Origin of the sequence: Pseudomonas sp. MWU13-2105 (assembly GCF_023242315.1) — a bacterium.
GTDB lineage: Bacteria > Pseudomonadota > Gammaproteobacteria > Pseudomonadales > Pseudomonadaceae > Aquipseudomonas.
Window position 1 is genome coordinate 56783 of record NZ_JALLIY010000016.1, and the last position, 57671, is coordinate 114453.

The 57671-nt window shown below is 60.7% G+C and carries 50 protein-coding genes and 2 pseudogenes (2 of these 52 running past the window's edge); 29 read left to right on the forward strand and 23 right to left on the reverse strand.

All coding sequences use genetic code 11. The features are described 5' to 3' along the window. On the reverse strand, positions 1-235 hold the start of the coding sequence (nahK, locus tag M5B96_RS22665) for a hybrid sensor histidine kinase/response regulator NahK/ErcS' (protein ID WP_248799234.1). The gene continues 2396 nt to the left of window position 1, outside the view; 235 of the gene's 2631 nt are visible here — the first part of the coding sequence; it begins with the start codon at positions 233-235; its stop codon lies beyond the left edge, outside the window. After that, positions 165-1328 carry a nitric oxide-sensing protein NosP gene (nosP, locus tag M5B96_RS22670; RefSeq protein ID WP_248799235.1) on the reverse strand — a complete coding sequence of 388 codons (1164 nt, stop codon included), beginning with the start codon at positions 1326-1328 and terminating at the stop codon, positions 165-167. Before nosP ends, nahK begins: the two co-directional genes overlap by 71 nt. Before the next feature lie 247 nt (positions 1329-1575). Between nosP and yiaY the strand changes: the two genes are divergently transcribed. Next, positions 1576-2724, forward strand: coding sequence for an L-threonine dehydrogenase (gene yiaY / locus M5B96_RS22675; protein ID WP_248799236.1), 1149 nt, complete (start codon positions 1576-1578; stop codon positions 2722-2724). A gap of 51 nt (positions 2725-2775) precedes the next feature. On the opposite strand, the gene M5B96_RS22680 is transcribed toward yiaY, so the two are convergent. Beyond that, positions 2776-3660: a homocysteine S-methyltransferase family protein gene (locus tag M5B96_RS22680; protein ID WP_248799237.1), complete on the reverse strand. Its 885-nt coding sequence runs from the start codon at positions 3658-3660 to the stop codon at positions 2776-2778. Positions 3661-3778: 118 nt separating this feature from the next. On the opposite strand from M5B96_RS22680, the gene M5B96_RS22685 reads away from it, so the two are divergent. Together M5B96_RS22685 and M5B96_RS22690 are read left to right on the forward strand one after the other, a co-directional pair. After that, positions 3779-4600, forward strand: coding sequence for an ABC transporter substrate-binding protein (locus tag M5B96_RS22685; RefSeq protein ID WP_248799238.1), 822 nt, complete (start codon positions 3779-3781; stop codon positions 4598-4600). Next, on the forward strand, positions 4597-5418 hold the full coding sequence (locus M5B96_RS22690; protein ID WP_248799239.1) for an amino acid ABC transporter permease: 822 nt from the start codon (positions 4597-4599) through the stop codon (positions 5416-5418). The genes M5B96_RS22685 and M5B96_RS22690 overlap by 4 nt, the downstream gene beginning before the upstream one ends. A gap of 73 nt (positions 5419-5491) precedes the next feature. Here the strand turns inward: M5B96_RS22690 and M5B96_RS22695 are convergent. The 4 genes and pseudogenes from M5B96_RS22695 to M5B96_RS22705 all read right to left on the reverse strand — a co-directional run. Continuing rightward, a pseudogene (locus tag M5B96_RS22695) lies at positions 5492-5629 on the reverse strand (alpha/beta fold hydrolase); the annotation flags it as partial. Positions 5630-5758: 129 nt separating this feature from the next. Beyond that, entirely contained in the window at positions 5759-6580 is an 822-nt protein-coding gene (locus M5B96_RS32810; protein WP_412548643.1) for a methyl-accepting chemotaxis protein, read from the reverse strand. A gap of 36 nt (positions 6581-6616) precedes the next feature. Then, positions 6617-7462: pseudogene (locus tag M5B96_RS32815) on the reverse strand (cache domain-containing protein); the annotation flags it as partial. A gap of 97 nt (positions 7463-7559) precedes the next feature. Then, the gene (locus tag M5B96_RS22705) at positions 7560-8900 is read right to left on the reverse strand and encodes an MFS transporter (RefSeq protein ID WP_248799241.1); all 1341 of its coding nucleotides are present in this window, start codon (positions 8898-8900) and stop codon (positions 7560-7562) included. A 224-nt stretch (positions 8901-9124) separates the two neighbouring features. Between M5B96_RS22705 and M5B96_RS22710 the strand changes: the two genes are divergently transcribed. Next, the gene (locus tag M5B96_RS22710; RefSeq protein WP_248799242.1) at positions 9125-10033 is read left to right on the forward strand and encodes an alpha/beta fold hydrolase; all 909 of its coding nucleotides are present in this window, start codon (positions 9125-9127) and stop codon (positions 10031-10033) included. A 39-nt stretch (positions 10034-10072) separates the two neighbouring features. Here the strand turns inward: M5B96_RS22710 and M5B96_RS22715 are convergent, their stop codons facing one another. Continuing rightward, positions 10073-11005 carry a LysR family transcriptional regulator gene (locus M5B96_RS22715; RefSeq protein ID WP_248799243.1) on the reverse strand — a complete coding sequence of 311 codons (933 nt, stop codon included), beginning with the start codon at positions 11003-11005 and terminating at the stop codon, positions 10073-10075. Between the two features lie 116 nt (positions 11006-11121). Here M5B96_RS22715 and M5B96_RS22720 point away from each other — a divergent pair, with 116 nt between their 5' ends. From M5B96_RS22720 to M5B96_RS22755, 8 genes are all read left to right on the forward strand, one after another. Next, positions 11122-11766: a DUF4286 family protein gene (locus M5B96_RS22720; RefSeq protein ID WP_248799244.1), complete on the forward strand. Its 645-nt coding sequence runs from the start codon at positions 11122-11124 to the stop codon at positions 11764-11766. A 74-nt stretch (positions 11767-11840) separates the two neighbouring features. After that, on the forward strand, positions 11841-13166 hold the full coding sequence (locus M5B96_RS22725; RefSeq protein WP_248799245.1) for a cation:dicarboxylate symporter family transporter: 1326 nt from the start codon (positions 11841-11843) through the stop codon (positions 13164-13166). Positions 13167-13180: 14 nt separating this feature from the next. Then, the gene (locus M5B96_RS22730) at positions 13181-13741 is read left to right on the forward strand and encodes a carboxymuconolactone decarboxylase family protein (RefSeq protein ID WP_248799246.1); all 561 of its coding nucleotides are present in this window, start codon (positions 13181-13183) and stop codon (positions 13739-13741) included. A gap of 10 nt (positions 13742-13751) precedes the next feature. Further along, complete coding sequence (locus M5B96_RS22735; protein ID WP_248799247.1) at positions 13752-14570, forward strand: SDR family NAD(P)-dependent oxidoreductase; 819 nt, start codon at positions 13752-13754, stop codon at positions 14568-14570. 53 nt (positions 14571-14623) lie between these two features. Then, the gene (locus tag M5B96_RS22740; protein WP_248799248.1) at positions 14624-15448 is read left to right on the forward strand and encodes an amidohydrolase family protein; all 825 of its coding nucleotides are present in this window, start codon (positions 14624-14626) and stop codon (positions 15446-15448) included. Positions 15449-15473: 25 nt separating this feature from the next. Then, the gene (locus tag M5B96_RS22745; RefSeq protein WP_248799249.1) at positions 15474-16415 is read left to right on the forward strand and encodes an SMP-30/gluconolactonase/LRE family protein; all 942 of its coding nucleotides are present in this window, start codon (positions 15474-15476) and stop codon (positions 16413-16415) included. Positions 16416-16490: 75 nt separating this feature from the next. Further along, complete coding sequence (locus M5B96_RS22750; protein ID WP_248799250.1) at positions 16491-17255, forward strand: substrate-binding domain-containing protein; 765 nt, start codon at positions 16491-16493, stop codon at positions 17253-17255. Positions 17256-17281: 26 nt separating this feature from the next. After that, entirely contained in the window at positions 17282-18169 is an 888-nt protein-coding gene (locus M5B96_RS22755) for an alpha/beta fold hydrolase (protein WP_248799251.1), read from the forward strand. Between the two features lie 184 nt (positions 18170-18353). On the opposite strand, the gene M5B96_RS22760 is transcribed toward M5B96_RS22755, so the two are convergent. Next, on the reverse strand, positions 18354-21311 hold the full coding sequence (locus M5B96_RS22760) for an EAL domain-containing protein (RefSeq protein ID WP_248799252.1): 2958 nt from the start codon (positions 21309-21311) through the stop codon (positions 18354-18356). Positions 21312-21515: 204 nt separating this feature from the next. On the opposite strand from M5B96_RS22760, the gene M5B96_RS22765 reads away from it, so the two are divergent. Beyond that, positions 21516-22220 (forward strand): hypothetical protein, encoded by a 705-nt coding sequence (locus tag M5B96_RS22765; RefSeq protein WP_248799253.1) that lies wholly within the window; start codon positions 21516-21518, stop codon positions 22218-22220. A gap of 205 nt (positions 22221-22425) precedes the next feature. On the opposite strand, the gene M5B96_RS22770 is transcribed toward M5B96_RS22765, so the two are convergent. Together M5B96_RS22770 and M5B96_RS22775 are read right to left on the reverse strand one after the other, a co-directional pair. Beyond that, positions 22426-23196, reverse strand: a complete 771-nt coding sequence (locus tag M5B96_RS22770) for an ABC transporter ATP-binding protein (RefSeq protein WP_248799254.1) — start codon at positions 23194-23196, stop codon at positions 22426-22428. 1 nt (position 23197) lies between these two features. After that, positions 23198-24070 (reverse strand): ABC transporter permease, encoded by an 873-nt coding sequence (locus M5B96_RS22775; protein WP_248799255.1) that lies wholly within the window; start codon positions 24068-24070, stop codon positions 23198-23200. 378 nt (positions 24071-24448) lie between these two features. On the opposite strand from M5B96_RS22775, the gene M5B96_RS22780 reads away from it, so the two are divergent. Further along, entirely contained in the window at positions 24449-25537 is a 1089-nt protein-coding gene (locus M5B96_RS22780) for an LLM class flavin-dependent oxidoreductase (RefSeq protein ID WP_248799256.1), read from the forward strand. 103 nt (positions 25538-25640) lie between these two features. On the opposite strand, the gene M5B96_RS22785 is transcribed toward M5B96_RS22780, so the two are convergent. Both M5B96_RS22785 and M5B96_RS22790 read right to left on the reverse strand, forming a co-directional pair. Next, positions 25641-26435: a class II aldolase/adducin family protein gene (locus tag M5B96_RS22785; protein WP_248799257.1), complete on the reverse strand. Its 795-nt coding sequence runs from the start codon at positions 26433-26435 to the stop codon at positions 25641-25643. A gap of 120 nt (positions 26436-26555) precedes the next feature. Next, entirely contained in the window at positions 26556-27461 is a 906-nt protein-coding gene (locus M5B96_RS22790) for a LysR family transcriptional regulator (RefSeq protein WP_248799258.1), read from the reverse strand. A 220-nt stretch (positions 27462-27681) separates the two neighbouring features. On the opposite strand from M5B96_RS22790, the gene M5B96_RS22795 reads away from it, so the two are divergent. The 8 genes from M5B96_RS22795 (at position 27682) to M5B96_RS22830 (ending at position 38129) form a co-directional block, all read left to right on the forward strand. Next, entirely contained in the window at positions 27682-28290 is a 609-nt protein-coding gene (locus M5B96_RS22795) for a cysteine dioxygenase (RefSeq protein WP_248799259.1), read from the forward strand. Continuing rightward, positions 28287-29870 (forward strand): rhodanese-related sulfurtransferase, encoded by a 1584-nt coding sequence (locus tag M5B96_RS22800; RefSeq protein ID WP_248799260.1) that lies wholly within the window; start codon positions 28287-28289, stop codon positions 29868-29870. The genes M5B96_RS22795 and M5B96_RS22800 overlap by 4 nt, the downstream gene beginning before the upstream one ends. A gap of 127 nt (positions 29871-29997) precedes the next feature. After that, positions 29998-30966 carry an ABC transporter substrate-binding protein gene (locus M5B96_RS22805; protein ID WP_248799261.1) on the forward strand — a complete coding sequence of 323 codons (969 nt, stop codon included), beginning with the start codon at positions 29998-30000 and terminating at the stop codon, positions 30964-30966. Between the two features lie 29 nt (positions 30967-30995). After that, entirely contained in the window at positions 30996-32342 is a 1347-nt protein-coding gene (locus M5B96_RS22810; protein WP_248799262.1) for an LLM class flavin-dependent oxidoreductase, read from the forward strand. Between the two features lie 69 nt (positions 32343-32411). Continuing rightward, on the forward strand, positions 32412-33413 hold the full coding sequence (locus M5B96_RS22815) for an ABC transporter substrate-binding protein (protein ID WP_248799263.1): 1002 nt from the start codon (positions 32412-32414) through the stop codon (positions 33411-33413). 27 nt (positions 33414-33440) lie between these two features. Then, complete coding sequence (locus M5B96_RS22820) at positions 33441-34628, forward strand: acyl-CoA dehydrogenase family protein (RefSeq protein WP_248799264.1); 1188 nt, start codon at positions 33441-33443, stop codon at positions 34626-34628. Next, entirely contained in the window at positions 34625-35584 is a 960-nt protein-coding gene (locus tag M5B96_RS22825; RefSeq protein WP_248799265.1) for a D-isomer specific 2-hydroxyacid dehydrogenase family protein, read from the forward strand. Before M5B96_RS22820 ends, M5B96_RS22825 begins: the two co-directional genes overlap by 4 nt. 412 nt (positions 35585-35996) lie before the next feature. After that, positions 35997-38129, forward strand: a complete 2133-nt coding sequence (locus M5B96_RS22830) for a TonB-dependent receptor (RefSeq protein ID WP_248799266.1) — start codon at positions 35997-35999, stop codon at positions 38127-38129. Between the two features lie 167 nt (positions 38130-38296). Here M5B96_RS22830 and M5B96_RS22835 read toward each other — a convergent pair whose 3' ends face one another. The 8 genes from M5B96_RS22835 to M5B96_RS22870 form a co-directional block, all read right to left on the reverse strand. Then, positions 38297-39091 carry an ABC transporter ATP-binding protein gene (locus M5B96_RS22835; RefSeq protein ID WP_248799267.1) on the reverse strand — a complete coding sequence of 265 codons (795 nt, stop codon included), beginning with the start codon at positions 39089-39091 and terminating at the stop codon, positions 38297-38299. After that, positions 39085-40083, reverse strand: coding sequence for an ABC transporter permease (locus tag M5B96_RS22840; protein ID WP_248799268.1), 999 nt, complete (start codon positions 40081-40083; stop codon positions 39085-39087). The genes M5B96_RS22835 and M5B96_RS22840 overlap by 7 nt, the downstream gene beginning before the upstream one ends. After that, a complete protein-coding gene (locus tag M5B96_RS22845; RefSeq protein ID WP_248799269.1) occupies positions 40070-41143 on the reverse strand; it encodes an ABC transporter substrate-binding protein in 1074 nt (357 codons plus the stop codon). The genes M5B96_RS22840 and M5B96_RS22845 overlap by 14 nt, the downstream gene beginning before the upstream one ends. A gap of 77 nt (positions 41144-41220) precedes the next feature. After that, entirely contained in the window at positions 41221-41655 is a 435-nt protein-coding gene (locus tag M5B96_RS22850) for a RidA family protein (RefSeq protein WP_248799270.1), read from the reverse strand. A 12-nt stretch (positions 41656-41667) separates the two neighbouring features. Beyond that, on the reverse strand, positions 41668-43248 hold the full coding sequence (locus tag M5B96_RS22855; protein ID WP_248799271.1) for a flavin monoamine oxidase family protein: 1581 nt from the start codon (positions 43246-43248) through the stop codon (positions 41668-41670). A gap of 22 nt (positions 43249-43270) precedes the next feature. Continuing rightward, the gene (locus tag M5B96_RS22860) at positions 43271-44218 is read right to left on the reverse strand and encodes an ABC transporter substrate-binding protein (protein ID WP_248799272.1); all 948 of its coding nucleotides are present in this window, start codon (positions 44216-44218) and stop codon (positions 43271-43273) included. 31 nt (positions 44219-44249) lie between these two features. Then, positions 44250-45035, reverse strand: coding sequence for an amino acid ABC transporter ATP-binding protein (locus M5B96_RS22865; protein WP_248799273.1), 786 nt, complete (start codon positions 45033-45035; stop codon positions 44250-44252). Next, a complete protein-coding gene (locus M5B96_RS22870) occupies positions 45028-45999 on the reverse strand; it encodes an amino acid ABC transporter permease (protein ID WP_248799274.1) in 972 nt (323 codons plus the stop codon). The genes M5B96_RS22865 and M5B96_RS22870 overlap by 8 nt, the downstream gene beginning before the upstream one ends. A 787-nt stretch (positions 46000-46786) precedes the next feature. Here M5B96_RS22870 and M5B96_RS22875 point away from each other — a divergent pair. Continuing rightward, positions 46787-49753, forward strand: coding sequence for an MHYT domain-containing protein (locus M5B96_RS22875; RefSeq protein WP_248799275.1), 2967 nt, complete (start codon positions 46787-46789; stop codon positions 49751-49753). 7 nt (positions 49754-49760) lie between these two features. After that, the gene (locus tag M5B96_RS22880) at positions 49761-50762 is read left to right on the forward strand and encodes an HD domain-containing phosphohydrolase (RefSeq protein ID WP_412548641.1); all 1002 of its coding nucleotides are present in this window, start codon (positions 49761-49763) and stop codon (positions 50760-50762) included. 227 nt (positions 50763-50989) lie between these two features. Here the strand turns inward: M5B96_RS22880 and M5B96_RS22885 are convergent, their stop codons facing one another. Then, the gene (locus tag M5B96_RS22885) at positions 50990-51874 is read right to left on the reverse strand and encodes a dihydrodipicolinate synthase family protein (protein WP_248799276.1); all 885 of its coding nucleotides are present in this window, start codon (positions 51872-51874) and stop codon (positions 50990-50992) included. 41 nt (positions 51875-51915) lie between these two features. Further along, positions 51916-52698 carry an aldolase gene (locus M5B96_RS22890; protein WP_248799277.1) on the reverse strand — a complete coding sequence of 261 codons (783 nt, stop codon included), beginning with the start codon at positions 52696-52698 and terminating at the stop codon, positions 51916-51918. A 136-nt stretch (positions 52699-52834) separates the two neighbouring features. Here M5B96_RS22890 and M5B96_RS22895 point away from each other — a divergent pair, with 136 nt between their 5' ends. The 5 genes from M5B96_RS22895 to M5B96_RS22915 form a co-directional block, all read left to right on the forward strand. Continuing rightward, positions 52835-53371 carry a helix-turn-helix domain-containing protein gene (locus M5B96_RS22895; RefSeq protein WP_248799278.1) on the forward strand — a complete coding sequence of 179 codons (537 nt, stop codon included), beginning with the start codon at positions 52835-52837 and terminating at the stop codon, positions 53369-53371. Between the two features lie 171 nt (positions 53372-53542). Next, positions 53543-54178: a 4Fe-4S dicluster domain-containing protein gene (locus M5B96_RS22900; RefSeq protein WP_248799279.1), complete on the forward strand. Its 636-nt coding sequence runs from the start codon at positions 53543-53545 to the stop codon at positions 54176-54178. 10 nt (positions 54179-54188) lie between these two features. Further along, positions 54189-55847 (forward strand): FAD-binding protein, encoded by a 1659-nt coding sequence (locus M5B96_RS22905; protein ID WP_248799280.1) that lies wholly within the window; start codon positions 54189-54191, stop codon positions 55845-55847. 10 nt (positions 55848-55857) lie between these two features. Next, positions 55858-57108, forward strand: a complete 1251-nt coding sequence (locus M5B96_RS22910) for an NADH-quinone oxidoreductase subunit F (RefSeq protein ID WP_248799281.1) — start codon at positions 55858-55860, stop codon at positions 57106-57108. Between the two features lie 56 nt (positions 57109-57164). Continuing rightward, on the forward strand, positions 57165-57671 hold the 5' portion of the coding sequence (locus M5B96_RS22915) for an anion permease (protein ID WP_318654858.1). Its footprint extends 945 nt past the window's final position; the window shows 507 of its 1452 coding nt (coding positions 1-507); the start codon lies at positions 57165-57167; its stop codon lies beyond the right edge, outside the window.

The window sequence follows — 57671 nt, forward strand, 5'->3', positions numbered from 1 at the left end:
CAGTACGCTCCCTGACCTGCTCGGCCAGGACCACCGAGTGCTGAAAGGCCGCATAGGAATCATTGCCCCGCGCGGTACCGGACTCGACCCGTTCAATCAGCGCCGTATTGATCCGCCGCAGCTTTTGATTATCCCGCTGCAGTCGTTCGATCTGCTCAAGCAGCTCAGCTGGAGATGACGGCACGGCTGCGTCCAATGGCGACACCGGTGAAGGTCTGGTTGATGTGCATGCCATTGAACTGTTCTCCGTAGGTATTGAAACCTATCACCCGATGCTCGCGCAGGACCGCGCCGATCTGCTGGACACTGCCATCGTCTTCCAGCTCCAGGCGCCGTAGGAAACAGTCGCAGCCGATAGTCAGCAACAACGAACCCAAGCGCTCCCGCAAGCCGTCGAACAGCGTCTGCAGGTTCGGCAGCAAGGGGCCAGGCGTCATGGCCGTGAGGACGATGCCGTTCTCCACCGCACAATAAAAACTCAGGCTCAAGTCAGGATTGACCTGTTGAATGGCCCTGACGTAGTACTGGTCGTTGATCCGAACAGCTAACGGGTGGGCGGCAAAAATCTGGTGATTGAGCTGCGCCACGGGCACCCCGATGATCTGCGCGTACTCTTCGGCCGCGGGCTCTGCATTGAGTTCGTAAACCCGTCGCATGCCGCTGTCGACGCGCGTGACCACCAGCTTTTCCGCACGCGGCAAAATGTGGTGCGTGGTGAACACTTCGAAGTCCAGCCAGGTATTGACCAACAGCACCACGGCCGCGCCGCTGTGGAATTCGCCGCCGAAGTAGACATGGGTATGGGTCAGGTAGTTATCGTCGCCGGCAGAACCGCCAAAGTGCGGGATATCGCCCAAGGCGGCGCTCAGCGCGGCAAGGACCATTTCCTCGCGGCTGGACAGGCCGTCGAGTAGCGTCAGGGCGAAACTGTTGCCCTTGATCGGCGCCAAGGTATTGCTGCGACAACCGCCGACCAGTCGCTCGACCATTTGCTGGGCGTCGATCAGGCTGAAACGCTCCAATTCGTCGATCAGTTCCGCGGCAATGGAGAAATGCCGATGATCGAAACCCACCGCGGTCACGCAGCCCCGGCCATAGCCCTCGGGGGTGATTTCCCCGGCGCTGGTACAGCCGACCACGCGAATGCCGCCAAAGCTCTGCTGCAATGCGCTGCCCAGGGCCCGCAAATCGTATTCGACCGAACAAAAGAACAGTACAAAACCCAAGTGCGGGTGCAATAGCTGCCGCGCCAGCTCCTGTGCCACCTCTTGCGCCTCGGTTGCCATCGACATCGCGCTGACTACGCCATCGGTTTGGGTGTGTTGCATAGCCGCCTCCCGCAAAATGCGCTGTCTGTCGGCTCAGTCTACGAAGACTGGGCCCGGGTCCCTATCCTACTTGGGTAGGGGGTAACCACTGCGACAGGATGAAATTGCGTGCCACTACGACCAAAGACCCCCATTGCGCGGACTAAAGGACCATTTAAGCGTCACGCCCTCGCTCCTAGGATGAGTCCATCTTGATGAGTGCACTACCGGCCGTTCGGGCCAATAATCACAATAATGAGGGCTAGTCATGAGCAGCACGTTCTTCATTCCGTCCGTAAACATGATGGGCATCGGCAGTCTCGATGAGGCCATGGTCGCCATTCGCAAATATGGCTTGCGTCACGCCCTTATCGTGACCGACGCCGGGCTGGCAAAGGCCGGGGTCGCCGACAAGGTCGCCAAGCTGCTGGCGGCGCAGGACATCCAGGCGACAATATTTGACGGGGCCAAGCCGAATCCGACCGTGAGCAACGTCGAAAACGGTCTGGCGCAACTCAAGCTCAGCGGTGCCGACTTCATCATCTCCCTCGGCGGCGGCTCCCCCCATGACTGCGCCAAGGGCATTGCCTTGTGTGCCACCAATGGCGGGCATATCAGTGACTACGAAGGCGTCGATCAGTCCGCCAAGCCACAAATGCCACTGATTGCCATCAATACCACGGCGGGCACCGCCAGCGAGATGACCCGTTTTTGCATCATCACCGACGAAACCCGCCACGTAAAAATGGCCATCGTCGACCGTAATGTAACGCCACTGCTGTCGGTCAACGATCCCTCATTGATGGCCGCCATGCCCAAAGGCCTGACCGCCGCCACCGGCATGGACGCGTTGACCCACGCCATCGAAGCCTACGTTTCCACCGCGGCCACGCCCATCACCGATGCCTGCGCGCTCAAGGCCGTGGAATTGATCTCCGCCAACCTGCGCAACGCGGTCGCCAACGGCGGCGATATGCAGGCGCGGGAAAATATGGCCTATGCACAGTTTCTGGCCGGGATGGCGTTCAACAACGCCTCCCTTGGCTACGTACACGCCATGGCCCACCAACTGGGTGGCTTCTATGACCTGCCGCACGGTGTCTGCAACGCGATACTGCTGCCGCACGTCGAGAGCTTCAACGCCAGCGTTTCCCAGGCTCGCCTGACGGACGTCGCCAGGGCGATGGGGCTCGATACCCAACATCTTGACCACGAGCAAGGCGCCGCGGTGGCGATTGCCGGCATCCGTCAATTGTCCCTGGACGTTGGCATTCCTGGCGGTCTGGCTGAATTGGGCGTCAAGCTGGAGGACATTCCAACACTGGCGGCCAACGCCATGAAAGATGCCTGCGGCTTCACCAACCCGCGGACGGCGGAGCAGGCGCAAATCGAAGAGATTTTCCACGCCGCGATGTAATGAAAAGGCGATGAACGGGAAGCGAGAATTCCCGTTCATAACGCTAGCGTTTCATCCCAGCTCACGCTTGAGCTCAGCAATATGTCCAGGGCCGATTCCACAGCAACCGCCGAGTAGGCTCGCACCCCGCTTGCTCCAGTCCTTGGCCCATGCCAGATAGCCTGAAGGACCGAGATCCTCGCGTAACTCATCGAGACCGTCGTTGGCGGTAGCTTCCTTCGGCTGGGGCGGGAAAGCATTGGCGTAGGCGCCGATAGCGATGTCCGCGCCCAGACGTTCGATGGTCGATCTGGCTACATCAATGGCAGCCCCCATGACCTCTGGCTGGCTGCAGTTGAACAACAAAGCTTGAACACCCATGCCCACCACAGCCGCAGTGGCATCGGCCACTGTTTCTCCCGAGCGAAGACGCGGTACATCGTCGAGCTCTTCGTCTTGCAGAGTGAAAGACACCCAAAACGGCTTGCCGTCAGAAGGCAGGTGCGAATGTATGGCTTGCACCTCGGCGATCGCGCTCTGGGTTTCAGCCAGCCATAGATCTACGTAGGGGGCGAGCCCCTGGAGCAAGGGGGTGAGCACCTCCGTGACACGCTGCGGCTGGAACAGGTCTGGTCGATAGGAGCCGAACAACGGCGGCAGGGAGCCGGCCACCTGAACGGGTTGCGCGCTGGCATCCGCTGCGGTACGTGCCAGTCGGCCGGCGGTCATCGCCAGGTCGCGCCCTTCACTGGCAAAGCGCTGCTCACCAATATGGAAAGGGACAACGGCATAGCTGTTGCTGGTGATGACCTGCGCACCGGCCTCGATGAAGGCGCAGTGAACGGCAATGACCGCCTCCGGCGCTTCGGTCAACGCCAACGCCGACCACTCCGGCTGCCGGAAGGGGGCGCCACGCCGTTGCAGCTCCCGCCCCATGCCACCATCCAGAATTACCATGGATCGCTCCTTCATATAACTTTCCTATATATGCTTATGAAAAAAATTCACTATGTGCTTTTCTTTTATAACTATTAAATATCATAAATCCATTATCTCTAACTTTTCAGGTACTTTCATGCGTTTTCCTTCCCTGCTCGGCGTGGGCCTCCTGGTACTTGGTGCCACCTCTCAGGCTTTCGCGGGCGCCACTCTGGAGCGCGTGGAGTCGCGCAAGGAACTGGTCAATGTGCTTATGGAGAGCTATCCACCGTTCTCCTTCCTCAATGAACAAAACCAACTCGACGGCTTCGATGTGGATGTCGCCAAAGCGGTGGCGGAAAAGCTCGGCGTCAAACTGCGCCTGGAGACACCATCCTGGGATGTCATCGCCGCCGGTCGCTGGAGTGGTCGCTACGACATCTGCATTTGCTCGATGACCCCAAGCAAGGCCCGCGCCGAGGTATTTGACTTCCCCGTGGAGTACTACGCCTCCCCCGCGGTGATCGTGGTCAATGCCAAGGATGACCGCATCCACTCGGCCAAGGACCTCGAAGGGCGCAAGGTCGGCCTTACCAGCGCCTCCAGCTACGAGAGCTACTTGAACAAGAGTCTGGTGATCGAGGGCGCCGAGGACAAGAAGATCGAATACCCATTCGACGTCGTCCAGGCCGCCCCCTATGACACCGACAACGTCGCCTTCCAGGATTTGGGCCTGGGCGCCGGCGTGCGTCTGGATGCGATCCTGACCAATCTGGTGACCGCACAACCGCGCCTGGAGCAGGACAAACGCTTCAAGTTGGCAGGAACACCGCTGTATGAAGAACCCAACTCGGTGGCCATCGAGAAAGGCGATCCACAGTGGGACGCCAAGGTGCGCCAGGTGTTTGCCGAGCTGAAGGCCGACGGCACGCTGGCCAGGCTATCGCAGAAGTGGATCGGCGCCGACATCAGCAAATGAGTGCCTATCAACCCGCCCCCAAACCCGCCGTCGCCGCGACGGGTTCGCGCCTGTTCGGCTTTCGCACCCGCCTGTACCTGACATGGCTGGTGTTGTTCCTGCTGTTCGTGGGCTTCTTTCTCAGCTTTGACTTGAAGTTTTCGATCATCGTCGAAAAATTTCCCAACCTGGCAGGCTTCAAACTTGGCCCCAACGGCTTCTTGCAAGGCGCCGCGCTGACCTTGTTCCTGTGTCTGTGCTCAATGCTGGCCTCAGTGCTGCTGGGCTTTGCCGCAGCGTTGGCGCGGCTGTCCAACAGCGCGGTGCTGTTTGGCATAGCCAGTTTCTACACCTCGTTCTTCCGCGGCACACCGCTGTTGATCCAGATCCTGCTGATTTATCTGGGCTTGCCGCAACTGGGCTTGGTGCCGGGCGCGATTGTGGCCGGGATCATCGCCCTGTCGCTCAACTACGGCGCCTACCTGAGCGAAATTTTCCGCGCGGGAATCATTGGCGTTGCTGTAGGCCAGCGCCAGGCGGCGCTCGCGCTTGGCATGCGCGCGGGGACAATCTTCTGGCACATCAGCCTGCCCCAGGCCATGCGCACCATCATCCCGCCCTGCGCCAATCAGTTCATCTCCATGCTCAAGGACTCCTCGCTGATCTCGGTAATGGGCGTCTGGGAAGTTATGTTCCTGGCCCAGTCCTACGGTCGCTCCAGCTATCGATACCTGGAGATGCTGACCACCGCGGCCGTCATCTACTGGGTGCTGTCGATTTCTCTGGAGCTCGTGCAAGCACGCCTGGAAAAGCATTTCGGCAAAGCCTATCAGCGCTGATGCAGAGCCGAAGCACACGCCCGGAACACGTTCTGCAATGCCTCGGGCTGCTGCTCTGGCTTGATCACGGCTATCAGCAGCTTCTGTTGAGAAAGCCCACGACCAGCGCGTTGAACACTTCGCCTTGATCATCGTGCACATAGTGACTCACGTCCGCGACCTCCACCGTCCGAACGCAAGGGTTGCTGGTACTCATGAGCTGCAGCATCGCATTGCGCTGAATAAATATCCCTCCCTGGCCGGTATTGACTCATCTTTCGTATCAATGCAGGCCAACAACGCACCTATCCTATCTCGCCCGGCTCCGCCATCGTCCTCATAAGCGCGGTGCAGGACGGCATCAAATTTTGAACTGCCCCACCAGCAGGCCCAATCGCCGCCCGAGGTCCGCTAGACTGCGAGACGTCTGCGCCCCCAGTTGGGTCTCATCGGCCACGCTGTCCACCGCCACCGCGATTTGATGCACACTGCGGTTGATCTCTTCGGCAACGGCGGTTTGCTCTTCCGCCGCGCTGGCAATCTGCGCGTTCATCGAATTGATGGTACTGATCAATTGCGCCATGGTATCCAACGAAACACCGGCTTCATTGGCCTGGGCCGACGTGCCATCGCCGGCGTCGCTGGAGCGCCGCATGGCATCCACTGCCTTGTGCGTACCCTGCTGCAGACGGTCGATCATGCCCTGGATTTCCTGGGTGCTCTGCTGGGTCCGGCTGGCCAGCGCCCGAACCTCGTCGGCCACCACCGCGAAACCACGACCGGCCTCACCGGCCCGGGCGGCTTCGATGGCCGCGTTGAGCGCCAACAGGTTGGTCTGCTCGGCGATCGAGCGGATCACATCCAGTACGCTGACAATCGACGAGACGTCCGTCTGCAGACTGTCCAGTGAAGTGCCGCTGGCGCGGATATCGCTGACCAAGGCATGAATCTGCCGGATGCTGCCGTCCACCACCCGCTTGGCGGTCTGTCCTTCTTCGTCGGTCTGCTGGGCAGCTACCGCGGCGCCCTGGGCACTACGGGCCACTTCCTGCGCCGCCGAGGACATCTCGTTGATGGCGGTGGCCACCTGATCGGTCTCGTGACGCTGACGCTCCATGGCCTGTTCCGAACGATGGGCCTGATCGGACACCTGGCTGACCAGCCCGGTCAGTTGCGTCGTCATCTCGGCGATCTGGCGAACCAAGCCGTGGATCTTGTCGACAAAGCGGTTGAACGAACCGGCCAGCTCACCCAGCTCATCCTGGCTGGTGATCGCCAGACGACGGGTCAGGTCCCCCTCGCCCGCCGCGATGTCATCCAGATTGGCTTTCATCAGATTCAGCGGCCGCAGCATCGTATTGGCCATCAGAACGCCCACAATGGCAATCACCGCCAACAGCACCAGCGCGATACCCAGAATGCTCAGCAATACATCCCGAGTACGCTGGTGTACCTTGGCTTCAACTGCCGCCACCTGGGCGTCGATACCATCGATATTGATCGACGAGCCAATAATCATGTCCCATTTGGGCAGGTACTCGCTGTAGCCCAACTTCGGTACCCTCACGTCGCTGCCAGGTTGTGCCGCGTTGTACTCCACATAATGACTGCCGGCCTTGGCTGCTCTCACCAACTCACGGTTGACGTACACACCGTTGGCGTCGCGGTTGTCCTTGAAGCTTTGACCCACGCCATCCGGGCTGCTGCCCTTGAACAAGCGAATGGTCTCGGAATCAAAACCGAAGAAGTAACCGTCCTTGCCATAGGTGATGTTTGATAGCAGTTTGATCACCTCGGCCCGAGTGGCCAGGTCACCCGAGGTGGCGGCGTCGTACAGAGGTTTGATTGTGGTGAGCGCCACGTCGACGTAATTCTTCAACGTCAACCGGGCTTCTCCAAGCAGACGTTGCCGAGTCTCTTCAAGCTCTTTTTCCGCCTGCTGTTGGAGCATCAGAACTGTCGTCAGACTGATTACCAGTGCAAACAGTAAAACCGGTAAGACTGCGATGGACAGGACTTTGGCCTTCAGACTTAGGCGCATGGGATGTTCACTCTTTGTTTTCATTGGGGTGATGGATCGTTAAGGACAGGTCGGAGCAAAAGCGATGACCTGCCTGTGATCGCGGGGCAGTCACGCGGTCTGGCGACTCGCGATTTCGTCGTCAGGCCTCTTTGACGATGACCCGCAAGATGCAAGTCAACACAGCAGCCAGACCCAACATACCGGCCATGCCCAACAGGCCAGCGGTGAATGAATGGGTAACGTCCTTGAACCAGCCGACACCATAAGGCCCTACCAACCCGCCGAGGCTGCCAACCGCGTTGATGAAGGCAATGCCGCCAGCCGCCGCGTCCTTGCTCAGGAAAGTGGCAGGAATACTGTAAAAGCAAGTGCGCACCGAACTCAGCCCGATCAGAGCGACGGTCAGGCCAATCAAGGCCGGCAGTAAATCACTGTAGATAACCGAAAAGAGGAACCCGGCGGCGCCGACCCCACAGGTAATGGCCAAATGTTTGATATAACGCCGCTTGCGTGCCAACACCTTGGCCCAAAGCAACATGGCGACGCTGGCCACCAGATAAGGAACGGAGGAGACGAAGCCAATCTGCATCGTGCTCAAGTCGTGACTTTTCAGGATCTGCGGTAACCAGACGCCAATGCCCAATATGCCGATGATGTAACAGAACAGGATGGCCGCCAGTAGCCAGACGCGCACGTCCTTGAGCGCTTGGCTAAAGTTCAGACTGCTGCGCTGCTGATGCTCGGCATCTAGCGCTGCCTGCAACACAATCCGCTCTTGCGGGGTCAGCCATTGCGCCTCAGCGGGGCGATCGGACAGGACGTTCAAACACAGTAGTCCCAGTGCACAAGCCGGCAGGCCTTGCAACACCAGAAGCCATTGCCAGCCAGCCACATTCAACCAGCCATCCATTGCCAGCATGGTCGCCGACAAGGGCCCGCCCAAAACGGATGACATGGGAATCGCAAACAGAAACCAGGCCATCATCCGGGTGCGGTAATGCGCAGGGAACCACAGTGACAGGAAAAAGATGACGCCGGGAAAGAAGCCGGCCTCCGCGATGCCGGCCAGCAGACGAATCACGGCATAGCTGATCGGACCCTGGGCAAGCGCCGTGGCTGCCGCGCAAAGGCCCCAGGTAATCATGATGCGTGCCATCCAGCGGCGAGCGCCAAACCTATACAGCGCCAGGTTGCTGGGGACTTCGAACAGGCAGTAACCGATGTAGAAAACACCGGCGGCAAAGCCGAATTGAGAGGCGCTCAAGCCTAGATCCTGATTCATCGTCAGGGCGGCAAAACCGATATTGGTGCGATCCAGGTAGTTGACGAAATAGGCGATGGCCAACAGTGGGATCAATCGTATTGCCGCCTTGCGGCAAGCACTCGACTCCACGTCGCCGCACAGGAGGTCCTGCGCACTGGTCATTGTTGTCATGAGTCGTCCGTTTTTATTCTTTTGAGATTCGACGCGGCCGAGCATATGCCAGCAGCGTCCCTCCCGACCAAGACCTTTAGGCCATACGTACTCATGCCAGCGGAGCATACCCTGAGACGTGACAGGCCCTTTCAAGCATCCCTGCCGATGATGCCGACCAAGCATGGGTACCCATGTTGACATGGTATTTGTCATTCGCCGCAGGCTGTCCTGACACTGCGATCGCTGTCTGCGTATCGAGTGTTAAACCAAAACAACAAGGACTCCCCATGAAAGCAAAACAGACTCGACTCCTGTTGGTGCTCACTGCCTGCCTCAGCGCCCCCTTGTTCGCGACGGCGGCGTCATCCCCCGTCAACCGAATAACGGTCAACCAAGGAGCCATCAAGATAGAGGCTTACGAGCAGGGTACGGGCAAGACCATCGTCATCCTGCCGTCCCTGGGGCGCGGAGCACAGGATTACGATGACGTCGCAGGCTACCTGGCCCAGGAAGGATTCCGAGTCTTGCGGCCGGAGCCACGGGGCGTGAACGGCAGCCAAGGCCCATTGAACAACCTGACGCTCCATGACTTTGCGGCGGATGTCGCCCTGTTGATGGACCATGAAAACACCGGCCCGGCCGTCGTGGTCGGTCATGCCTGGGGCAGCCAACCCGCACGCGTGCTCGCCGTGGATCGCCCCGACCTGGTCAAAGGCGTGGTGATGGCGGCGGCCTCGGTAGGGAAGTTCCCCCCAGGTTATTCGGAAAAGCCCTATGGCAGGATGGTTGAGGCCATCACCGGCTCGGGTAATTACGCCCTGCCCGAAGCACAGCGTCTGAAGTATCTGCAGCAAGCCTTTTTCGCCCCCGGCAATGACCCTCATCCCTGGCTGACCGGCTGGTATGAAGCCACACACAAGGCAGAGGCACAGGCACGCGATGCAACCCCCGTCGACCTGTATTGGTCGGCGGGCTCCAGCGTACCGATCCTGGACCTTCAGGGCAGCAATGACGCAGTGGTCATACCCAATATTCTGAAGTCGATGTTGGGTGATCGGGTCGAGGCCCGGACGCTAGCGGGAGCCGGACACGCCATGGCGCCCGAACGGCCGCGAGAAATGGCACAAGCCATTGCCGAGTTTGCAAAGCGTGTGTACGCCGACACTGCCGTGCCCGGCCAGGTGAAAGGAGGCTGAGCAATCAGCGACTGACAAGGTAGACGATAGAGCTGCTGATCATTCGTCAGACGCCAGCCAGACAGCCGCATCCTTCCAGGCCCCCTGAGTCACCAGAAACCTCAGGTGGGTGATCAACAGCGTCTCCCAGCTGGCGGCCAGCCGGCTGGTGCGACGCTCACGCAACGTCGTCAAGGTCACAGTGGAGCGAATGGCGGGACGCTCGATGGAGTGGGCGACCAGCTTTTTCTGAGCGATTTCATCCTGCACCGCAGCATTGGCCAGGATCGAGTAGCCGAGACCGGCCTGGACCAGGCGCTTGGTCAGATCCACGCTGTCCACTTCCACTTCAATTCTAAGCCTGACTCCACTCTGCACGGCAGCCTGTTCGACCAACCGTCGGTTACTGTGCGGCAGGCTCGGCATGATCAACGGCAGATCCGCCAATTCATGGATACGAAACGCACGAGCCGGCTCACCGACCGGGCCAACTACCACCATGGGCTCGCTGAACAGCGGGCGCACTTCAAAGGCTTCAAGCAGTGGTTGGTTATAGACCACTGCCAGGTCCACCCGTCCATCCAGTACCCACTCCTGTAAAGAACTGCTGAGCCCTTCACGCACATGCAACGAGGCCTTGGGCCAGAGTTCGCGGAAGCTCCTGATCAATTGCGGGCCGATGACCGCGCCGATTGCCGGGGGAAGGCCGATTGCCAGATGCCCGCGTTCCTCCTGCGCACTGTTGCGCACGTGATCGGTGGTTTCCTGCAGGTAGTGGAGCATCATTTCCGCGCGTTCCAACAGCCGCGCGCCGGCAGCCGTCAACTCGACACCGCGACCATGACGGGTCAGCAACGTAACATTGAGCTGGTCTTCAAGCTTGGCGATCTGACGGCTAAGCGCCGGTTGGGCGATATACAGATCGCGCGCTGCGCGGCTGAAGCTGCCCGCATGTGCGACCTGAACGAACGTGCGCAGCTCTCGAATATCCACGACCCCACCTCCCATGCTTTTAAAGCATAGATTGCTATCAATAAAAGGTTTTTGTCTAGTTTTTTAGGGTTCTCTATGCTGAACACAAATAGGAGAACAACAATGAACAACTCCAAATGCCTGACTCCAGTCGTACCGCCCTGCCCACTCTCGACAAGCGCATCATGAACGGCGCGCTGTTGCTTGTGCTGATGCAACCCCCCTCCTCCCAGGAGGAGGAGTTCAACGACTGGTATGACACCGAGCACTTCCCGCAGCGCCTCGCGCTGCCGGGCTTTCTCGACGGCCGGCGTTGGGTGTGCAGCGAAGGCTGGCCGCGCTACCTCGCGCTCTATGAGCTTGAGAACGAAGACGTGTTGAACTCCGCGCAGTACCTGAGCGTATCGGGCGCACGCTCCACCCCCTGGAGCCGTCGCATCTTGCCCAGAACCGTCGGGCGTCAGCGGATCGTACTCAAGACCCGCGCCGAAGCGGGTCGTCCAGGCCAGGCCGCCTCCCTCCTGCTGATGAGCTGGAACCTGCCGGCTGACGTCGACATGGAAAGCTTCATCAGCGCCGTTGACGCCCAGATCAACACGATAACTGGCGTCTTAACACTGCAGTGGGGTGAAAACCTGGCGCCCCTGGTTGACCACGGACGCAGCCTGTCTCTGATTGCGACCTTCGACTACTGCATTCCATCGAGTGCCCTGGATGCCATGCGGCGACCACTCGATGTGGGTTGTACGCAGTTCAATCTCTACCTTCCCTACTGCCGTTGATCGCCTGGAGAGCCATCCGAACAAACTGTGCCCGCCTACAAAAATAATGACGCCCACCGGGGCGAGGACTACCGATGAAACACTTGAAGAAGCTGCATGTACAAGTACTGGTCGCGCTGGTAGCGGCCGTGTTGCTGGGGCTACTGGCGCCCACTTGGGCGATCGCCATGAAGCCCCTCGGCCAGGCGTTTATCGCCCTGCTGAAGATGATGCTCGCGCCCATCGTGTTTTTCACCCTGGTGCACGGCCTCGCACACGTCAAGGACATGCGCAAGCTGGGCCGCCTGGGCATGAAATCCCTGCTGTACTTTGAAGTGATCAGTACCCTGGGGATGGTCGTCGGCCTGGTGTTGGTCAACCTGATTCAGCCCGGTGCCGGGTTGCATGCGGGCAACCTCAACGAATCAGCAGAAGTCATCAAGGCTACCGCGAGTGCCGGCAGCATTTCGGTGATCGACTATCTGTTGGGCCTTATCCCGCACACCTTGGTCGATGCCTTTGCCAAGGGAGACATCATTCAGGTGCTGATCATTTCGATGCTGGCCGGGATGGCGATCAACCGAGTCGCCGGGCCGGACTCCTTGATCGTCAAGGGGATCGACGAAGCCCAAAGCGTGTTGTTCAAAATGCTCGGCTTCATCATGAAACTGGCTCCGCTGGGTGCCTTTGGTGCCATGGCCGCGGCGGTGGGCAGTTACGGCGGCGCCACGCTGCTCTACCTCCTGAAGTTGATTGCCGTCTATTACGCAGCCTCGCTGTTCTTCGTCTTCGGTGTACTGGGAACCATCAGTTGGTCCATCGGCCTGCCGTTCTGGACTGTACTCAAAGTCATTCGCGAGGAAATACTGCTGGTGCTGGGCACCGCCTCCGGTGAGGTAGCCTTCCCGAGACTGCTGGAAAAACTCAAGCGTACTGGCTGTGACGAAGTGGTGGTCGGCTTTGTGCTACCCGCCGGCTACAGCTTCAACCTGGACGGCACCTCCATTTATATGGCCGTCGCCATCGGCTTCATCGCCCAGGCCACTGACACGCCCTTTTCGATCTGGCAGCAGATCGGCCTGCTGGCGATTCTCAGCCTGACCTCAAAGGGCGGGACCACGGTGGCCGGCGGCGCCTTCATCAAACTGGCAGCCACCCTGCAATCGGTGCAAAGCCTGCCCTTGGGTGGCTTGGGCCTGTTGTTTGGTATCGACCGGATGATGGCCACGGCCACCGCCCTGGTGAACATCATCGGCAACACCATTGCCGTGTACGCCATCGCTCGCTGGGAAGGCGCCTTCGATGCCGAGGCGTTCAAACGCGAGACTGGGCGCAGCGCCGGTAAAAGCCTGCTGCGCGCACCGTCCGAACCCGGCGTGCCGCCCAGCGCGCACCGCCAGCCCCACTCCCAGAATCTTTGATCAGGAATCCGCCCATGAATCGTTTGAAAGCGATAGACCCCGAGCATCTGAATCAAGCCCAGCGAGTCATCTACGACGCCATCGCGAGCGGCCCGCGCAAAGGCGTGCGTGGCCCACTCGCCATCTGGCTGCACCGCCCGGAGCTGGCCCAGTGCGCACAAAGCCTCGGGCGTTACTGCCGTTACGACAGTAGCCTGGAGCCACGCCTTTCGGAGCTGGCCATCCTGCTGCTCGGCCGCCACTGGCTGGCGGAGTACGAGTGGGCCGCGCATAAGCCATTCGCCCTGGAGGCCGGTCTGTCCACTGCCGTGATCGACGCCATTCGCGATGAGCGGCAACCGGTTTTCGAGCACGAAGACGAAGCGCTGGTGTACGCCTTCATCCGCCAGTTGCATGCCACCCGCCAGATCGACGACCAGCTGTATCAGGACATCAGCCGAGTACTGGGCGAAACCGCCGTGGTCGACCTGGTGGGCATCGCCGGCTACTACACGCTGATTTCCATGACCATCAAGGTGTTCGAGGTGCCGCCACCGGCAGGCGTGACTCCTGAACTTCCCACCCGTCTTTCCTGAGGATGCAAGCATGACTGAACTCAATACTTCGAACACCCGTCTGCAAGGCAAAGTGGCCATCGTCACCGGTGCCGGCTGCGTAGGGCCTGGCTGGGGCAATGGTCGCGCCGTGGCCGTACTGTTCGCCCAGGCCGGCGCGAAAATCTTTGCGGTCGACAAGAACCTCGATGCCATGGAGGAAACCATCCGCCGCATCAAGGACATCGGCGGGGACGTCGTGTCGCTCGCCTGCGACGTCACCAACAGTGAATCCGTCGCCGCGATGGTTGCCACCTGCAAGGAGACCTATGGGCGGGTGGATATTCTGGTCAATAACGTCGGTGGCTCTTCAGCCGGCGGTGCCGTGGCGCTGGACGAGGACAAATGGGACGCGCAGATCGCCTTGAACCTCAAGAGCGTCTACCTGACTTGCAAGCATGTGCTGCCGATCATGGACGCCCAGGGCAGTGGCTCGATCATCAACACCGCCTCGACTTCCGGCATCCGCTGGACCGGTTCGGCACAAGTAGCCTATGCCGCCAGCAAGGCCGGTGTGATTCAGCTATCGCGAGTAACAGCGGTCGAATACGCCAAGAAAGGCATCCGCGTGAACACCGTCGTCCCCGGCCAATTGCATACCCCGATGGTGGAAGTACGCCTGGCCGGGCAACGTACCGGCGGTGACATCGACAAGCTGCTCGATAGCCGCCTGGCACGAATTCCCCTGGGCTTCATGGGCGACGGCCGGGACACCGCGAACGCGGCGCTATTCCTGGCCAGCGACGAATCCCGTTTCGTGACCGGTACCGAAATCATCGTCGACGGCGGCATGACCGCTCGCTGCGACTGATCTGCACGCCCGGCCTTCATTGGCAGGGCTTTTCCTGATTCGAGCCGATGACCATGCATACACTCCTTCCAGCAGGCACGTGGGATTGCCATACCCACATCTACGGTCCGTGGGACCAATTCCCGCTGCCGGCCAAGGCCGCCTACCACCCCGCGCCCGCGCCGTTCGAGGCGCTGCTTGAGCTGCATCGACGCCTGGGTATCGATCACGGGGTGCTGGTGCAGGCCGCGCCCTACGGCACCGACCATTGCGCCATCCTCTCTGCCATTGCCGCCGGCAACGGACGCTATCGTGGCATCGGGTTGATCGACGACAGCACCACCGACGATCAGCTCCAGGCGTTGCATGAGGGTGGGTTGCGCGGCATCCGTTTCAACTTGATGGGACATCTTCCCGGCAACCGTGACCCGGAGTATCTGCGCCGACTTGCCGAACGCGTCGCGCCCTTGGGCTGGCACGTGCTCCTGCACGGTGAAATTGACGTTCTGCTGCCCGTGCTCGACGCCTGGAAAACCCTGCATACGCCGCTGGTCATCGACCATATGGCGCGCCTGGACCTGAGCAGGCCGGTCGAAGAGGCCCCGCTCAAGGCACTGGAGCAGCATCTGAAACGAGCGGACCGCTGGATCAAGGTGTCGGGCATCGACCGCGCCATGCAAGGCGCTGCTGGTCCTTGGCCACAAGGCTTGTCCTGGGTCCGACGGTTCCTCGAATGTGCCCCGGACAGGACGATCTGGGGTTCCGACTGGCCACATCCGAACGTCAAGGGCGAGGTACCCGACGACGCCCTGTTGCTGGACTTCGTGCTCCAGGCCTGTGCCGACCCCGCGGTAGCACAGGCGGTTCTGGTCACCAATCCAAACACCCTGTACCGCTGAAGCCGACCTTCTGGAGAAACCGACCGTGTCCGACTTTCCCTGGCAACCCAGCCTGCGAACCCCCGACCCCGCCGTTCGCGAACTCGACCCGCGCTTCAGCCATTATCGGCTGGCGCATGCCAAGATCGAGCGCGTCGCGGGCGACCTGCGTTGGGCCGAAGGGCCGGTGTGGTTCGGTGACGCTCGCCATGTGCTGTTCACGGACTTGCCCAACGACCGAATCCTCAAATGGGACGAGCAAAGCGGCGCGCTCAGTGTATGGCGCTACCCGTCGAACCAGGCCAATGGCATGACGCGCGACCGCCAGGGCCGGCTGATCGTCTGCGAGCACGGCGGCCGCAGGGTCACGCGTACCGAATATGACGGCAGCCAGACGGTACTGGCCAGCCATTTCCTGGGGCTGCCGCTCAACTCCCCCAATGACGTGGTGGTCAAGTCCGACGACTCGATCTGGTTCACCGACCCACCCTTCGGGTTGGCAAGCGACTACATGGGGCAAAAGGGTTGTGCGCAACTTCCTGCCAACCTCTATCGCATCGACCCGCTCAATGGCGAGTTGAGCTGTGTCGCCGAAGGTGTGCAAGGTCCCAACGGACTGGCCTTTTCACCGGACGAAAAAACCCTGTACGTCGTCGAGTCCCGCGCACGACCGCGCACCATCAAAGCCTTCAACGTCAGCGAAGGCCAGGTACTCGATGGCGGAAAAGTGTTGATCGATGCCGGTGTCGGTACGCCTGACGGTTTCCGTATCGATATCGATGGCAACCTCTGGTGTGGCTGGGGTAGCGGCGAGGCAAGCCTGGATGGTGTGCGCGTGTTCGCCCCGGACGGCACCGCCATCGGTCATATCGACTTACCAGAGCGCTGCGCCAACTTGTGCTTCGCAGGCCCCAAGCGCAACCGGCTGCTGATGGCTTCCACCACCTCGCTTTATTCGCTTTACGTGAATACCCGCGGCGCCACCTGAGAGGTGTCGACCGTTGATCTGCAACCCCCAACCCCAAAAGGTACAGTCGTGAAAAAAACAACAAAAGCGTCGCTTATGGTATCCGCTGGCCTCGGCAGTCTGCTCGCTGTCAGCGCCCAACTGCAGGCCGCCGAGTTGCATGTCATTGCCACCGGCGCACTCAAGGGTGCCATGCAACACCTGCAGCCGGCCTACGAGAAAGCCAGCGGCAACAAGCTGCTGATCAGTTGGGGTCCATCGATGGGCGAGTCGCCAGATTCGATCCCTCAGCGGGTGCTGCACAAAGAGCCCATGGATCTGGCGATCATGGCCGCCGAAACACTGGAGCAACTCTCGGGCACTGGCTCATTCGAAATGACCACTCGCACGCAGATAGCCTCCTCTCGGATCGGAGTTGGCGTCCCCAAGGGCCAGCCAAAACCCGATATTTCATCGGTGGACGCTCTGCGCCAGGCACTCCTGAACGCCAAGCGGGTCGCGTATTCGCAAGGCGCCAGCGGCGTCTACATCTCGACGACCCTGTTCAATCAGCTCGGCATCAGCGAACAGATGAAATCGAAAAGCGTGGTGATTGAAGGCAAGGAACTGGTGGGGACGGCCTTGGCTCGCGGCGATGCCGAACTGGGCATGCAGCAGGTCAGCGAGTTGAAAGTCACCCCCGGTGTCGACTTCGTCGGCTCGCTGCCCGACAAGGTTCAAAAGATCAGCCTGTTCACCGCCGTGGTGGCCAAACAATCGACTCAATCGGCCGCCGCCAAATCCTTCATCGAATACCTGACCAGCAAGCCGGCCATTCAGTTGCTTGAAGAGAGCGGCCTGGAACCCGGCAAGACCCTTTGATTTTTCAACGACACCGGAGAATAACAATGAAAAAATTCGCCTTGAACCTCTGCGCGGTGGCCATGCTGAGCGCCTGCGCCTGCGCATTTGCCGGCCCTGCCCTGCAACAAGACGTAATCAAGTACGGCAACATACAGATCGACGTAACGTCCCAAGGCAAGGGTCCCGTCATTGTCATGCTGCCCTCCCTCGGTCGCTCGGGACGTGACTACGACCAGGTGGCGGCGGATCTGCAGGCCAAGGGTTTCCGGGTGGTACGCCCTGAACCGCGCGGCATCGGCAAAAGCGTCGGCCCCATGGAGAACCTCTCCGTTCATGATTTTGCCAAGGACGTCGCCGCCGTCGTCGAACATGAAAAATCCGGGCCCGTGGTGGTGGTCGGTCATGCCTGGGGCAACTTCCCGGCGCGGCAGTTGGCCGCTGATCGTCCTGACCTGGTCCGCGGCGTTGTGCTGGCTGCCGCTTCGGCCGGCAAGGTACCACCAGGTTCGACAGAAAAGCCCATCGGTCCGGAAATGCGCAAGGCCATCGACGGTGCCGGCGACCTGTCCCTGTCAAAGGAGCAGCGCCTGATCTACCTCAAGGAAGCGTTCTTTGCACCGGGCAATGATCCGACTGGTTGGCTCGACGGATGGCACGAAGCGACACATGAAGCTGAATCCCATGCGCGCAACACCACTCCGGTGGACGACTATTTTGCCGCTGGCAAGGCGCCGATTCTTGACCTGCAGGGTGAAGATGACGCAGTTGCACCCCGCCGATTCTCACAGGTACTGAAGAACATGCTCGGGGACCGGGTTTCGGTAGTCGTGCTGAAAAAAGCCGGCCATGCCATGGCTCCCGAACAACCACAAGCCATGGCGGATGCAATCGCTTCCTTTGCCAGCAAGACCTATGGCCTGAAAGCCAAATAACCCATACCCACCCAGGCGCGGCGTCGTTCAAGGCCCGCGCCTGATCCTCCTTGAGGTGCATGACGACACTGTGCCCATGAACGTCTTGCCCCTGCCGGGCAGGCTCGATCGCGGCCAAGGCCGGCTGGCGCGGCCTTTTCGCCCTGGACTTGCGACGGTCCAGTCACCCGCGATCTGCTCGGGCTCATCCGCCTGCGCGATAGGCGCCTGGAGAAAGTCCCGGGGAGACGCCGTAGCCAGGAACCGGTCCGCTGCCAGAGAAACACCCCATCAACGCCTCCAACCCCATCGGCCTGGCAAAATAATAGCCCTGGGCCTGCCCCGCGCCCATTTCGCGCAGCAACTCAAGCGTCGCGGCGTCCTCGACCCCTTCGGCCACCACGCTCAGGTCCAGGGATTCGGCCATCCGCACAATCGCCCGGACAATCGCACGACTGCGGGAACTGCTGGTCAGTTCGAGGATAAACGACTTGTCGATCTTCAAGCCGCTGAAACGGTATTGATGCACATAACTCAAGGATGAAAACCCCGCACCGAAATCATCGAGCACCACCGACATACCGTTGTCGGCCAGTTGTTGCATGGTGCGTCGAGCCATCGCCGGCTCCGCCACCAGGGCACCTTCGGTCAGCTCCAGGCAGATCCGCGACGGCGCGACCTGATGCTGCGCCAGCAATGCAAGCACTTCGTTGGCGAAGTCCGTGCGCGTCATGCTGTAGCTGGAGCAATTGACGTGCACCGGCGGCCAGTTGGCGTGCTGCGGTTGGGCGAGGATCACGGCAACGCGGCTCAGCATGTACAGATCCAGTCGACCGATCAGGCGCAAACCCTCGAAGTCCGGCAGGAACTCGCCCGGCGCAATCACCCGGCCGCCCGGCTGATGCCAGCGGACCAGCGCTTCCAGGGCCAGCAGTTCGCCGCTTTCGACACTGACAATCGGCTGGAAATACGGCAGCAGTTCGTCGGTGCGCTTGAGAGCGTTGCGCAAGGCCCCTTCACGCTCAACCTGGTCCGAGACTTCACGGCGCACTTCCTGGTTGAACACCGCGTAGCTGTCGCGCCCGGCACTCTTGACCCGGTACATCGCCGCATCGGCATCACGCAGCAGGTCGGCCGGCTCGTGGTGGAACTGGCTGTCGGCGCTGACAATACCGACGCTGCAGGACGAAAAAACCTCATGGCCATTGATGAGGAACGGCAGGTCAAACGCCACCAGGATCCGTTCGGCAATGTCGATCACCACGTCCAGCGGCGCCTCGGGAGCGAGCACGGCGAACTCATCGCCACCCAGGCGCGCCAGCAGGTCGGTGTCGCGCAGGCAGGCGCGCAAACGGTCGGCGGCCTGCATCAGCAGCAGGTCGCCAAAATGATGGCCGAGGCTGTCATTGACCATCTTGAAACGGTCGAGGTCGATAAACATCACCGCCAGGTGCCCGCCTTCGCTGTCGAACCGCGACCAGGCCTGGTTGAGACGCTGTTGCAGGTAGGTACGGTTCGCCAGCCCGGTCAGCGCATCGTGGGCGTTTTCATGTTGCAGCTTGGCATTGGCATGATCGAGTTCGCGGGTACGGTTCTGCACCCGGGCTTCGAGCATGAGGTTGGCGGCGTGGATCGCTTCAGCGGCCGTGCGCCGCGACAGCGCCGTGTCGATGTGCCGCGATACGAACGTCAGCAGTTCCTGGTCACGCAGGGTGTAGCGCACCTGCGAGGTGTAGCTTTGTACGGCAAGCACGCCCCGCACCACGTCGCCATCGAACAATGGAATGCCCAGCCAGGAGTAGGCGCGGACGGACTCATGGGCCCTTTCGGTTTCGCCGCTCGCCGACAAACGCTCGGACTCGGCGGCGTCGATCAGGCACGGGCGCCGCTGACGGATAACGTACTCGGTCAAGCCCCGGCGCCCGCGCCGTGCCTCCGGGCAGATGGCCTGTCGCTCATCGACATAGTACGGGAAGGTCACTTCGCCGGTCGCGTCGTCGAACAGCGCAATGTAGAAGTTCTGCGCGAACAGCAGCTCGCCGACGATGCCATGCAGGGTTTGAAACAACTCGGCCATGTCGCCAGGTTGGCTCGACAGTTCGGCAATCTGGAACAGCGCGCTCTGCAGATGTTCGGCGCGCTCCCGGTCGAGCACTTCCTGCCGCAAGGCATCGTTGAGCGCCGACAGCTCCAGGGTACGACGCAGCACCGTCTCTTCCAGGTCGGCCCGGTGCAGGATCCGGTCCAGGGCCATGGCCACGTGGCGGGCCACCACCAGAAACAGCGCGCGGTCTTCGGCGCTGTAGATACGGGCAACGTCGTAGACCTGCATCGCCAGCATGCCAAACACCTCATCCGAGGCATTTTTCAACGGTGCGCCCATCCAGAACTCGGGACGCTCACCCACGCAGTGGAAACTGCCCCAGGCCTGGGCCGCGAGAATGCCGGCGGAGTCGATCAACAGCGGCTGGCCGCTGGTCAACACCTGGCCGGTCAAGGACAGGTGCGCGGGGTCAAGGTATTCGTAGTTCTCGGCCTCCAGGGCATCCACGTCGATAATGTCGACGTAGTACGGATAGTCGATCTTGCCACTGAGCGGGTCATAAAGCGCGAGGTAGAAGTTCTCGGCGTCGATCAGGCTGGCCAGCAGTTGGTGAACCCCCACCAGGAACACCGAGCGGTCGCGGGTCGAACTGGCCAGGTAGGTAATCTCATACAGCACGCGCTGAGTGATCTGTGCACGGGCCAGGGTGTTGGTCTGCACCTCAATGCCCAGGCGCCGGGCAAACTCGGCGAGCGCCGGTTCCGCGGCATCCTTGACCGGCGCGAGCAGCCAACCCAGCACGCTTTCGCCTTTGCCGGTCGGCCAGCGGTGCAGCTGGTGGCTCAGGCAAAAGGCGTCAAACGCTTCATGGGCAATGCTTGAGGGCCAGTACAGCGACGGGTCGCCCTGCCCGACCCGGTGCATTTGTTCTCCAGCGCGGTAAACCACCCAGGCGGTGGTATGGGCCCAGTTGCGCGCGGAGTCCAGCAAGTGTCCGATCGTGCCTTCGTTACCCACGTAGGCCATGCCAGGCGTATCCGGAGTCCCTTGCAGTTGAGAGCCGATAACATCGCAATCGTTCGATTGCTGCGGGGAGTCGGTTAATGGATGAACACTCATCAGCGATCCCTGGGCCAAGAATTGGAAACACTCAATGACTGATTACTAGCAATGTGCCTTGCAAGTAAAGCCTATAGCGTTTTTTTCAATCGTTTATTTGCTTTGCTGCCAAGCGTAGCTGAAGTGACCCCAGATTGATGGCATACTGCCTTCACTGATTCAAGGCTCTTCCATTTCCCCTGACAATAGACAACAGGACGTCTTATGCACGCTTCGAAAACCCTTCTGCTGACCTGCGCGCTCGTCATTGCCGGTTGCGCCAGCCAACCTGCGCTGCCTCCGCCGGTATTTCCGGGACTCGAACAATCCGACAAAATCAGCATCCAGGACTTGCGCCCGCATAGCGAGAGCGAAAAGGAAATCTTCAGCCTGCTGGTCACCAGCAGCGCCTATGCCATTTATCGTGTAGCGGACGGCTCGACCAAACCGACAGGCGTGCGCCTGCTGGCCCACCGCGCCTATGAGAAGTTTCCGCAGTTGAGCAGCCAACCGACAATCAAGGTGCTGCACTTTGTGACCTACGCCAACCTGCAGTCGCAACTGCGCAAGAACGCGCTGCTTGCCGGGTTCACCGGACCGATCGGCGTTGTGCTCATGGCGGATAAGCAGTTCCCTGCCGGAGAAGTCCTGACCACCCGCATCGACAGCACGCAGCTGGAAAAAACCGCGGGCGATGAGGAATACACCCGTGCGTATTTCAGCGAGGAGGAGAACCCGAAAAAGGCGCCGGTGAATCTCATCTATATCGATACGGAAATGCTTGGGCAACGTGTGGCCACCCGCTGCCTGGTACCGCCCGTGGCGTCCAAGCCCCACCTGTTCCTGGTAGAGGCGATCGATATGTGCATCGCCAATCATCTGGCGCTGTATGACAGCGCTGGCGCGCAAAAGGAGACGGCCGCCAAGTGATGGGGTGAGGGCTTTGGGTCGGTTGCCGCCTTTTGTGACAGGCGGCAACCGGCCAACAGCGGATGACAAGCACTGCCTGATGCCTGTCAGTTGAGAGCAATCTCAGGTCGGGTCAAGATTTGTGACGGTCACACCAGATAAATCAGAATCGGTTTTCAAGGCATCGGTCGCTTTATCACAGCCACCCAGCAACAACGCTCTCCACTCAACCATGGGCAAACCGCCGCATGCTGCTAGCCGCTTGCCCGACTGCCGCCGGGACGTCCACTTCAACCCCTAGCAGGCTCAGCAACCGTGCCCGGATCGCCTGGAAACCGTCCTGACCCGTGTCCCGCACCCGAGGCAAATCGATGATCAACTGCTCGGCAATCTTGCCATCGGCCAGGACAATCACACGGTCGGCCAGCAGGATCGCCTCGTCAACGTCGTGGGTGACCAGCAGCACGGCCGGCGTGTGTTTGCGCCACAACTCGATGATCAACCGATGCATCTTGATCCGGGTCAAGGCGTCCAGCGCGGCGAAAGGTTCATCCAGCAGCAGCAACTTGGGTTCGCGTACCAGACCACGGGCCAACGCCACGCGCTGGGCCTCCCCACCCGAGAGTGTCGCCGGGTAGGCGTCCAGCCGATGGGCCAGCCCCACCTCCGTCAACGCCTGCACCGCGCGCGCCTTGGCGTCGGGGATGCGCAGGCCAAGGATCACGTTTTTCCAGGCACGCTTCCAAGGCATCAACCGCGGCTCCTGAAACACTGCCGCCCGGGCCTTGGGCACGCGTAACTGGCCACTGTCGATGCTGTCCAGCCCGGCCAGGCTGCGCAGCAAGGTGGTCTTGCCGGAACCGCTGGCGCCCAGCAGTGCGACAAACTCTCCGGGGGCAATGTCCAGGTCCAGGCCGTCGATGACCCGTTGCTGGCCGAACTGGCGCACCACATTACGCAACTGTACCGGTGCCGCTAAAGTCTCGATATTCGACATGTCAGTTCCTCACGAAAGATGGGCGCCAGGCCAGGGCGAAACGCTCCAGGGTGCGGATCAGGCCATCGATCAGCAGGCCGAGGACGCTGTAGATCAACAGGCAAATCACAATCACGTCGGTGCGCATGAAGTCACGCGCATCGCTGGCCAGGTAACCGATGCCGGCGGTGGTGTTGATTTGCTCGACAAACACCAGGGCCAGCCAGGAAATCCCCAGGGAATAGCGCAGGCCGACAAAGAACGAAGGCAACGAGCCCGGCAGGATCACATGCCAGATCAGCTCACGCCGATTGAGCCCCAGGGTGTTGGCGGCCTCGATCAACTTGGGGTCGATGTTACGGATACCGGCGAACAGGTTGAGGTATACCGGAAAGGTGGTGCCGGCGACGATCAGCGCGATCTTGGTGAACTCGCCGATGCCGAACCAGAGGATGAACAACGGCACCAGGGCCAGCGAAGGGATCGTGCGCAGCATCTGCATCGGCGAATCGAGAATCACCTCGCCGCGCTTGGACAGGCCGCTGATCAGCGCCGCCAGCACGCCGATACTGACGCCGATGCTCAGGCCCAGCAGCGCCCGCTGCAGGGACACCAGCAGGTGCTTGCCCAATTCGCCGGAAACGATCATCGCCCACAAGGTGCCACCGATCTGCGACGGAGCGGCGATGACCCGTTGCGGGATCAGACCCAGCTCGGAGGCCAACTCCCACAGCAGCAGCAGCATGATCGGGCTGAGTAACCGCAACAGCACCTCGGGGGTGCGCCAGTTGCGCAGCCACAGGGGGATCAGCCGCGCTACGCCTTCAGGCTCGCCCTGCAAGCGAGCCGCCTTGTCGACGGAAAACGAGCTGGCATTGAGGGGCTTTTCATTCATCAGGCTTCCTTCCTCGTAAAGAACACGGCCAGGAGCGCCGCTGCAGTTTCATGCTATTCGCATAAAAAACCACAGTGAAATTCTTTTTGGGAATAACCTAATATGATTATAAATCAGATAGAAAATACACAAAATAAATTATTTACATAATAAAGCCTCACAGGCCGCAGCCCTCGCCGCTCACGCTTCCTCACCAGCACAAAATGCGCACTTCTGATAATTTCATATCTTTAAAATTCTACAAATTAATAATTAACTTAGAACAAAACGGCATTTTACAGCCCTGCCCCCCGCCCCTATTTTCGAACCCTGCAGACCAGACCGCTGCCAGGCTGGCCTATGACTTCTGATCCATCCGTCCCTCACAAGGAACTGACCATGAGCATTGAATTTATCGGTTATATCGGCGGCCACCACGCTTCGGAGATCCATCCCCGTAGTGGCCCGATCTTGCAACCCGACTACGTCGAAACCGTCGCTCGCGCCCACGAAGCCGCCGGTTTCGACCGTGCCCTGGTAGCCTTCCACTCCAACAGCCCGGACAGCACGCTTATCGCCGCCCACGCGGCCAGCGTGACAACAAAACTGCAGTTCCTGATTGCCCATAGACCCGGATTTGCCCAACCGACCCTGGCTGCCCGCCAGTTCGCCACCCTGGACGTGTTCAACGGCGGGCGCACTGCCGTCCACATCATCACCGGTGGCGACGATCGCGAACTGCGGGCTGACGGCAGCCATATCGGCAAGGACGAACGCTACGCCCGCACGGATGAATACCTCAGCGTGGTGCGCCAGGAGTGGACCAGTGAGCAGCCCTTTGACCATCACGGCACCTATTACCAGGTCGAGGGCGCGTACTCGACGGTAAGGTCGCCGCAACAGCCGCATATCCCGCTGTATTTTGGCGGTTCTTCAGCGGCGGCTATCGCCGTGGCGGGCAAACATGCGGACGTGTATGCGCTGTGGGGTGAAACCTACGAGCAGGTACGCGAAGTGGTGACCCAGGTACGAGCTGAAGCAGCCAAACATGGCCGGACGATTCGCTTCAGTTTGTCGTTGCGGCCGATCCTGGCCGAGACCGAGGAATTGGCGTGGGCGCGTGCCGAGCAGATTCTGCAACAGGCTAGCGCCTTGGCCGAGCAGAACGGTTTTGTGCGGCGCGAACCGCCGAATGAGGGGTCTCGTCGTCTACTGGCGGCGGCGGCCCAGGGCGCGAGGCTGGACAAGCGCCTATGGACCGGAATTGCCGGGTTGCTGGGCGCGCAAGGCAATTCGACGTCACTGGTGGGCACCGCTGAACAAGTGGCACAGGCTCTGCTCGACTATTACGACCTCGGTATCACGACCTTCCTGATTCGCGGCTTCGACCCACTCAATGATGCCATCGACTATGGCGAACGCCTGATCCCCCTGACCCGTCAGTTGGTCGCGGAACGCGAGAGGCAGGCCGCTGAAAGGGCCGCATAGACCGGCTATTGGAAAGGCCCGGGGTTGAAACCACTACAGAACCCACCCCTCCGCCAAGGAAGAGGGGTGGACATCCACTCACCCGTGGCTTATCAGGCCCAGCTCAATTTTTGTAGTCGGTATCGGTACGCTCCAACTGTCGAATCAGCGCATTCCAATGCCGCGCCACCCCCGGCCCATCCCCGCTCTTGAACACCTCTGCCTGCTGCTCGACCTTGGCCACCACCTCGGCTGGCGGGAAGATCAACTCGGCATTCCCCGCCGCCTGCGCCGCGATCTGAATATTGCACGCCCGCTCCAACCCATGCAGCTGCTGGAATGCATGTTCGACACTGATCCCGGCCGTCAACAACCCGTGGTTGCGCAGGATCATCACACTCTTGTCCCCCAGATCCGCCACCAGCCGTTCACGCTCATCCAGATCCAGGGCCACCCCTTCATAGCCGTGGTAAGCCACCCGCCCGGAAAAACCAATGGCGTGCTGGGAAATCGGCAACAACCCATCCTTCTGCGCCGACACCGCAATGCCATCACGGGTATGGGTATGCAACACCGCTTGCAGGTCAGGACGAGCACCGTGAATGGCACTGTGGATCACATAGCCGGCATAGTTGATACCCAGCCCGGTAGGGTCGTCGACCAGGGTGCCATCGATGTCCACCTTGACCAGGTTGGAGGCGCTGATTTCATCGAACAGCAATCCGAAGGCATTGATCAGGAAATGCTCCTCGGGGCCCGGTACCCGGGCGGAGAAATGGGTGTAGATGTGATCGGTCCACTTATACAAAGCCGCCAGCCGATAGGCAGCAGCCAGCTTGACGCGGACCTCCCACTCTTCTGGAGTGACCCGCAACCGGAGATTGTTCGAGACGCTGGATAACGGACTGACATTGCTCATGGCAAAACTTCCTGGATGGCCTTAAGGACTTCCAGGCAAGCCTATGGGATGGAAAAAAATAATAAAAAGCACATTTTAATCTAAGCTAATTATCATTTTTTTTCATATTTAACATCGAAATCATGCCGCGTTTCTAATTTTCTGCAACGATGCCGCCACCAGCTTGCCAAAGGCATCCACCGGCCCTTGCAGATTGCCGAGGAAGTGCGGGTAGATCAGCCACAGGTCCATCACCGGTTTGAAGTCCTTGAGGGGCATGACCGCCAACTGCTCGCGGTGGACGCTGCGTTCCAGCAACGGCCGTGGTACCAGGCCCAGGCCCAGGCCGTCAGCCACCAGGCCCAACTGCAACTCGGTACCGAAGGTTTCCAGGTTGACCCGCAAGGCCAGCCCCTGATCCGACAGGGTACGTTGCAGCCCGGCGCGGAAGCCGCAGCCATCGGGGTTGAGGATCCAGCCGTTCTGGTAGACATCCGCCAGCTTGCAGGAGCGCTTGGGCAACTGGGCCTTGGTACACACCACCACCAGCTCCATCTTGCCGATGGATTCGCCGACGATGTTGTCCGGGAAGATCTTGCCCGCCGGAAACAGTGCCGCCGCCGCGTCCAGCTCACCGCGCTCGATCTTGCCGACCAACTGGCTGCCCCAGCCGGTGGCCACCTGCGCGCGCAGGTCGGGGTATTCGCCGCGCAAGTGCTTGAGGGCGTCCAGCAGCACCACATCGCCGATGGTTTGCGGCACGCCGAGGCGCAACAGCCCGCTGGGAGGGGCGTCGGTGGCCACCAATTCGCGCAGCGCATCCATCTCTCGCAGGATCAGACGGCACTGTTCATAAACCCGGGTTCCGATCAACGTCGGCTTGAGCGGTTTGGTGTTACGGTCGAACAACTCCACTCCCAGCGCCTGCTCAAAGTTCTGCACGCGACGGGTGATCGCCGGCTGGGTCAATTGCAACGACTCGGCGGCATGGCTGATGGACTGGCAACGAATCACTTCGACAAAGGCATCGATATCGTCAATTTTCATTTGGGCCGCACATAGAGAACAGTCATTAAGATGTGTGAAAAGCATAGTTCCATTAGCAACGCCTGGATAGCCCACCCGCCTATCGATAACGTCTAACGCTATTCAGACCAGTTCTAAATTACTTTCAGCTATAACCTAATCATTAAAAAATAGCATATTAACTACAAACATTATGCTTATATAGCCCCACCACCATGAATCACACACGATGGAAATCGTCATGACCCAGGCGCGACACCCGGAGAGACTCAGAGCATTCATAGGCGCCCTGGCGGAATTGATCGACGGCAACCCTCGCGAGGGCGATCTGCTGCACCGCGGTGGCAAGCTATTGGCGCAACTGGTCAGCCATGATGACTGGTTGCCAGACGAGTTTGCCCAACCCAGCCCGGAGCGCTATCAGCAATTTCTGCTGCATGCGGATTCTCGCCAGCGTTTCAGCATCGTCAGCTTCGTCTGGGGGCCGGGGCAAAGCACGCCGATTCATGATCATCGGGTGTGGGGGCTGATCGGCATGCTGCGCGGTTCCGAGTATTCCCAAGGATTCCAGCGCAACGCCGACGGCGGCTTGATCGCCGAGGGCAAGCGGATCCAGCTGAAACCGGGCCAGGTCGAAGCCGTCTCGCCGAAGATCGGTGACATTCACCAAGTCAGCAATGCCTCTGATGATCAGGTGTCGATCAGCATCCATGTCTACGGCGCCAATATCGGTGCCGTGCGCCGTGCGGTGTATCAGCCCGACGGCAGCGAGAAACTGTTTATCTCCGGTTATTCCAACGCTTTTCTCCCGAACATCTGGGATTTGTCCAAAGAGAGCCCTGCCCTATGAGCACTGTATCGAACCGCACCTTCGCCCAGATTCGCCAGGCACTGTTGGACCATGAAGAAGTCGCCCTCGTCGATGTGCGCGAAGAAGCGCCCTTCGCCGAATCCCATCCGCTGTTCGCCGCCAATATCCCGCTGTCCAAACTGGAGCTGGAGGTTTTCTCGCGCATCCCCCGCCGTGACACCCAGGTGACGCTCTACGACAACGGCGAAGGCCTGGCGAACATTGCCGCCCAGCGCTTGCAGGCGCTCGGCTACACCCAGGTCAGCTTGTTGGCGGGCGGTCTTGACGGTTGGCGCAGCGCTGGCGGTGAACTGTTTATCGACGTAAACGTCCCCAGCAAAGCCTTCGGTGAACTGGTGGAAAGCCAGCGCCACACGCCGTCCCTGGCCGCTGAAGAGGTCCAGGCGCTGCTCGACAGCAATGCCGACGTGGTGGTGCTCGACGCCCGCCGTTTTGATGAATACCAAACCATGAGTATTCCCACTGGCATCAGCGTCCCCGGCGCCGAGCTGGTGTTGCGCGTCCGCGAACTGGCGCCAGACCCGACCACCCGAATCATCGTCAACTGCGCCGGGCGCACCCGCAGCATCATCGGCACCCAGTCGCTGATCAATGCCGGTATCGCCAACCCGGTATCCGCCCTGCGCAACGGCACCATCGGCTGGACATTGGCCGGCCAGACACTGCAGCACGGTCAATCGCGCCGCTTTGCCCCCAGCTCGGAAGAACATCGCCAAGTCGCCGCCAAGGATGCCCGCCGCGTCGCCGACAAAGCCCGCGTGGGCCGCGCCACCCTGGCCGACCTGAAGCGCTGGCAGCAGCAACCGGCGCGTACCACCTACTTGTTCGATGTACGCACCCCGGAAGAATTCGAAGCCGCTCACCTGCCCGGCGCCCGTTCGACACCGGGCGGCCAACTGGTGCAGGAAACCGACCACTTCGCCAGCGTGCGCGGCGCGCGCCTGGTGTTGGCCGATGATGATGGTGTGCGGGCCAATATGTCCGCCTCCTGGCTCGCCCAATTGGGTTGGGAAGTACACGTGCTGGATGATCTGCAACCGGCTCACTTCAGTGAACAAGGCCCGTGGCAGGCGCCGGTCCCGGCACCTCGACAGGCCGAAGTCATCAGCCCGTCGACCCTGGCCGAATGGCTGACCCATGGCGACACCAGCGTGCTGGACTTCACCAGCAGCGCCAACTACGTAAAACGCCATATCCCCGGCGCCTGGTGGGTCCTGCGCGCGCAATTGCCGCAAGCCCTGGCCAAGCTGCCGGAGACCCGACGCTATGTGTTGACCTGCGGCAGCAGCCAGCTGGCACGCCTGGCGGTGGCCGAAGTCGAGGCACTGACCGGCAAGCAGGTGTTCCTGCTAGAAGACGGCACCGCCAGCTGGATTGCCGCACAACTACCACTGGAGACCGGCGAGAGCCACCTCGCCTCACCGCGCATCGACCGCTATCGCCGCCCCTATGAAGGCACCGACAACCCACGGGAAGCCATGCAGGCCTACCTGGACTGGGAATTTGGCCTGGTGGGGCAATTGGCCCGCGACGGCACCCATGGCTTTTATGTGATCTGAGCACTCCGGGCTTCTGCACCGTATACCGGGCAGCGCCGTTCGATACGCCCTACGTTGAATTCAGCCCGACCCCTTTCTCCAGGCGGAGGTGACACGAAATATCAAGGTTCGCCTGGAGCACGCTGTCATGCGCTTTACCCCACCGCTCAAACATCTGCTGTTCAGCATCGCCCTCACGTTCGGCGCGGCTAGCCACGCTGCCGACCTGCAACCGCTGTTGGTGGCCAATCAAAAGTCGACGATCAAAGTGCTGCTGGAGGTGTCCGGCGAACTGAAAGACATGCCCTACGATATCCAGTTTTCCGAGTTCCCCGCCGCCGCCCCGCTGGGTGAGGCGCTGAATGCCGGTGCCGTGGATATCGGCGCCTTGGGCGATGCGCCCTATGTCTTCGCCCTCGGTGCCGGTGCGCCGCTGAAGGTGGTGAGCATCATCCACGCCGAGGGGCGCTACACCACCGCCATACTCGCGCTGAAGGATTCGCCGCTGAACACCGCCGCCGACCTCAAGGGCAAGCGCATCGTCACCACCCGCGGTTCCATCGGCCACTTCCTGGCGATCAAGGCACTGCGCAGTGCCGGCCTGACCACCAAGGACGTGCAGTTCATTTACCTGCTACCCAGTGAATCGCGCATCCTGCTGGACAACGGCAGCGCCGACGCCTGGTCGACCTGGGACCCCTACACCACCATCGCCACCACCCAAAGCCAGGCCAAGGTCCTGGCCAGCGGTGACAGCCTACTGACCAACCACTTGTACCTCGCGGCCACCCGCCAGGCCATCGCCGGCAAGCGCCAGCAACTGGACGACTTCGTCGCCCGGGTCGACCGTGCCTATCGCTGGAGCAATACCCATCCCGAAGAGTATGCCGCCGCCCTGGCCAAGGTCACCGGCCTGCCCCTGGCGGTGCATATTGCCGTGGCCAAGGCCACCCATATGCAACCGGTGGAGATCGACGACGCGGTGATCAGCGGCCTGCAAAGCACTGCTGACATCTACCAGGAAGAAGGGATTCTGACCCGACACATCGACGTATCCCAAGGCTTCGACAAGAGCTTCAACGCCAAGCGTACCCAACTGACCCAAGCGTCTCGATAAACAGCCGTCGCGCTGGAAGGAGTGAGAACATGAGCAAACGCCAACTGAAACTCGGTGCGATGGTCCATGGCGTCGGCCATGGCTGGGGCGAATGGCGCCATCCACTGGCCCAACCCAACGCCAGTGTCAACTTCGGTTTCTACAAGCAACAGACACAACTGGCCGAAGGCGCGAAGTTCGATTTCGTGTTCATCGCCGATAGCCTGCATATCCATGAAAAGTCCAGCCCTCATTACCTCAACCGTTTCGAGCCGCTGACCATCCTTTCGGCCCTGGCGGCGCTGACGTCGCACATCGGCCTGGTGGCGACCGTGACTGTCAGCTATACCGAGCCCTTCCAGGTAGCGCGTCAGTTCGCCTCCCTGGACCATATCAGTGGCGGCCGCGCCGGCTGGAACGTGGTGACCTCCTGGCTCAGCGGCACCGCTGACAACTTCGGCAAGGCCGAGCACCCGCCCCATGCCGTGCGTTATCGCATCGCCAAGGAGCACGTGGCGGTGGTCAAGGGCCTGTGGGACTCCTGGGAGGACGACGCCTTCGCCTACAACAAGCAAAGCGGCGAGTTCTTCACCCCCGGCAAGCTGCATGCCCTGGAACACAAGGGTGAGTTTTTCTCGGTCAAGGGCCCGCTGAATATTGCCCGTTCCCGCCAGGGCCAACCGGTGATTTTCCAGGCCGGTACCTCCGAAGCCGGGCGTAATTTTGCCGCCGAGAATGCCGACGCGATTTTTGTCCACGCCGAGAGCTTCGATGAAGCCCGCGCCTATGCCCAGGACCTGAAAAAGCGCGCGCGTAATTTTGCCCGCGATGCCGATCAGCTGTCGATCCTGCCGGGCATCCGACCGATAGTCGGCCGCGATGCAGCCGAGGTGGAAAGCCGCTACCAACAAGCCGTGGAACTGGTGACCGTCGAGGACGCCATCGTCGCCCTCGGTCGACCATTCAACGACCATGATTTCAGCCAGTACCCGCTGGACGCGCCGTTCCCCGAGCTGGGCGACCTGGGCTCCAATAGCCAGAAAGGCGGCTCTGACCGCATCAAACAATTGGCCCGGGATGAAGGCCTGACTCTGCGGGAAGTGGCACTGCGCTTTTCACGCCCCAAACGCGACTTCGTCGGCACGCCGGAGCAAGTCGCCGATGCGATCCAGACCTGGTTCGAAGCAGGGGCAGCCGATGGTTTCATCATCAACTCGCTGCTGCCGGATGGCTTGCAGTATTTCACCGAGCAGGTGGTACCCGTGTTGCAACAGCGCGGTCTGTTTCGCAGTGAATACAGCGGCGCCACGCTGCGCGACAACCTGGGCCTGGATGTTCCGGCCAACCGCTACAGCATTGCCCCTGGGACAGCACAAAAGCTGGAGGCCCTGGCATGAGTGAATCCCTCGACCGCCCGCTGGGGCACACCGCCCTGCCTATCGCCATCTGACCGGGGCCTGACCAAGATGAACACGATCATACAGGGACAGCTCAATCGTCGCGGCTTCCTCACCGCCAGCTCGATAACCTTGGCCGCGCTGGGACTGTCGTCCCTGGTACCGCGCGCGTTGGCTGGCACGGCAAAACTCTCGGAGCTGACCCTCGCCGTCGCCACCTACCGTGGCCAGGACTCGTACTTCACCGACGACGCCGGCACCTCCAATACGCCCTACAAAGTCGACTATGCAGAATTTGCCGGCGGCAACCTGATCGTCGAAGCCTTGGCTTCGGGCAGCCTGGACATCGGCGGCATGAGTGAAATCCCGCCGATTTTCTCGATCCAGAGCCATCGCGAACCCAAGCTGATCGCCGTCCTTCAAGGCGACGTGAATAACCAGGTGATCCTGATCCCCAAGGATTCGAAACTGGAATCCATCGAGCAACTGAAGGGCAAGCGGGTCGGCTATGTACGCTCGACCACCTCCCACTACTTCTTGATCAAGGTCCTGAAGGAACAGGGGCTGACCTTGAACGACATCAGCGCCGTACCGCTTACCCCACAAGATGGTTTCAGTGCGTTCCAGAGTGGCCAGCTGGATGCCTGGGTGATCTACGGCGTGTTTATCCAATTGGCGAAGTTTCGCAGTGGCGCCCGGGTGCTGAAAACCGCCCTGGGCTACCTCTCGGGCAACTACTTGATCGCCGCCCGCCCCGCCGCCCTGGAAGACCCGCTGCGCCAACAGGCGATCCAGGACTATCTGCAGCGCCAGGCGCGCACCCTGGAGTGGATGAACAACAACCCCGAGCCCTGGGCCGTGAAATCGGCGCAGTTGCTGGGGGTCGACAAAGCCGTGTTCCTCGACATGTACAACAGCCGCAGCCAGCCCTACAAGCTGCTCGAGGTGAATGAACAGGCCATCGCTTCGCAACAGGAGGTGGCGGATCTGTTTTTCAGCGCCGGGGTGTTGAGTGAACGCCTGGATGTCAGCCCGTTGTGGGATCGGCGGTTCAAGCTGCTGCCGATATAAACACTATTATGATCGAGTGAACCGACCATGAGTCTTTCTTCTCAACAACCGCCCCTGTTGCGCTCGGTGGAAGTAGCCAATTTCGAAGCGCTGCTGGAACGCATCAGCCGCCAGCTTGCCTCCACCGCCCATCTCTACGACGAAAGCGGCGCCTTCCCCAAGGACAATTTCACGCTACTGCACCAGCACGGCCTGGTGGCCCTGACCGTGCCCAAGGCCCTGGGCGGTGGCGGCGCCAACCTGGCCCAGGCGCGCAAGGCGATCAACGCCATCGCCAAGGGCGAACCTTCCACCGCCTTGATCCTGGTGATGCAGTACCTGCAACACGCCCGTTTGCAAGACAGCAAAACCTGGCCCCAGGCCTTGCGTACGCAAGTGGCCGAGGACGCGGTGCGCAATGCTGCGCTGATCAACGCCTTGCGCGTCGAACCCGATCTCGGTACCCCGGCCCGTGGCGGCCTGCCGGCGACCATCGCTCGACGCACTTCTGCCGGCTGGCGAATCAGCGGGCGCAAGATCTACTCCACCGGCAGCCATGGCCTGACATGGTTCAGCGTCTGGGCCCGCAGCACCGATGAAGACCCATTGGTCGGTGCCTGGCTGGTGCACAAGGACACGCCCGGTATCAGCATCATCGAGGATTGGGACCATCTGGGCATGCGCGCCACTTGCAGCCATGAGGTACTGTTCGACAATGTCCTGGTGCCATTGGATCACGCCGTCAGCGTCAGTCCCTGGAGCGCACCGCAAGCCGAACTCGATGGCGAAGGATTCCTCTGGATGTCGGTGTTGCTGTCATCGGTCTACGACGGCGTCGCCCAGGCCGCCCGGGACTGGCTGGTGGACTGGTTGGAACAACGCAAGCCGTCCAATCTCGGCGCGTCGCTGTCGACCCTGCCGCGCTTCCAGGAAATCGTCGGGCACATCGACACCTTGCTATTCGCCAACCGCAGCCTGCTGGATGCCGCCGCCGAGGGGCACACATCGGCGGGTAACGCCGCGCAACTGAAATACCTGGTGACCGGCAACGCCATCCGCGCCGTCGAGCTGGCCATCGAGGCGTCCGGCAACCCCGGTCTGTCACGCCACAACCCACTGCAACGGCACTACCGCGATGTGCTGTGCAGTCGCGTTCATACACCGCAGAACGATGCCGTGCTGCAAGGCGTCGGCAAAGCGGTCTTCGCCCAGCGCCAGCCAAAGGAGCGCCCATGAGCCGACTTGTGATTGCCAGCCAATTGGATGAAGACTTCAACGAGGTGATCCGCCAGCGCCTCGCGCAATCGCACCCCGGCACCCGCCTCATCGGCGTACCAGCCGGGGTGCCCAGCGACCTTGCGCCGGAGGTCAGTATTCTGCTGGCGCGGCCGATCAATGTACGCGGCTACCTGGCGCCGGACACACCACCACCGGGCTGGCCCTATGCTTTGAAATGGATTCAGGTGGTGTCTTCCGGTATCGACTTCTACCCTGGATGGTTCTTCAACGGCCCACCGGTGAGTACGTCGCGGGGCAGCGCCGCCGAGAACATCGCCGAATTCGCCCTGGCGGCGATCTTCGCCGCCGCCAAGCGCCTGCCGGACATATGGGTGCATGACTCGCAGTGGAACTTCACCGCGCTGACACCGCTCAAGGGCACCACCCTGGGGATTCTCGGCTTTGGCGCCATTGGTCGCAGCCTGGCGGCCAAGGCCCATGCCCTGGGCATCAACGTGCTGGCGCTGCGTCAGAGTCGGACGCCGTTCGAGGTCGAAGGCGTCGAGGCCGCGCGCGATATCCATGACCTGTTTGCCCGTGCCGATCACCTCGTGCTGGCCGCGCCCCTGACCGGCGCGACCCGGCATATCGTCAACACTGCCGTGCTCGCCAGCGCCAAGCCCGGCCTGCATCTGATCAACATCGCTCGCGGTGGTCTGCTCGACCAGGGCGCGTTGCTTGAGGCGCTGGAGAACGGAGCGATCAGCCTGGCCTCGCTGGACGTCACCGAGCCCGAACCGCTGCCGGACGGACACCCCTTCTATTCCCATCCACGGGTTCGTTTGTCACCGCATACCTCGGCGATTTCCAGCAACAGTGGTCACGAAATTGCCGACAGTTTCCTGGCCAATCTCGAGCGCTTCCTCAGCGGTTTGGCACCGGAGAATCTGGCGAACGTACAACGCGGGTATTAGCGACCAGCGATCGACTGTCATCGCGGGCAAGCCAGGCTCCCACAGGTTATGCATCATGTGTGGGAGCGTGGCTTGCCCGCGATTGCGTTTTAATCACCCGGAAAACATCAGAATTACGCATTTAAATAGAATGTTTAATGTCCATTTTTTATAATTAACTTATAGCTAATCGGACTTTTACAACCCCGTATTATGCAAATATTGTTACATCCATCACCGACCCCTGACCAGGTGGAGGCCCAAGAAACTCTACGTTTTTCTGGCCGACACCACTCCACGGTCAACCGCCACACCCACACCTGAAACCGGCTCAAACCACCACGCCATGGCTTTCGGAGCATGGCCTCGGCAACGCTTTGGGCAAAAAAAACATAACACCGCCAACGCTGCATCTACACACCTGGGGTTCACCATGCACGACACTTTCAATTCAAACCGTCTGACGCTGGCCGTATCCTTGGCCCTGTTCGGGTTGTCGGCCCACGCCGAAGAAAACACCAAGGATGGTGCCCTCCCCGTTGTCACGGTCACCGCCGAACACCACACCGAGGACTTGCAAAAGACCCCGCTGGCGATCTCCGCATTCGACGAAAAAGCCCTTGAGGACAAGCAGATCAAAAGTATCCGCGACCTCTCCGGACAAGTGCCGAACCTGACCCTGAGCCGCCAGTCGATCTCCTATAGCGCGCAGACCTATGGTATTCGCGGCATCGGCGAGACCGATCCGATCCAGGAGTCTGCCGTCGCGGTCTACGCCGATGACCTGTACATCCCGCGGGCTATTTCCTCGATGCTCGACTTCAACGACGTCGAGCGCGTCGAAGTGTTGCGCGGCCCTCAAGGTACGCTGTACGGGCGCAACAGCAGTGCCGGGGCCATCCGGGTGATCACCCGCGATCCGACCCAGGAAACCCGAGGCTTCTTCGAACTCGGCGCCGGCAACTACGACGCCCAGAACGCACGCCTGCTGATCAGCGGCCCGCTGGTGGACAATGCGTTGTTCGGGAGTTTTTCGGCGATTCGCCTGAGCCGCGACGGCACCGTCTCCGATCCGACCCGAGGAAAAGACGTGAACAACGTCGACATCCAGTCCTACCGCGGCAAACTGCGCTTCAATCCCGTTGATTCGCCGTGGGACGTACAACTGACCCTGGCCGGCACCTTCGACCGTGGCGACACCACCAGCTACACCCCCTTTGACGCCAACGGCCACTTCGACAAATTCAAGAGTTACAGCAGCCTCGACCCAAAGAACCGCCTCGACCAAGGCAGTTCGGTACTGCGCGCAATCTATGCGATCGATGACCACTTGAACTTCAAATCGGTGACCGCCTATTCCGCGTTCAACCAACCCGTGGACTATGACAACTCGGGACAAGCCGCGCTGATTCAGAACAACCTGATCACCTACAACCAGGACTATACTACCCAGGAATTCCAGCTCAACGGCAACTACGACGATTTCAGTTTCAGCACCGGCCTATACCTTTACCGCGAAAAGTTCGATGCCGAGCGCGACAGCCTGACCTACTCGATTGCGCGCAATCAAGTGATCGGCCAGGGGCAATACAGCACAACCACCACCGAAAGCTACGCGCTCTATGGCCAGGGCAGCTACAAAATCACGCCCCGGCTGTCGCTGATCGCCGGGCTACGCTTTACTCGCGAACACAAGAACTTCGACTACACCAACTACGCCATCAATACCAACCGGCAGATCACTGGCATCAACTTCACTGCCGACGCGAGCAAGTCCTGGCAATCCACCAGCCCGAAACTCGGCTTCGAGTACGCCTGGACAGCGCATCTGAATCAGTACGCCTATGTCGCCAAAGGCTTCAAGGCCGGCGGCTACGATAACCGGGCCCCCACCCGGACCGCCGCCGAACAGGCCTTCTCCCCGGAAGATGTCACCACCTGGGAAACCGGCTTCAAGGGCGACTTCTTCGACCAACGTCTGCGGGCCAACGTCGCCCTGTTCTACAACGACTACAAGGACCTGCAGACCAACGCCTACGATCCGGCGCTGGGCGTGAGCCTGCGGACCAACGTCGGTCGGGCCCACACTTACGGCGTCGAGCTGGAAACCCTGACTGCGCTGACCAGCGACCTGCAACTGAGCGCCAACCTCGGCTATCTGCAAAGCAAGTACGATGACTTCGAGAATGCTGGCGGTGCCGGTGTCGATGCCAATGGCAAGCAGTTGGTGTACTCGCCACGCTGGAACGCCAGCGTCGGCCTCAACTACACCATCCCGGCTGGACTGCCCGGCACCTGGCTGGCCGGTACCGACGCGCAGTTCCAGACCAAATCCTACGCCAACGCACTGAACGATGATATCCAGGAAATTCCGACACAAACCTTCTGGAACGCCCACACCAGCTACATCACCGGCGACGGCCACTGGACCACCACGCTTTCAGTGAAGAACCTGCTCGACCGGGCCTACCCGCAATCGGTCGGTTATGTGCCCTCCAGTGGCGCTCGCTACTACTCAATCAATGACCCGCGAACCCTGTTGCTGTCGGTGCGCTACGACCTCTGAGTACTGCTCTCTCGATCACCATGAACCACGCCGTAGGACAGCTGTGCTATGGCGTGGTAAACACCGGCTCAGCCAGATTTCACAGCGATCGATTGGCCCGGGCGAAAATCGAAATCACACAAGAAAACTCATGGTGCGATGAACCTTCGAAGCGTTTCAGATACCGATTACCAGCTCTCGCCCAACCCGAGCAAGCCCATAATCTGACGGCGCAGGTCTACCAGGTAAGGATCGTCGCGATGACGCGGATAAGGCCGTTCGATGGTCAGTTGTGCCTTGATCGTTGCCGGTCGGTCACTGAACACTATCACTCGATTGGCCAGCAGCAAGGCCTCTTCGACATCGTGGGTAACCAGCAGCGCGGAATAGCCCTGGCGTTGCCACAAGTCGATCAGTTCCTTCTGCATGGTGATGCGGGTCAACGAGTCCAGCTTGCCCAACGGCTCGTCCAGGATCAGCAGGCGCGGCTCGTTGACCAGTGCCCGGGCCAATGCGACACGCTGGGCCATACCGCCTGATAACTGTCGAGGATAAGCCCGGGCGAACTGACTGAGACCGACTTTTTCCAGTGCCGCATCGACCTTGGCGAAATGGGTTTTCAGGATACCCTGAGCTTCCAGGCCAATGGCAACGTTGTCCCATACACGTCGCCACGGGTACAGCGTCGGGTCCTGGAACACCACGACCCGACTTGGATCAGGGCCGGTAATGGCCGCACCATCGGCCAGCAACGTCCCCGAGTCGGCGGGTTCCAGCCCGGCCACCAGCCGCAACAGCGTCGACTTGCCGCAACCCGAAGGTCCGAGCAACGCGACGAATTCGCCGGGCGCCACATGCAGGGAAACCCGCTTCAGTACCGGTAGGTGCTGCCCATCCAGGGCAAAACCATGGCTCAGGTTGTCAATCTGCAAGGTCAACCCAGCTGAAGCAGAAGCCGTTATTGCCGGTGCCGGCGTTACCATTTCATCGCTCCTTTTTGCCAGGCCAACAATCGATCGCGGACCAGGAACAGCGCGCAGATCAAGCCCGAGCAGGCCAGTGCCATGACCAACAGCGCCGCGTACATATTGGCGTAGGCAGCCCAACCCTGAGCCCATTGCAAGTACCAACCGATACCGGATTTGACCCCCATCATTTCCGCGACCACCAGGGTCGAGAATGAAGCGCCCAAGCCCATGAACAACCCGACGAACACGTGGGGCAACGCCGCCGGGATCGCCACGTTGAAAATCAGGAACCCCTGCTTCGCCCCCAAAGTCCGCGCCACGTCGTAATAGGCCTTATCGACACTGGCAACGCCCGACCACGTCAGCACCGTCACTGGAAACCAGGTTGCCAGGGCGATGAGAAACACGCTGGCACTCCAACTGGAGGGAAACAAAAAGAAGCACAGTGGCAACAACGCCGTCGAAGGCACGGGTCCAAGAATGCGCAAGACCGGATGCAGCCAATAGCCGATACGACTCGACCAACCGATGGCCACCCCGGCCACGAAACCGGTCGCGGCACCCAGCACGACTCCGCTCCCCAGCAACACGGCCGAATGCAGCAAACTGTCGATCAGACGCGGCCAGTCTTCAAGGTACACTGCAAGCAACGCTTGCGGCGGTGCAAAGAATGGCACCGGTAGCAGGCCCAGCTTGGCGGTCAGCAGCTCCCAGATCCCCAACAGAATCGGCAAGGCAATCAACCAGGCCCCCGCTCCCCGAACCCGCGCGGCAACCTTCGCCGACCAATGACCGACGAGGCCCAGCAGGCCGATCAAGGCCGCCACCGCCAGGCACAGATTCGCCAGCCCCTGGGTCATCGGCCACAGGCGCATGGCATTGGGCCAATAACTGACCAGCAGCGCGACCGCCACCCATGCCGTCACCGCCGACGCGCCTTGGCGCCAGCCCTTGAAGTTCTGCCGTGTCAACGACCTGGTCAGCGTTGTCGTTTCAACTGAAGACATCGGCGGTGATCTCCTTGGCGAACCCGCGGGCGTCGGTACCCTGGCTAATGACTTCCACGGTTTTCAAGTCGCTGACGTAGGTGGTGATTTCTGTCGTCAGCAGCGCCCCAACGGCATGATGACCATGGGTATGGTCGTGCAAGATCGCCTCGACCTCTTCGACGGAGGTATTCAGCGCATAAGCCTGGAACCCCTTGGCCACGGCCCGGGGATTTTTCACCGAGTAATCGTGAGCTTCAAGAATCGCCTGGGTCAGGGCCGCCGCCACGCGTTTTTCTTCACGCACCAGTTTTCCGGTAACGCCGACCACACAGCAACTGAGGTTGGCGTACTCTTCAACCAGGTTGGTGGACAGCTCCCGGGCTTTGCCGGTATTGATCAGGCGATACATGAACGGGTCACTGCCGCTGACCGCCTGGACTTCGCCACGCTCCAGCGCCGTGCCCAGCAAGTCGGCCGGGTACAGCCGCCACTGCACGTCGCGTACCGGATCGATGCCGTGTTTTTTCAGCAGGATCGAGAAGAAATTGCGGTCCGGGCTGGCCATGTCGGTAACGCCAATGGTTTGGCCTTTGAGGTCGTCGAGCTTATGCACGTTGCCGTTGACCGCACTGAGCAAACGCAGGCACCCCCCGTGAGTACCGGCGGTGAGCTTGACGTCAAAGCCCTGCTCCAGCGCCTTGAGCCAGCGCAGCGCCATGCCGACGCCAGCATCGGCCTTGCCCGTGGCGATGGCTTCGAGCAGCACTTCGGTGGAGTTGCCAAAGTTGACCAACTCGACATCGAGGTTGTGCTTCTTGAAAAAACCTTGTCCGTGCGCGATGACCACCGGCGCCAGGCATACCGCGTTCAGATTGACTGCCAGCTTCAGCGCGCGAGGTGTGTCCAGACGGATGAAATCCCCCGTGCCCGTGGGCTCGGCGCCGAGCTCGGCAGCGTGTCCCGCGTGCTCGTCGGCAGCCCGACTGAAGCGCGGCAACGCCATCAGCAGCGGACTCGCCAGGGCAACGCCGGCCAACCCCAGCAGATGACGGCGGGTCAATCGTTCAGAAACAGCCATTCAAATATCCCTTTGGTTAATGGAGGAACTCGATCTTTCAGTTCGCCGAGGCCTGCACAGGTACATGGAGCGAACGATCACACCGTCCTGGCCGCTATCGCCTCGACTTCCACCAGGGCACCGGGCAGTGGCAAGGCCACCACTTGCAAGGCAGTACGCGCCGGTTTGTTCGGCTGCTCGGGTGTGCCGAAAAACTGCGTGTACCCGGCTTGCAGCCCGGCAAAGTCGAGCTTGCCGCCAGTCTCCTCGGCGCCTACCAGGAACACCCGCAACTGCACGATATCCCCCAGGTCCAGATCTTGTTGCCGCAGGATTTTGCGCAGCTTGCTGAACACCGAAACGGTCTGCACTTCGGTATTGCCATAGGCCGCCGGCGTACCCGCCGGGGCCTGCCGGTCAGCGAGGTCCGGCAAGGTGCCACTGACGAACACCAGGCTGGCGGAGGCCGGTACGGTCACGGTTTGCGAGATAGGGAAGTCGCCGACGCTGGTACGTTGAATGCTGTTGCTCATCTGTTCTCTCCTTCAATGAATAAGGGGCGCTGCCTGTCGCTGCCGGATAAGCCGCTCGGCCAACTGCCCGACCACATGACGCGCCGAATTGGCGGCCGACTCCTGCCAGATGCCAACGCCGCTTTGCACAAGGCCGTCGCCGGCGAAGTACACCCGGCCATGCGGCTCTTCCAGCAGGGCACTGGCATCGGCGGGAAAGTGTTCACGTTGCAGCCACGGACCTTCGCTGTACGGGATCTGTTCCCAGGACACCGCCAGGGGATGGCGCAGTTGCCGGGAGTACCCCGGATGCAGCAACTCAACCGCCTCCCTGGAGGTCGCGTACTGCACGTCGAGGGGCTGCTCGCCAAAGGCATCGGCGCCAGGCCCCGTGACATACCCGGCCACCAACAGCCCCTCGCGGGTATTCAGGTCGTTGCTGGGGTACCAGAGCAAGCGCGCCGGGTGTTCGATCCAGGACAACCCGCCGTAGGTGCGGTAATCGGTTTCCCAGAAGCGCGGGGATTGCCAGGCCACCTTGGTCGCCTGATCGTTGCGAGTACTGCGCAGCGCCGTCTTGACCGGGTCGCTGAAGTCGGTGTCCAGTTTGGCCAGCAGCGGCAGCGGCAAGGTCGACACCAGATAGTCGGCACGCACCACCTGTTCGCGACCACTGTGCTGATCGTGATAAGTCACCGCCACACCGTCCTCAAGCTGACGGATACGGCGCACCCGGGCGCCCAGTTGCACCTGTTCGGTCAGGCGCTGGTAGAAGGCATCGGTGATGCGATCCATGCCGCCCACCGGCTGGAACATGGTCGCCGAGAACTCGGGAAACTCACTGTGCAGCAACGCGCCCCAGAGTTCCGGATGCAGCAGCCGCTCCAGGGCCACCGGAGTCGGGCTAGCAGGCAATGCCCCCGGGTGCCGGGGCGACTCCAGGTGACCGGAACGAATGCTGCCTTCGAAAGCCAGTTCCTGTGACAGGTCACCATAAACCCGCAGGAACGCCAGCAAGCGGCTCCTCTCTTCGTTGCTCAGTACGTCATCCAGGGCATCACGCTGCACGGCGGTCGCCAACAAACCCGACAGATGCCCACGGGTATCGTTGACCGCCTGGCCGACGGTGAACGCCGGCTGTTGCAGGTCCGGGCGCACCTGGGCGCCATGGCTGCTGTTGACCAATACTTCCAGCGGGACACCCAGCTCACTGCAGTAATCGAGTAAAGTCCGATGTTGACTGGGGATCCGCGCCGGGCCTGCGTTGAAATACAGGCCCGAGTCAAAGACCACGGCCTGTGTGCGTCCATCCTTGTAGTCGACCCGATCGCCGTTGCGCAGGGTCCAGGTACGTCCCCCCACACGGTCACGGGCCTCCAGTACTTGCACCTGGAACCCGGCCCGGGTCAGTTCCAGGGCGGTCACCAGTCCGGCAATCCCGGCACCGAGTACCAACACACGAGTGCCCTGCCCCAGCTCCTTGTGCAGTTTCAAGGGCTGCGGCCGCCGGTGCGACGAAGGCCCCAGGCCCAATACGGCGAGCACATCCTTGAGCGCTTTCTCGCCCCCCACGGCAGCGATGCTGGAAAACGCCTCACGTCGAGTCAGTCCCATATTCATTGTTCCCTTGAAGGCTTCAATCCGGCAAACCGGGTGGGTTGATCCGTGATGTGTCGATGCGCTCCACATCCAGGCCCCAACGTTTGAGCACCTGTTCGTATTGGCCGCCGGCGATCGCCCCTTCAAGCGCGGTATGGATCGGTTGGACCAATCCATTGTCCTTGCGGGTAGTCACGGCAATATCGGCCCGCAGTGGCCAGCCACCGTTGACGATGCCCACCAGCTTGATGCCGCCGGTAATGGCAGCCGAATAGGCAAACACCGAATTGGGGCCAAAAAGGGCGTCGCTGCGTCCCGACTGCACCGCCAACTGCGCGGCGGCCTGGTCATCGAAGTACTGCAACAGCGCGGGCGCAATGCCGGCCTTTACGTTGGCGTCGTTCCAGGCCAGCAGGACCTTTTCCTGATTGGTGCCGGAGCCGACGATGATCTTCAGCCCGGCGATGTCCCGAGCCTCCTTGATGGCGACAATCTTGCTGGTGGTCTTGACATAAAACCCCAGGACATCCTGGCGATAGGTCGCGAAGTCGAAGCGCTTCTTGCGCGCCTCGGTCACGGTCACGTTACTGATCACCGCGTCGTACTTACCCGAACTGACGCCCAGGGGCCAATCCTCCCAACTGGTCTGCACCACGTTCAATTGCAGGCCCAGGCTGTCGGCCACCAACTGCGCGGTGTCGGCCTCACTACCGATGGTGGTTTTGTCATCATTGGCCAACAGCGCCAGGGGCGGCCCGGCCACCCCCGATACGGCCACGGTAAACTTGCCGGGCTGGGCGAACTTGAAGCCCGCGGGAATCTGCGCGATAGCGGCTTCATTGCGCGGTGCGCGGATGCGCTGGCGGTCGGGGCTCAGATCAACCTTTTGCACAGCCGGCGCGCCGCTGCTTTCAGCCGCCAATACCGGCAGGCCGAAGCTGACGGCAAGCGCCAGCAAGGTTACACGGGCAATCTTTACTGACATGGGCAGTCACTCCTTTAACCAGGGAAAAAATTCACAGCACCTTGCCGAGGAAGGCGACAGTGCGTGGATGACGGGGTTGTCGAAAAATCTGTTCCGGCGGCCCTTGTTCGATCAATTGACCATCGCAGAGAAACACCACGTGATCCGCCACCTCCCGGGCAAATCCGATCTCGTGGGTGACGATGACCAAGGTGACGCCCAGGCGGGTGAGCCCCTTGATCACGTCCAGCACCTCGCCCACCAGCTCAGGGTCGAGGGCCGAGGTGGGTTCATCGAACAACAGCACCTTGGGGTCCAGGGCCAGGGCCCGGGCGATGGCGACCCGCTGTTGCTGGCCTCCGGAAAGCTGGCGTGGATAGGCATCGACCTTGTCCGCCAGGCCGACCCTGGCCAACAGTTCCCCGGCCTTGCCCCTGGCCTGGGCCTTGCTCCAGCGCTTGTGGGCCAACGGTGCTTCGGCGATGTTTTCCCAGGCCGTAAGGTGCGGGAACAGGTTGAAGTTCTGGAACACGAAACCGACCTCGATCCGACGCTTGAGAATTTCCCGTTCCTTGAGTTCATAGAGCAGGTCGCCCTTGCGTCGATAGCCGACATATTCACCGTCGATGGTGATGTAGCCGCTGTCGATTTTTTCCAGGTGGTTGATGGTGCGCAGCAGCGTCGATTTACCCGAGCCGGAGGGCCCGAGGATCACCGTGACCTTGCCCGGTTCGATGGCCAGGTCGATATCCTTGAGCACCTGCTGATTGCCGAAACGCTTGCCGACGCCCTGGATCTGGATGCGCCCGGCGCGCACCTGGGTGGCGGCCTCACTCATGGGATTGCTCCTTGAGCCAGCGGCGCACCCGCTGCAATGGCGTGGGTGGCAAGACCCGCGCCGTGCCGCAGGCAAAGTACCGTTCGACGTAGTACTGGGCACTGGTCAGCACGGTGGTGATGATCAGGTACCAGACCGTGGCCACGATCAACAACGGGATCACCGCCTGGGTGCGGTTGTAGATCACCTGCACGGTGTAGAACAGCTCCGGCAGGGCCAGCACGTAAACGATGGAGGTGCCCTTGACCAGGCCGATGATTTCGTTGAAACCCGAGGGCAGGATCGAGCGCAGCGCCTGGGGCAGGATGATCCGGAAAATCCGCCGCGACGCCGGCAACCCCAAGGCCGCGGCCGCTTCATGCTGGCCCGCGTCAACACCGATCAGGCCACCACGGATGATCTCCGCCGCATAAGCTGCCTGCATCAGGCTCAGGCCCAACACCGCCACGGTGAATTGGCTGAGCACGTCGACCGTCGACCATTGGGCGAGCACCAGATCGGTGAACGGCACGCCGAGCACAATGTGGTCGTACAGATAGGCAAAGTTGTACAGGATGATCAGCACCAGCAGCGCCGGCATCGAGCGGAAAAACCAGATATACCCCCAGGCCAGCGCCGCCAACAGTGGCGAGCCGGACAGCCGTGCCAGCGCCAGCGCGGTGCCGAGGAGGATGCTGAACACAGTGCTCAACAGCGTCAGCAACAGCGTTTGCGTCAAGCCGCGCAGCACCGATGCAGAGAGGAACCACTGACCAAACACCCCCCACTCCCAGCGCGGATTGGTGGCCAGGGAATGCACGATGGCAAACAACACCAACGCGGCGAATAGCGACCCGCCCCAGCGCCAGGGATGGCGGGCCGGCACCACCTGCAAGGCCTTGACCGCAGTCGGTGTACGGCTCTGGCGAACCGGGTAGGCATTCACTTCATCAATCAGGTCGAAGGGTTTGGCGACAACGGGCATGATCTATTCCTCGCACGCAATAACACATCATGGTGTTTTCAGGGGGGACCGAACGGTGTCGGCGGCGCCTGCCTAGAAAGGCGCAGGTCAGTCGGATGTGGTAGCAACCACCGGAAAACGCGCACGATGGAGCGTGTCCCGCACGGGGGTCAGGCTATGTGTATGAAGGACAGCCAGGAGGCGGCTGAGGTGTTGCAGAACGCCTGTCAGGGACAAGACGGGAGGAGAAAAATGCACGGCAGAATTGAATGAGCAACATACGTCGAACTCCCTTCCAACGATTCTGTGCCGGGGATCAGTGGTTGATCACCCTGTCATGCCGTGCAGGTTTGGATGATAGGTCCGACCTGCGCTCCGCGGCATGCCCTGCAGAATCTTGATCACAGTGGGTACCATCCGAGGTCAGGGGTAGGCTGTAGAACCCAAACATAATGAAATCAATATCAAAAATATAATTCTATTTAGCTATAACCTAATATTATTATATTTTATATAAATTAATATTTAACTCAAAATAATTAATATATTTAACAGCGAAAAACCAACCATGAAGACGCTGCTCATCGGCCGAAGAACGGCCATCTCTTGGACCTTGTGACGCTCCCCGGTCGAGTCGTGCCCGATATTCCAGGTTTGATCATTCTCGAAAAGCATTCAAGAACTCAACGAGTTCGCCGACACAGGAAGTCGTTACCTGCGCCTCGAAAAAGGCGAATCCAATGAACGGCTTCCTATGGACGCCTTCTCATGGAATCGATGCCCCTCCTTACAAAGAGATGAACGCCATATGGAAGGGTTAAAAACCTTTTTCATCGACGCTTCAGTCGATATGCCCTATGTGCACGGCTCCCACAATTCGGGCCTGGTGCTGCTCTCGATTCTGGTGTCGATCTTTTCGGCGACGATGTCATTGCAAACCGCGCAGATCGCACGCAAAGCTGAAAACGCCTGGTACCGACACGTCGCCATCAGCACTGGCGCAATCGCCTTGGGCGGCGGCATCTGGACCATGCACTTCATCGGCATGCTGTCATTCGATCTCCACACTCACGTTCACTACGCCACCGCCCCGACCCTGCTCTCCCTGCTACCCGCCTGCGTGGCGTCCTGGTTCGCCTTGCTGATGCTGACAAAGCGGGAAGTGACGCTGCCGCATCTGATCATGAGCGGTAGCCTGGTGGGTTTAGGCATCGGCACGATGCATTACATCGGGATGGCCGCGATGCAAACATCGTTGCAAATGCGCTATGACCCCCTCACCTTTGTCCTCTCTATCGTGCTGGCGATCGGCCTCGCGGTGTTTGCGTTGTGGGTCAGTTACGGGCTGCAACACACCGCGCTCAACTCAATCAGGCGATTACTGATCAGTGGCACGTTCATGGGCTCGGCGATCGCCGGCATGCACTACACCGGCATGGCCGCCGTACGCTTCATCGGTACCCCAGACAACGCCAGCACCAGCGTACTGATCAATGCAACCTTCGCCTCGTTTGCGCTTTCCACCTTCACCGTCACGGTAACCGTGCTGGTGTTTGCGCTCAATGGACTGATGCACTCACGCAAGCTGTACCAGACGATGGAGGAGAACAACCTCAAGATCGAGGAAAGCAAGTCGCGCATGCGTGCCATCCTCGATACCGCCGTCGACGGCATCATCACGATCGACAGCCATGGATTGATCCAAAGCTTCAACCACTCGGCGGAGCGGCTGTTCGGCTGGACGGCCGAGGAAGTCTTCGGCCGTAACATCAAGATGCTGATGCCCGAACCCGACCAGTCCCGGCATGACGGCTACCTCCACAATTACCAGACATCCGGCACGCCGAAGATCATCGGAATAGGTCGAGAAGTCATGGGCTTGCGCAAAGACGGTAGCCTGATGCCGATGCGCCTGGCCGTCGGCCGTGTTGATCTGCCCAACGAGCTGCTGTTCGTCGGTTTCGTGACCGACATTACCGAGCGCCATACACTGGAGGCGTCGCTGCGCGAGACCGCTGAACGGGCCGAACGCGCGGCTACGGCCAAAAGTACCTTCCTGGCCAATATGAGCCACGAAATCCGCACACCGATGAACTCCATCATCGGCTTCACCGAGCTCTTGTTGCAGGGGGATCTGACATCGATCCAGCGCAACCACCTGAACACCGTACGGCAATCATCTAGATCCCTGCTCGGGTTGATCAACGACATCCTCGACACCTCGAAGATGGAACACGGCAGCTTGACACTTGAAGCCATAGACTTCTCGCTCAAAGGCCTGGCACTGCAGATCGAGTCCTCCCTGCGACTGGGGGCACACGCCAAGCATCTGACCCTCTCCACGCACTACCCGAGCGACATGAATGAATACTTCTGCGGCGATCCGCTGCGCATCCTGCAGATACTGACCAACCTGGTCGGCAATGCCATCAAGTTCACTGAACACGGTCGCGTCGATATCTCGTTCAGCCTTGAGCACGACGGGGTGCATGTGAAGGTCAAGGACACGGGCATCGGCATGACGCCCCAGCAGGCCGAGTCGATATTTGCGCCCTTTACCCAGGCCGATGCCTCCATCAGCCGTCGTTTCGGTGGCACCGGGTTAGGCACCACGATCGCGCGCCAGTTGGTCGAGCAGATGAGCGGCCGTATTGAGGTCGAAAGCGCGCTCGGATTCGGCAGCACCTTCCACGTGCAGTTGCCCCTGCCCATCGGACAGAAACCGGCGCCCATCAAACCCGCGGCCTACCATCAGGCACTGCCGCCCCTGAAGATCCTGATCGCCGACGACGTCGCCCAAAACCTGGAGCTCCTGACACTGACACTCGGCGCTGGCGGCCACACCATCGTGATGGCTCACGATGGGGATGAAGCGGTGGATAAATTCAGGACTGAACACTTCGACCTGGTGCTGATGGACGTACACATGCCTCGCACCGATGGTTTGCAAGCCACTCGGTTGATCCGCCAGTACGAACGCACCCACTCTCGTCCTCATACCCCCGTCATTGCACTCACCGCCAGCGTGATGGCCGAGGACCGGAAAACCGCACGCCAGGCCGGGATGGACGGTTTTGCGGTAAAGCCACTGGACGCGCCACGGTTATTCGATGAGATCGCGCAGGTGCTGAACCTCGAACGTCTTCCCCCCGCCTCCCGCGAGCAGGGTCAAACCGCACCGCCCTCCCAGCAGATCGATTGGATCGCCGGCATTTCGCTCTGGGGCAGTAAAACCAGATTGGCCAAAGCGCTTGACCAGTTCCTGAGCGCAACGGCGGTCAACCATCCACTCCCGGAGGCTGCAGACCGCTCAGTTGATTGGGAGGCGACACTGCTCAGTCTCCATAGCATTCACGGCGCAGCGGGTAATCTCGCCCTACCTGCCGTGACTGAGCTGGCCAGCACACTGGAGGACATGGTCAGGACAGGATGGCGCGAGGAAGCACGACCTCAGATCGCCGAGCTGCGCATCTTGCTGGAGTCAGCCGCCAAGGAACTACAGGCCAGTGGGGCGCTCGTCGTCGATGATGAAGTACCTCAGCTTCCAATGCTGGAGCCCGAACTCCTCGCCCACATGCAGATTCTGCTGACATGCTTTGAACACAGTGAATTGAACGACGCGGTACTGGAGAGGGTTTGCACGAGCCTGGAAAGCCTGGGCGAACGCGCGCATGTCCAGGCTTTGCGGACCGCGGTTGATAGCTTTGAGCTGGACCACGCTCACACGCTGCTGCTGCAGCTCATCACCAACCATGCCACGGAACCCCAAGCATGAGCCGGCTATGAAGCGAATGACAGACCCACGCCCGACCCTGCTGCTGGTCGATGATGAAGCGATCAATCTTCAGGTTCTGCGCCACACGCTGCAGGATGACTACCGCCTACTGTTCGCCAAAGACGGGTACAAGGCCCTGGAGCTTGTACGCGCCGATCGTCCAGAGCTGATTTTACTCGACATCATGATGCCAGGCCTCTCAGGCTACGACGTCTGCGCAGCGCTCAAGCAAAATCCCTGCACGAGCGCCATCCCGGTGATCTTCGTCACCGCGCTGAGCGAGGTCGACAACGAGACACGCGGCCTGGAACTGGGCGCGGTCGATTACATAGGCAAGCCCTACCATCCCGGTATCGTCAAAGCCCGCGTGCGTACCCACTTGTCGCTGGTGCAGGCACAGGAGCTGCGCGATACACGCTTGCAGATCATCCAGCGCCTGGGCACGGCGGCCGAGTTCAAGGACAACGAGACCGGCCTGCACGTCATACGCATGAGCCACTATGCGCAGACGCTGGCCCTGGCCGCGGGCTATAGCCGCTACGCAGCGGATGATTTATTGCATGCCGCGCCAATGCACGACGTCGGCAAGATCGGTATCCCCGACGCCATCCTGCAAAAGCCAGGCAAGCTCACGGACGATGAATGGCTGATCATGCGCCAGCACACCGTGATCGGCGCCAAGATCATCGGTGATCACCCTTCAGGGCTGCTGCATACGGCGCAGATTATCGCGCTGAACCATCACGAAAAATGGGACGGCAGCGGCTACCCCAATGGACTCGCCGGTGAAGACATCCCCCATGTCGCCCGAGTGGTCGCCTTGGCCGATGTGTTCGATGCCCTCACGAGTGAGCGGCCCTATAAACGCGCCTGGTCGATTGAGGACGCGGTAGGACTCATACGCCAGCAATGCAACCAGCACTTCGACCCTGAATTGGTAGGGATATTTCTGGACTGCCTACCTGAAATCCTCAAGATACGCGAACGCTGGGCCGATGCTGAATCCTGACCGTGGACAGGCACCCGCATGGGCTCCGGCGCTGTGGCGAGCTCGGTAATCAAAATCGCCTGGCTACCGGAGCCGGGTCTGCCGCTTCGATTGGCGGCAGTTCCCAGCGGGAGATCAACGTGATCAGGCTTTTTTCCTTTTCAGTCGGGCTGCGGGTTCGACCCATTCGAAGGAAGGAGCCCCGCGCCTGCAAAACAAAAGGCCCTATCGGTACTTCCCGTGCGGTATCAGCACAAGGTGTCCAGCAGCCCTTTCAGGTAGGTGCAACCTTGAGCATCGAGCGGTTGAAGTGGAAGGCGGGGAGCGCCGACGTCAAGGCCCTGCAATTTCAAACCGCCCTTGATAGTGGTCGGCAGGCCACGACGCGTGATGTATTCCAGCATTTCATACTGGCGATAAAACAATGTCCGAGCCTCTTCCATCTGGCCGTTCTGAACAGCATCCCACAGCGCCAGGTTCAGCTTGGGAATGAGGTTGGGAGCGGCGGTACACCACCCCGTCGCACCAGCGACCAAAGCCTCCAGGGTCAATGGGTTGCAGCCGTTGTAGAAGGCCACCTTGCCATCTGTTGCCTTGAACAGACGGTGCATGCGTTGAATGTCGCCGGTGCTTTCCTTGACCATGGTGACATTTTTCACTTCGCTCAAAATGCGCAGGATCAGATCGACCGACAGGTCAGTACCGCTGGTGCCTGGGTTGTTGTAGAGCATGATCGGCAGGTTGATGGCAGCACCCACAGCCTTGTAATGATCGACGATTTCCGTATCAGTCAGCTTCCAGTAGGAGACTGGAAGCACCATCACAGCAGTGGCGCCACAAGATTCAGCCAGTTGGGCACGCTGTACGGTACGCGCAGTGGTCAGGTCTGAAACACTGACCACTGTCGGAACTCGGCCAGCAATTTTCTCTTGGCTGAAGCGGACAACCGACTCCCATTCGCTATCAGAAAGATAGGCCCCCTCCCCGGTGCTCCCCAGGGGGGCGATGGCATGCACGCCGGAAGCGATCAGCTTATCGATAGATTGCCCCAAGGCAGCCAGATCCAGTGAACCGTCGACCGCGAATGGCGTGATGGTATAGCCGATAACGCCGCGAATTACAGAAGTAGACATACAGGCACCTTTGCCGTTTCCATGAATGAGTGTCGGTACGATCAGGCCAGGCAGTCGCCATGGGCACGCAGTGCGCGCCGTGCGTAGTAGCTGAATGCGGCGCCGTGACGTTTCGCAGTGGAGATCCAGTCGTGAGCTTCTTTGCCCAATGCTTCGGGAATGGGCCGAATTTCCCCTGCGCTCATGGCCAACAATTGCATCCTGGCCGCACGTTCGAATAACAGCGCGAGCACGCAAGCTTCCTCAATCGAGCCACCCGCAATCAGCAAGCCATGGTGAGAGAGCAAGATGGCGCGCTTGTCACCGATGGCCTTGGAAATAATCTCGCCTTCTTCATTGCCCACCGGAATACCCGGCCAATCCTTGAGAAAGGCGCAGTCGTCAAACAGCGGGCAGATGTCCATATGGGAAACGGCCAGCGGCACTTCCAGCATCGACAGCGTGGCGCTGTGCAGTGGATGCGTATGAATGATGCAATTCACATCCGCGCGGGCCCTGTAGAGCCAGCTGTGAAAGCGATTGGCAGGGTTTGCCATGCCCTGGCCTTCAAGCACCTTGAGGTCCTCATCGACCACCAGCAGATTCGACCCGCAAATCTCGTCAAAACCCAGGCCCAGGCGCTGCGTATAATAGGTGCCTGGCGCTTCGGCACGGGCAGTGATCTGTCCAGCCAGCCCCGAATCATGACCGCCGTCAAAAAGAATTCGGCAGGTGAGTGCAAGCTTCTGTCTCGGGGTATATTCGTTATCGATCAGCGCGGTCACCATTTGCTTCTCTGCGAGGGTGACAAGCTGATCCTTCGGGGTGTGCATGGTCGTGGTCACGGTCAGTACCTGGTCGAAAACAGTTAAATTTGCCAAGGAGTCGCTGCAACGACTCTCAAAGGACACAGGACGATCTTAATGACACTTTGTGTCATAATCAACCCGAGTGTCATTACTTTTCAAGGAATGGCGTTGGATGGCGGTGCAGCTGAGAATTTTGCGTAAGAAGATGGGGATAACCCTGGAGCAGCTTGCCGGGCAAACCGGATTGACCAAGAGCTATCTGTCGAAGGTGGAGCGAGGTGTGAGTTCGCCCTCCATTGCGGTGGCGCTCAAACTGGCCAAGGCCTTGAATGCCCAGGCTGAAGAGTTGTTCAGCACCGAGGCGGTGCCCGCAGAAGGCTACAGCCTGGTTCGACGCCAGCAACGCGAGGCCGATGATGCCGGCGTATCGGCGGCTCATGTACCGCTGGCGCGCCATATCGGCCATCGGGCATTGCTGCCATTTCTGGTCTACCCGCCACGCTCGTTTGGCCACTCCGCCTTCAAAGAGCATCTTGGAGAGGAGTTCATCTATGTGGTTCGTGGACGCGTCGAAATTGATTTCGGCAACGAACGACAGACACTGGATGAAGGCGACGCCCTTCATTTCAATGCGCAGAAATCTCATCGCCTGCGCACCGTTTCTGATGAGCAGGCAGAGTTGTTGGTCGTCGTCCATAGCTCGGATTAGGTGCTGGGATTCGATCAGACCTGGGTGTCACGCGGCGGCGGCGCAGTTGGAAACGTTCAGCATCGACAGGTGGCGTGTTCGGTTTTATTGAGCAACATCAGTTCTACTCTGGCCGTCATGCTCTAGGCTGCTCTTGAGCCCTAGCCGTCCGCGGGGCGTTCAGGAGTTTTTATGCCAACATCCCCGGTTCAGGTCACCATCAATGGAGAACTGATCGAAACCAGCGCACTGCGTTCGATCCTGGAAGCCGTTATCGACTCGGGACAACCGCTCATCGACGCTGTCGGCTGCATGGGCCAAGGCGTCTGTGGCTCGTGCCGGGTGCTGATCCGGCGTGCCGGCGAACGTGAGGTCAGCACCGCCCTGGCCTGCGAAACCCGGGTCGAGCAGGGTTTGCAGATCAGCTTCCTCGACCATCTGCCCATGAACCGGCACCACACCTACAACCTCCATGACTGGGATGACACCTGGAACATCTCGGAGCGCATTGCCGCCACCTTTCCCGAAGCCAGTCATTGCCGGCACTGCGGCGGTTGCGACCGCGCCTGCCCCAAGGGCCTGGAGGTGCAGAAAGGCGTCAACCTGGCCGCCGTCGGGGATCTGTCGGCGAGCCAGGTATTCGACGAATGCATCATGTGCAACCTGTGCACCATTGCCTGCCCCGAACACATTTCGCCGAACCATCTGGGCCTCTACATACGCCGGATGTCAGCTTCCGTGGGCTTTCGACCGGCGGACCTGATGCAGCGCCTGAGCCAGATCAACCGCGGCGTGATGAGCGTCGACCCCAACGTGACTGTGGAATAAGGAACACGACATGCCCGGTATTCCTTATCCGCAAGCCCTGGCCCAACTACGTGCCAGCGCTTGCGAGCCCGCCTCTGAAGCATTCGATAAACAGACACTGCTGCACGCCTTCCACCCGGACTATCAGGTTGGGGCCAATACGCCGCTGCGGGTGGGCGTGAATCGCGGGGACAATTGCCCGCGCGAACTGGCAGAGCGCCTGCACAGCAACGCGCAAATTGATGACGCGGCCTTGGCCGGCGCCCCGGTGGTCAATACCGGCGTGCTGATTATCGGCGGCGGCGGTGCCGGTTGCGCGGCGGCGCTGACCGCCGTGGAACATGGTGCGCATGTCATTCTCGCGACCAAGCTGCGCTTGGGCGACAGCAATACGGTGATGGCCGAGGGCGGTATACAGGCGGCCGTCGGCGAGGATGACAGCCCGCAGATGCACTTTGAAGACACCCTGCGCGCCGGCCACCTCTGTGCCGATCGAACGCTGGCGGCGCGCCTCGCCCAGTCGGGGCCGGAGAGTATTCGTTGGCTGATCGAGCGCGGCATGCACTTCGACCTCGCCGAGGGCGGCCTGATCGGTGGCAAGCTGCTGCGCAAGAAACCCGGCGGCGCCAGCCGTGCGCGCATCCTCTCGTTCAAGGACTACACGGGTCTTGAGATGATGCGGGTGCTGCGCGAGGCGGTGGAACTGGAAGAACGGGTGAGCGTGTGGAACCGCTGCCCCCTGGTCGAGCTGCTCTCCGACGAAAGCGGCACCTGCGTGGGCGGCGTACTGTACAACCTGGAACGGCACAGCTTCATCCTCGTGCGCGCCAGCCGCGTGATACTCGCCACCGGTGGTGCCGGGCGTCTGCATCTGAATGGTTTCCCCACGTCCAACCATTATGGCGCCACCGCCGACGGCTTGATCCTGGCCTATCGTCTTGGCGCTCGCTTGCGCGAAATCGATTCCTTCCAGTATCACCCCACCGGATTGGCCTGGCCGTCGCATCGTGTCGGCGGGCTTGTTTCCGAAGCCGCGCGCTCGGCCGGCGCCTATCTGGTGAACGGCCTGGGGCAGCGTTTCATCCCCGAGCTGCAAACCCGCGATGTGGTGTCCGCCGCGATCCTCAAGGAATGCGCCGAGGGCCGTGGCGTCGAGCGTGACGGGCAATTGGGCGTCCTGCTCGATACGCCCGGGCTGGAACGCCGCCATCCGGGGATTCTCAAGGAGCGCCTGGTGAGCCTGGGGCATGTCGCGGCCCAGTGCGGTATCGATCCAGCCGTGGAGCCGCTGATTGTCCGGCCGACCCTGCATTATCAAAACGGTGGCGTGGCCATCAACGAGAACGGCGAAACCTCGGTGCACGGGCTGTACTGCGTCGGTGAAATCAGCGGCGGCATCCATGGACGCAATCGCATGATGGGCAACGCCCTGGCGGAGATCATCACTTTCGGGCGCAGGGCTGGAGAGCACGCGGCACACAACGCCGACCCCACGCCCGCGCCGAAGGTCGGCCTGTCCCACGTGTACGACTGGCAACGCCAGTTGATCGCCGCCGGCTTGCCACTGGACGTCTACGGCCCCGAGCTGTTCCCCGGGTACGGCAACTTCGACCTGCGCCAGCACAGCACCGTGCCCCACCGGGGCAAGGGTGCACTGCCGACCACTCACGCCGACTCGCTGCCTTACTGAGATGTCTGAGATGAAGACTCAACACGTATTACTCGCCCCCGCCGTACAAGTGGGCGCCGACCTCAATGCCTGGTTCACCCAGGGCGGCGGTGAAGGCTTGCGCACCGCGCTAAGGGATCCGGGCGGCATTCTCCCGACCCTGGCCGAAGCAGACCTGCGCGGCCTGGGTGGCGCCGGTTTCCCTACCCATCGCAAGTGGGCCGCCGTGGCGGAGCAACCTGCAGAGCTGGAAAAATATGTCCTGTGCAACGGCAACGAGGATGAGCCAGGCACCTTCAAGGATCGCGAGTTACTGGAGAAATCGCCGCATCAAGTGATCGAAGGCGCGCTGATTGCCGCGCTGGCCACAGGGGCCAATCACGTTTATCTCTACGTCAACCCGCACCAGCACTGCGCAGTGGCCGTTGTGCGCCAGGCCGTCGAACAATGGCGGGGCTCTACCCTCCTGGCCGAAGTCGCCCGGCAGCAGAATCGCCCAATCGACCTTGCAGTGGTGGAAAGCTCGGGCCTGTATATCGGCGGCGAGGAAACCGCGGTGATCGCCAGTGTCGAAGGTGGCTTCCCCTTCCCCCGGCAAAAACCGCCCTACCCCGCGCAAAGTGGCGTGCATGGCCAACCGACGCTGATCAACAACATCGAAACCCTGGCCCATGTTGCCCATATCCTGCGCCATGGAGCCGCCTGGTACCGGGACCTGGGCCTGGGTAACGCCTGCGGGACCAAGCTCTACTCACTCTCCGGGGACGTACTCAGGCCAGGCCTGTACGAGCTGCCGATGGGCACCTCGTTGCGCACGCTGATTTTCGAGCACGGCGGTGGCATGTTGTGCGAACGCGCCTTCAAGGCGGTATTCACCGGTGGTCCTTCCAATACCCTGCTGGGCGCGGATGACCTGGATGTGCCCTTGGACTTCGATACGCTCAAGGCCCGTGGTTCAAGCCTGGGGACCGGGGCCATGATCGTGATTTCGGAGGGCACCAGCATCGTGCGCAAGGTGGCGGAGTACGTCGACTTCTTTGCTGCGGGCTCCTGCGGCCAGTGCCCGCCTTGCAAAGCCGGGACCTATCAGCTCTCGCGGTTACTGCGGCGAATCGATACCGGCACGGGTCTGCCCGATGACCTGAAGGCACTGGAGAGTCTCTGCCATCTGCTTCCGGGCAGTGGCCGCTGTGGCCTGATCGATGGCGCAGCAACGGTGGTCCTCAGCTCCCTGAAGCAATTTCGCAACGAATACGCCGCTCAAGTCATTGCAGTGGGTTGATGACGTCCAATCCCCTTCGATCGCATTCAGCCCCCGGTATTATTAGGAACTCGATAGTGCGTAATCTCTGGACATTTCTGCTGCCACCTTGCGTAGCGCTGGTGCTCGCCCTCCTGCCGGCACCGGCCGGACTGGCCCCTCATGCCTGGTATTTTTTCGCCCTGTTCGCCGGTGTGGTCGTAGGGCTTATTTTCGAACCGCTGCCGGGCGCCGTGATTGGCCTGATCGGGGTCGCGGTCGCGGCGGTGCTGGCGCCCTGGGTGCTGTTCAGCCCGGAACAACTGGCCAGCGCCAGTTTCAAGGTACCCGCAGAGGCCTTGAAATGGGGCCTGTCGGGCTTCGCGAACAACACGGTCTGGTTGATCTTCAGCGCCTTCATGTTTGCCCTGGGCTATGAGAAGACCGGACTGGGGCGGCGTATTGCGTTGCTGCTGGTCAAGCGCATGGGCCGCAAGACCCTGACCCTGGGCTATGCCGTCATGCTCGCGGACCTGGTGCTGGCGCCCTTTACCCCGTCCAACACCGCTCGCAGTGGCGGGACCATCTACCCGGTGATTCGCAAC

Coding starts and splice junctions, on each gene's coding strand:
- M5B96_RS22690 (WP_248799239.1), top strand. CDS start 4,597: ATGAGTGCCTATCAACCCGCCCCCAAACCCGCCGTCGCCGCGACGGGT.
- M5B96_RS22720 (WP_248799244.1), top strand. CDS start 11,122: ATGCCTGACTCCAGTCGTACCGCCCTGCCCACTCTCGACAAGCGCATC.
- M5B96_RS22725 (WP_248799245.1), top strand. CDS start 11,841: ATGAAACACTTGAAGAAGCTGCATGTACAAGTACTGGTCGCGCTGGTA.
- M5B96_RS22850 (WP_248799270.1), bottom strand. CDS start 41,655: ATGAGCAACAGCATTCAACGTACCAGCGTCGGCGACTTCCCTATCTCG.
- M5B96_RS22830 (WP_248799266.1), top strand. CDS start 35,997: ATGCACGACACTTTCAATTCAAACCGTCTGACGCTGGCCGTATCCTTG.
- M5B96_RS22680 (WP_248799237.1), bottom strand. CDS start 3,660: ATGGTAATTCTGGATGGTGGCATGGGGCGGGAGCTGCAACGGCGTGGC.
- M5B96_RS22730 (WP_248799246.1), top strand. CDS start 13,181: ATGAATCGTTTGAAAGCGATAGACCCCGAGCATCTGAATCAAGCCCAG.
- M5B96_RS22805 (WP_248799261.1), top strand. CDS start 29,998: ATGCGCTTTACCCCACCGCTCAAACATCTGCTGTTCAGCATCGCCCTC.
- M5B96_RS22770 (WP_248799254.1), bottom strand. CDS start 23,196: ATGTCGAATATCGAGACTTTAGCGGCACCGGTACAGTTGCGTAATGTG.
- yiaY (WP_248799236.1), top strand. CDS start 1,576: ATGAGCAGCACGTTCTTCATTCCGTCCGTAAACATGATGGGCATCGGC.
- M5B96_RS22870 (WP_248799274.1), bottom strand. CDS start 45,999: ATGCCCGTTGTCGCCAAACCCTTCGACCTGATTGATGAAGTGAATGCC.
- M5B96_RS22740 (WP_248799248.1), top strand. CDS start 14,624: ATGCATACACTCCTTCCAGCAGGCACGTGGGATTGCCATACCCACATC.
- M5B96_RS22895 (WP_248799278.1), top strand. CDS start 52,835: ATGGCGGTGCAGCTGAGAATTTTGCGTAAGAAGATGGGGATAACCCTG.
- M5B96_RS22865 (WP_248799273.1), bottom strand. CDS start 45,035: ATGAGTGAGGCCGCCACCCAGGTGCGCGCCGGGCGCATCCAGATCCAG.
- M5B96_RS22860 (WP_248799272.1), bottom strand. CDS start 44,218: ATGTCAGTAAAGATTGCCCGTGTAACCTTGCTGGCGCTTGCCGTCAGC.
- M5B96_RS22810 (WP_248799262.1), top strand. CDS start 30,996: ATGAGCAAACGCCAACTGAAACTCGGTGCGATGGTCCATGGCGTCGGC.
- M5B96_RS22795 (WP_248799259.1), top strand. CDS start 27,682: ATGACCCAGGCGCGACACCCGGAGAGACTCAGAGCATTCATAGGCGCC.
- M5B96_RS22885 (WP_248799276.1), bottom strand. CDS start 51,874: ATGTCTACTTCTGTAATTCGCGGCGTTATCGGCTATACCATCACGCCA.
- M5B96_RS22840 (WP_248799268.1), bottom strand. CDS start 40,083: ATGTCTTCAGTTGAAACGACAACGCTGACCAGGTCGTTGACACGGCAG.
- M5B96_RS22855 (WP_248799271.1), bottom strand. CDS start 43,248: ATGGGACTGACTCGACGTGAGGCGTTTTCCAGCATCGCTGCCGTGGGG.
- M5B96_RS32810 (WP_412548643.1), bottom strand. CDS start 6,580: ATGACGACGCAACTGACCGGGCTGGTCAGCCAGGTGTCCGATCAGGCC.
- M5B96_RS22845 (WP_248799269.1), bottom strand. CDS start 41,143: ATGGCTGTTTCTGAACGATTGACCCGCCGTCATCTGCTGGGGTTGGCC.
- M5B96_RS22835 (WP_248799267.1), bottom strand. CDS start 39,091: ATGGTAACGCCGGCACCGGCAATAACGGCTTCTGCTTCAGCTGGGTTG.
- M5B96_RS22760 (WP_248799252.1), bottom strand. CDS start 21,311: ATGAGTGTTCATCCATTAACCGACTCCCCGCAGCAATCGAACGATTGC.
- M5B96_RS22790 (WP_248799258.1), bottom strand. CDS start 27,461: ATGAAAATTGACGATATCGATGCCTTTGTCGAAGTGATTCGTTGCCAG.
- M5B96_RS22755 (WP_248799251.1), top strand. CDS start 17,282: ATGAAAAAATTCGCCTTGAACCTCTGCGCGGTGGCCATGCTGAGCGCC.
- M5B96_RS22875 (WP_248799275.1), top strand. CDS start 46,787: ATGGAAGGGTTAAAAACCTTTTTCATCGACGCTTCAGTCGATATGCCC.
- M5B96_RS22785 (WP_248799257.1), bottom strand. CDS start 26,435: ATGAGCAATGTCAGTCCGTTATCCAGCGTCTCGAACAATCTCCGGTTG.
- M5B96_RS22775 (WP_248799255.1), bottom strand. CDS start 24,070: ATGAATGAAAAGCCCCTCAATGCCAGCTCGTTTTCCGTCGACAAGGCG.
- M5B96_RS22765 (WP_248799253.1), top strand. CDS start 21,516: ATGCACGCTTCGAAAACCCTTCTGCTGACCTGCGCGCTCGTCATTGCC.
- M5B96_RS22905 (WP_248799280.1), top strand. CDS start 54,189: ATGCCCGGTATTCCTTATCCGCAAGCCCTGGCCCAACTACGTGCCAGC.
- M5B96_RS22710 (WP_248799242.1), top strand. CDS start 9,125: ATGAAAGCAAAACAGACTCGACTCCTGTTGGTGCTCACTGCCTGCCTC.
- M5B96_RS22880 (WP_412548641.1), top strand. CDS start 49,761: ATGAAGCGAATGACAGACCCACGCCCGACCCTGCTGCTGGTCGATGAT.
- M5B96_RS22685 (WP_248799238.1), top strand. CDS start 3,779: ATGCGTTTTCCTTCCCTGCTCGGCGTGGGCCTCCTGGTACTTGGTGCC.
- M5B96_RS22815 (WP_248799263.1), top strand. CDS start 32,412: ATGAACACGATCATACAGGGACAGCTCAATCGTCGCGGCTTCCTCACC.
- M5B96_RS22735 (WP_248799247.1), top strand. CDS start 13,752: ATGACTGAACTCAATACTTCGAACACCCGTCTGCAAGGCAAAGTGGCC.
- M5B96_RS22750 (WP_248799250.1), top strand. CDS start 16,491: ATGGTATCCGCTGGCCTCGGCAGTCTGCTCGCTGTCAGCGCCCAACTG.
- nosP (WP_248799235.1), bottom strand. CDS start 1,328: ATGCAACACACCCAAACCGATGGCGTAGTCAGCGCGATGTCGATGGCA.
- M5B96_RS22825 (WP_248799265.1), top strand. CDS start 34,625: ATGAGCCGACTTGTGATTGCCAGCCAATTGGATGAAGACTTCAACGAG.
- M5B96_RS22900 (WP_248799279.1), top strand. CDS start 53,543: ATGCCAACATCCCCGGTTCAGGTCACCATCAATGGAGAACTGATCGAA.
- M5B96_RS22820 (WP_248799264.1), top strand. CDS start 33,441: ATGAGTCTTTCTTCTCAACAACCGCCCCTGTTGCGCTCGGTGGAAGTA.
- M5B96_RS22800 (WP_248799260.1), top strand. CDS start 28,287: ATGAGCACTGTATCGAACCGCACCTTCGCCCAGATTCGCCAGGCACTG.
- M5B96_RS22780 (WP_248799256.1), top strand. CDS start 24,449: ATGAGCATTGAATTTATCGGTTATATCGGCGGCCACCACGCTTCGGAG.
- M5B96_RS22705 (WP_248799241.1), bottom strand. CDS start 8,900: ATGCTCGGCCGCGTCGAATCTCAAAAGAATAAAAACGGACGACTCATG.
- M5B96_RS22910 (WP_248799281.1), top strand. CDS start 55,858: ATGAAGACTCAACACGTATTACTCGCCCCCGCCGTACAAGTGGGCGCC.